Genomic DNA, 54355 nt, shown 5'->3' on the forward strand with positions numbered 1-54355 from the left:
CGCTGCTCGCCGCCGTCCAGCAGACCCTGCCCGCCTCCGACGACATCGAGGCCCGCACCGGCCGCGAACTCGCCGACGAGCAGGACCGGATGATCGAGGCCGGCACCAAGGGCATGTCCACCGCCCTGCTGATGTTCGCCGCCATCGCGCTCTTCGTCGGCGTCTTCATCATCGCCAACACCTTCACCATGCTGGTCGCCCAGCGCACCAGGGAACTCGCCCTGCTGCGCGCCGTCGGCGCCAGCCGCAAGCAGATCACCCTGTCCGTACTGGCCGAGGCCGTGCTGGTCGGCCTGACCGCCTCGCTGGGCGGCCTGGTCGCCGGCATCGGCATCGCCGCCGGGCTGCAGTCCGTGATCGGCTCGCTGGACACCGGCATGCCCACCGGCCCGCTGGTGATCGCCCCGTCCACGGTGATCGCCTCGGTCGTCGTCGGCACCGTGGTCACCGTGCTCGCCGCCTGGCTGCCCTCGCTGCGCGCCTCCCGGATCGCGCCGGTCGCCGCGATGAGCTCGGCCGAACAGCCCGCCACCCAGAAGTCCCTGCTGGTGCGCAACGTCATCGGACTGTTCTTCGCCGCAGCCGGCGTCGCCGGCCTGCTCGGCGGCGCGGCCGCCAAGGAGGTCAACGTGGTGGCCCTCGGCGCGGGCGCGCTGATGATCGGCGTCTTCGTGCTCACCCCCCTGCTGTCCCGCCCGGTGATCGCGCTGTTCGCCCCGGTACTGCGCAAGCTGTTCGGCACCCCGGGCAAGCTGGCCCGCGAGAACGCCGTGCGCAACCCGCGCCGCACCGCCGCCACCGCCTCCGCGCTCACCATCGGCGTCACCCTGATCACCGCGCTGACCGTGGTCGGCGCCTCGGTGAACAAGGCCGTCGACGAGGCCACCGAGGTCGACCTGAAGGCCGACTACGCCGTCGCCATGGAGAACTTCTCCATGCTCTCCCCCGAGGTCTCCGGCCAGATCGCCAGGACGGCCGGGGTCACCATGCTCAGCACGGTACGCGAGGTGCCGGTGAAGGCCGTCGCCGACGGCGACACCACCCGGCTGACCGCCGTGGACGCCACCACCTTCGACCAGCTGGTCGACCTCAAGGTCACCGACGGCGCCGCCGACTCCCTCAAGCAGGGCAAGCTGCTCGCCACCACCGGCTACGCCGAGCGCAACGACCTCGCGGTCGGCTCCACCCTCGACATCACCTACCCCGACGGCAGCCGCGGCAGCCTGACCGTCGGCGGCCTGGTCGAGCAGAACACCGAGGTCGCCGGGGTCGTCGCCCCCGAGCAGGTGGTCGGCGCGCACGCCGCCGCCGGCTCCGGCCTGACGAAGGTCCTGGTCAAGGGCGCCGACGGCGCGACCCCCGAGCTCAAGCAGGCGCTGCGCGACGCCACCGGCGGCAACCCGCTGATCAGCGTCAAGGGCGAGAAGGACATCAAGGCGGAGAACAGCCAGCTGGTGACCTCCCTGCTGAACATCATGTACGGCCTGCTGGGCATGTCCGTGGTGGTCGCGGTGCTGGGCGTCATCAACACCATGGCGATGTCGGTGTTCGAGCGCCGCCGGGAGATCGGCATGCTGCGGGCGATCGGCCTGGACCGCAGCGGCATCAGCCGGATGGTCCGGCTGGAGTCGCTGATGATCGCGCTGTTCGGCGGTGTGGTCGGCATCCTGCTCGGCGTCGTCACCGCCTGGGCCGGCACCCGCACCCTGGCGGACTCGTTCAAGAACATCAGCCTGGTGGTCCCGCCCGGGAAGATCGCCTTCTTCCTGGCCGCCGCCGCCGTGATCGGCCTGCTCGCCGCCCTCTGGCCGGCCCGCCGCGCGGCCCGGATGGACATCCTGGGCGCCATCAAGAGCGAGTAGCCACCGCCCACCGCCCGAACACACGGCGCCCGCCGGGGTCACTCCCGGCGGGCGCCGTGCTGTCGGGCGCCATGGCTCAGGACTCGGGGCGGGCCGCCGCTCCGCCGGTGGCGTCCTCCGGCGCGACATCGCCGCCGGGTGGTCGCCCGACCTCCTTCAGGGTGGACTGGGCCCGTTCGTCGACCATCCGGGTCACCAGGTGCTGCGCGGCGCCGAAGGCCACGCCCCAGGCGAGCACCTGGGCCCGGCTGTCGAGATCGCTCAGGCCGGGGACGAACGCGCCGCGGATCAGCAGCAGGCCGATCAGCGCGGAGAGCGCGCCGGTGGGGAACTTGAGGGCGGCGGCCGCCAGCGGCAGCATGAACGGCGCGCTGGTGCCCTGGATCCGGCGCAGCGAGCCGATCACGGTGAGCGCGGCGCCGGCCAGGCCGGCCACCTCGACGGTGATGATGTCGCCGCTGGTCGCGTAGTTGCCGGCGATGACGCCCTTGGTGCCCCAGACGAACTCGCCGGACGGGCAGACCACCAGCCGGGTCGCGCCGGGCTCGGGGGTGGCCGGCGGCGCGGGGCTGAAGCAGAGGCTCAGCGACGTCGGGTTGAACCAGCCGTAGACGGCCAGCCCGGCCACGCCCACCAGGACGCACAGGGTGGCGGCCCAGAGCATGTTGCGCAGGCTGCGCACCCGGGCGTACTCGGCGTCCAGGGCCGCGTAGGCGGCGTCGAGGGTGCGGATCAGCAGGTTGCGGTCGGGCTCCCCGATGTTCGCGGAGCCGACGCGCTTGGCGAGCGCGACGGTGCGCAGGTCCTTGCGGCCGAGGTGGTTGCGGGCCAACGCCAGGATGTCGATGGCCCGGTCGGGCAGCAGGGCGGTGGGGACGAGTTCCAGCAGCAGGACGTCGGCGGCGCGGACGTTGGCCCAGGCGCCCTCCAGGGCGGTGGCGCCGGACCACGGGCGCCGCCAGTGGAAGCGTTCGACGGCGGCCGCGGCGGCGTTGTCGAGGCGGATGCGCGCGCCGTCGACCAGGACGCGGCGGGGGCACTCGGTGTCGACGCCGGGCGGGGTCGCGCAGGTCTCGCGGTCGAGCAGGACGCGCAGGTACCCGATCCGGGCGAGCACGCGCTCGCGCCAGGCCGATCGGGGAGGTCGTAATCCGATGATCTCCCGTACGGCGTGCCAGGTGCGGGTGTACCACCTGGGCCGGCCGGCGGCGTTGCCGCTCATCTCGACCACGCTCCCAAGCCGAGACGTTCTCTTACTCCACCGTAGGCCCATTCACTCCGCATACCCAGCGAAACCGGCCGCCGGTTCGCAGCCGGCGCGGGAGCGGCAACGGCGCACCGGCGCCCCCGTGGTGACGGTGGGGCGCCGGTGCATCACGGTGAGCGAACGTTTCCTCAGCAGCCGTTGAGGATCGAGGAGAGGGCACTCTTCTCGGCGCTGTCGACGGAGAGGCCGTAGTAGTACTTCACCTGGACCCAGGCGCGGGCGTAGGTGCAGCGGTAGGAGGCCTGCGGCAGCCAGGTGGACGGGTCCTGGTCGCCCTTGGAGCGGTTGGAGCTCGCCGAGACGGCGACCAGCTGCGGGCGGGTCAGGTCGTTGGCGAAGGCCTGGCGCTGGGTGGTGGTCCAGGCCCAGGCGCCGGAGCGCCAGGCCTCGGCGAGCGGCACCAGGTGGTCGATGTCGAAGCTCGACGCGCTGGTCGTGGTCACGTTGTCGTAGACCGAGAACCAGCTGCCGCTGACGGAGGCGCAGCTGGAATCCGTGACGACGTTGCCGCCGTCGCGCTTGAGGACCGTCTCGCGGGTGTTGCAGGTGCCGGAGATGGTGATCCAGTGCGGGAAGAGCGCGCGGTCGTAGGTGGTGGTGTGGGACTCGGCGGCCACCGCGAGGGTGGCGAGGTAGCCGCGGGCGGTGGCGGCCGAGACCGGGGTCGGCAAGGCGGCCCGGGCGGTGCCGGCGCCGGTCAGCAGGGCGGTGAGGGCGAGCAGCAGGGCGCCGAAGGCGGCGGCCGGCACGCGGCGGGGCGCGGATATGGCGGAGATCGCGGACATGCGGGGGACTCCTGGGTCGAGGAGGGCAGGGGAAAGCCCCCGGGCGGGAACCGGCCCGGGCTGCCAACCAGGATGGGGGCGTGGGGGTTTACGCGGGTAGATCCAGGAGGTGAACATTGTGACCGGTCGTCAGGAGCAGGGCCCGACGACCGGCCCGGGAACGCGGAACGCCCCGCCCGGCGGTGGCCGGACGGGGCGATGGGGTGTGCTGCGACGGCGTGAACCGTTCGCTCAGGCGGCCGACTTGGCCTCGCCCGCCTTCGGGGCGACCGGCTTCGCCGGACGGCCGCCGAACACGCCGAAGAAGAAGGCCAGGGTCGGCACCAGGTACAGGAGCCAAACCGCCACCTGCAGGACCGTCGGGTCCGGCTGGAAGTTGAAGACGCCCTTGAGCAGGGTGCCGTACCAGCTGTCCTTGGGGATGGTGGAGGAGATGTCGAAGGCGAGGTTGTGCAGGCCGCCCAGCCAGCCGGCCTCCTGGAGGTCGTGCACGCCGTAGGCGAGCACACCGGCGGCGACCACGACCAGCATGGCGCCGGTCCAGGTGAAGAACTTGGCCAGGTTGATCCTCAGCGCGCCGCGGTAGAACAGCCAGCCCAGCACCACCGAGGTCAGCAGGCCGAGCGCCGCGCCGATGATCGGGTTGTAGCCGTCCTCGGTGGCCTGCACCGCGGTCCAGATGAACAGCGCGGTCTCCAGGCCCTCGCGGCCCACCGCCAGGAAGGCGGTGAGCACCAGCGCGCCGGTGCCCATGGCGAGGGCCGCGTCCAGCTTGCCGTGCAGCTCGGCCTTCAGGTGGCGGGCCGTGCGGCGCATCCAGAACACCATCCAGGTGACCAGGCCGACGGCGATGATCGACAGCGTGCCGCCGAGCGCCTCCTGGGCCTCGAAGCTGAGCTGGGTGGAGCCGAACTGCAGCACGGCGCCGAAGGCCAGGCTGAGGCCGACGGCGACGCCGATGCCGATCCAGACCGGGGGAAGCCGGTCCTTGCGGCCGGTCTTGACGAGGTAGGCGATCAGGATGCAGACGACCAGGCTGGCTTCGAGTCCTTCGCGCAGGCCGATCAGGTAGTTGGCGAACACGCTGGCTCCCTGGGGGTGAAGAGGTGGTACGGGCGAGACGGGTGGGGGGTCGGCCTCAGCCGAAGAGGGCCTGGCCCCACCACTCGCCGGGCTTGCGGACGCCCGCGGGGCAGGCGAAGTGGGCCGAACCGACGTGCTGGATGTACTCGTTCAGCGCGTCCGAGGCCGCCAGCCGCTGCTGGAGCGGGACGAACGCCTTGCGGCTGTCGCGCTGGTAGGCCAGGAAGAACAGGCCCGCGTCCAGGCGGCCGAGGCCGTCGGTGCCGTCGGTGAAGGAGAAACCGCGGCGCAGGATCATCTGGCCGTCGTTGGAGTCCGGATGGGCCAGCCGGACGTGGGCGTCGACCGGCATCGCCTTGAGGTCCGGGTCGTCGTGCTCCTTGGTCCGCCCGTACGGCGCGCCCTCGCCCTTGGTGCGGCCGAAGACGTCCTCCTGCTCCTTGAGCGGGGCCCGGTCCCAGGTCTCGATGTGCATCCGGATCCGGCGGGCGACCAGGTAGGAGCCGCCGGTCATCCACTCCGGGCCCTCGCCCGGGGCGACCCAGACGTGCTCGGCCAGCTTGGCGGTGTCGGTGCCGGCGATGTTGTGGGTGCCGTCCTTGAACCCCATCATGTTGCGCGGGGTCTGGGCGTCCGGGGTGGTCGAGGAGGTCTTGCCGAACCCCAGCTGCGACCAGCGGATGTTGACGGTGCCCATGCCGATCCGGGCCAGGTTGCGGATCGCGTGCACGGCGACCTGCGGGTCGTCGGCGCAGGCCTGGACGCACAGGTCGCCGCCGCTGCGCTGCGGGTCGAGGTTGTCGCCCTTGAACCTGGGCAGGTCGATCAGGGCCTCGGGGCGCTTGGCCGTCAGGCCGAAGCGGTCCACGCCGTCCTTCTCGAACAGGCTCGGGCCGAAGCCGATGGTGAGGGTCAGCCGGGAGGCCGGCAGGCCCAGGGCCTCGCCGGTGTCGTCCGGCGGCGCCTCCGGCAGGCCGCTGGCCGCGCCGCTGCCGACCTCGCGGCCGCCGGTCATCGCGGCGGCGGCCTTGGTCCACTCCTTCAGCATCCGGATCAGCGAGTCGCGGGTGGCGGTCGCGGAGACGTCGAAGGCGGCGAAGTGCAGCCGGTCCTGGACCGGGGTGGCGATGCCGGACTGGTGGTCGCCGTAGAAGGGGACGTCGGCGGTGGCCGCGGCCGGGGCGGCCGGGGTGTCGTCGTCCTGGCGGGTGGCGGCGGCGACCGAGCCGACGCCGGCCGCGCCCAGGGCCACCCCGGCCCCGGCCCAGCCGATCACGGCGCGGCGGCTGACCGCGGCGCGGCTCGCGGGGACGGTCTCGGCGGCGGCGTCCGCGGCGGTGCCGTCGCCGGCCGTCGTCCCGTTCTGCTGCTGGTTCTCGGCGTCCATCGGCGGGCGGGCCCTTCTCTGTGCTGGACTCACGGATGCCGTGGCGGCCTCGTGGGCCGCCACGGCGGGGTGCGGGTGCGGTGCGCGGGTACGGTGCCCGGTGCGCGCCGCAGGCGGGCGCACCGGGCGGCGGGCGTTACTTCGCGACCACCGCCGCGGCCAGCTTCGACAGCGGCTCGGCCAGCGCGTTGACGGCGTCGGACAGGGTCTTGCGCTCGGTCTCGGCGACCTTGTCGTAGGAGGTGTAGGTGCCGTCGGCCTGCTTGTACTTGGCGAGCAGGGTCTCGATGGCGGCGAACTCGGAGTCCAGCGTCCTGGCCAGCTCGGCGTCCTTCTCCGAGGCGACCGGCTTCAGCAGCTCGTAGGCCTTCTTGGCGCCCTCGACGTTGGCGGCGAAGTCGGCCAGGTCGGTGTGGCTGTAGCGCTCCTCCTCGCCCGTGACCTTGCCGGTGGCGACCTCGTCCAGCAGCTCCTTGGCGCCGTTGGCCATGCTGGTCGCGGTGATCTCCGCCTCGGGGATCTTCTTCTGCCAGTCCTTCAGGTCGGCGACCAGCTGGTCGGCGAGCTTCTTCTCGGCGTCACCGATGGCGCCGTCGGCCCACAGCGACTTCTCCAGCTTGTGCCAGCCGGTCCACTCCTGGCCCGGCTCCAGGCCGTCCTCGCGGGCGTCGGTCTTGGGGTCGACGTCGCCGAAGCTCTCGGCGACCGGCTCGGTGCGCTCCCAGCCCGTGCGGGACGGCGCGTAGAGGGACTTGGCCTTCTCCACGTCACCGGCGTTGATCGCGGCGGCGAACGCCTCGACGGCCGGGATGGTGAGGTCGGCCTGCTCCTGGGCGTAGGTGCGGTAGGCGGTGACGGCGGCGGTCAGCCGCGGGTCGGCCGGGGCGGCCGAGCCGCCGTCGCCGGTGACGGTGATCTTCTGGCGGATGCCGTCGCCGACCATGCCCGGCTTGCAGGCGATCTCGTAGGAGCCGGCCTTGATCTCGGCGGTGATGCTCGCCTTGGTGCCCGGGCCGATGTTCTCGCGCTCGGTGACGATCTTGTCGCCCTCGGCGTAGACGTAGACCTCGGTGACCTTCGAGCCCTTGTTGGCGATGTCGAGCACGACGTGACCGGCCGGGAAGCTGGTCTTCGAGACCTCGCAGGCCGTGTCGGTGGCGTTCACCTTGACGGCGTCGGCCGCGGTCTTGTCGTCCTTCTTCGAGCAGCCGGCCAGTGCGGCGGTCGCCACGGCGAGGGTGAGCAGCGTGGCTGCGGTGGAACGACGGGCGGACATGCGGGCTCCAGCGGTCAGGGCAGGGTGGTTCAGGGCAGGGCTGAGCACGGGTGGGAGCGATGGCGCCGACGGCGCCCCACCCACTTAGCTAAGGCATACCTTAGGGATATCGGATTTTGCCGTCTACACCGGGGTCGGTTACGAAACGGTGCAGGTGAGAGGGGGCCGACGGGCGCTCGACCGTCGGTCCACCGACGATTTCCGGCCACCGGGGGCGCACATGGGCGTGGCAATCATGGCAAAGAAGTGGTAAAGGGGCGCGCACCGGCGGTGCGCGCCCCTCTCTGCTACCGGTCCGCCGTCAGAGCGCCGGGGTCCGCCCGGACCGTCGGGGCGCGGCGGCCCGGGCGGTCCAGCGGCCCTCGTGCCGGGTGATCCGGATCGGATGGCCGAAGGTGTCGCTCACCAGCTCGGTGGTCATCACCTCGTCCACCGGCCCGGCCGCCACCGTCTCCCCGCCGCGCAGCAGCAGCGCGTGCGTGGTGGACTCCGGCAGCTCCTCCAGGTGGTGGGTGACCAGCACGCTGGCCAGCTCCGGGTGCTCCTGGCGCAGCAGGTCCAGGCTGTCCAGCAGCAGCTCCCGGGCGGTCAGGTCCAGCCCGGTGGCGGGCTCGTCGAGCAGCAGCAGCCGCGGACTGGGCATCAGCGCGCGGGCGATCAGTGCCCGGCCCCGCTCCCCCTGCGAGAGCGTGGTCCACGGGGAGTCGGCGGCCGCCGCCATGCCGAGGGTGTCGATCAGCCGCTCGGCCCGGTCCAGCTCCTCCGGGGCGGGCTTGCGGTGCAGGTCCGGCTCGATGGTGTTGGTCACGCCGGTGAGCACCACCTCGCGCACCGTCAGCGGCGAGCGCAGCGGGTGGCGCGGGTTGACGTGGCCGAGGTGGGCGCGCAGTCCGCGGATGTCGACCCGGCCGAGCCGGTGGCCGAGCACGTCCACCTCGCCGCGGGTGGGGTGGGAGACCGCGCCGAGCAGGGCGAGCAGGGTGGACTTGCCGGCGCCGTTGGGGCCGAGCAGCGCCCAGTGCTCGCCGGGGCGGATGGCGAGGTCGATCCCGCGCAGCAGGTGGCGTCCGTCGCGGACGACGTCGACGGCCCGGGTGCGCAGCAGCGGCTCGGCGGCGGGGTCCGCGGCGAGGTCCGCGGCGGGCGGGTCGGCGGGCGTGCGCGGGTCGGGCGTGCTCATGCGGGCGGGCCTCCTACGGGTCCGGGGCCGGGAAGGGTCACGGACAGGGCGCCGCGACCGACGGGCCGGCGCCGACCGTCCGCGTGCAGAGTACAACCGTTCGTCCGGACGGCGGCCCGGGTGTCCGAGCGGTGGACACCGCCCGGCGGCCGAACCGCCGGCGCACACCCCTTTTCCCGCACGGGAGTTGGCGGCAGGATCGGGGAACCGGGCCGGCGCGGCGGAGCGTGGAAGCGGTGCGGGCCGGATGCGGGTGCGACCGCGGGTGCGGCTGCGGACCGGGTCGGGGACGGATCGGAGGGGAACGGCATGGCGGGGATCGGCACGGCGGGGACGGGTGAACCGGTCGGCACCGGAGCGGAACGCGGCGGGACGCTGCCCGGGCGGTTCGAGGAGCAGGCGCGGCGCACCCCCGGGGCGGTCGCCGTCCGGTGGGCCGGGCGGGAACTGGCCTACGGCGAGCTGGACGCCCGCGCCGACCGGCTGGCCCGCCACCTGGCCGGCCTCGGGCTCGGCCCCGGCGGGCGGGCGGCGGTGGCGATCGGCCGGGGCACCGAGGTGTACGTCGCCCTGCTCGCCGTGCTCAAGACCGGCGCCGCGTACCTGCCGCTGGAACCGGGCGCGCCCGACCCGCTGCTGCGGCACGTGCTCGACCAGGCCGCGCCGGCCGTGGTCGTCACCGAGGAGGTCCACCGGATCCGGCTGACCGACGCCGGCGCCCGGACGCTGGTCTGCGTGGACTCGGCCGCCGTCGAACTGGCGGCGCTGCCCGCCGGGCCGCCCCCGGCGGCGGTCGGGCCCGCGGACGCGGCGGTGGTGTTCACCACCTCGGGCACCACCGGCGCGCCCCGCTGCGCGGTGGTCGAGCACCGCAACCTGCTGGCCGTCCACCACGGGTGGCGCGAGGCCTACGGCATCTCCCCCGCCGACCGGGTCCTGAGCACGGCGAGCCTGGAGTTCGACGTCTTCACCGCCGACTGGGTGCGCGCGCTGTGCTCGGGCGCCACCCTCGTGGTCGCCCCGCGCAATCTGACGCTGGACCGCAGCGCCGACGTCGCCGACCTGCCCGCGCTGGTGGCCGCCGAGCGGATCACCATGATGGAGCTGAACGTGCGCACCGCGCGCCGCCTCACCGCCCTCCTCTCCGCGGCCGGCGGGACGGAGGGGCTGCCCGGTCTGCGGCTGCTCACCGTCGGCGCCGAGAAGTGGTGGCCGGACGAGCACCTGGCGCTGCAGCGGCTGGTCGGCCCGGCCACCCGGGTCGTGCACGTCTACGGGCTGGCCGAAGCCGCCGTGGACAGCACGTACCACGAGGTCCGCACCCTCGACGGGCCGCCGGGCAGCGGCTCGGAGTCGGTGGTGGGCGTGCCGTTCGCCGGCGCCCGGGTGTACGTGCTCGGCCCCGACGGCACGCCGGTCCCGGGCGGCACCACCGGAGAGATCGCGCTCGCCGGTCCGGGCCTCGGCCGCGGCTACCTCGGCCGCCCCGAGGAGACGGCGCGGCGGATCGCCCGGGCGGACTTCGACCCGGACGGGCGGGTGCTGCTCACCGGCGACCTCGGCCGCGTCGCCGAGGACGGCACCCTGCGGTTCCTCGCCCGGGCGTCGAGCGTGCTGGGGAACCGCGAAGGGCCGGTGTCCGCCCGCTCCGTGACCGCACGGGTGCAGGTCGCCGTCCGGGCCGAGGCACGGCTGCGCGCGCTGCCCGGGGTGCGCGAGGCGGCCGTCGCCGAGGTGGAGGTGGCACCCGGGCGACGGGAACTGGTCGGCTACGCGGTGACCGGACCGGGCGCACCGGACACCGACGGGTGGTCGCTCACCGTCCGCCTCGCCACCGACCTGCCGGACGGCGAGGCGCCCGCGGCCGTGGTGCCGGTGCCCGGACTGCCGCGCACCCGGGCCGGCAAGCTCGATCGCGGCGCACTGCCGCTGCCCGCGCCGGCGGACCACGCCGCGCCCCGGCGGGCGGGCGCCGGGAAGGGCTACCGGGGCAAGGCGGCCGGTGGCGGGGGCTCGCTCGCCTCCGAGTCGCAGCCGGGGTGCGCGCTGCTGGCGGCGGCGGTGCCGTGCGCGGTGGCCGCCTGGCTGTCCACCGGGTGGCTGTGGCCGGGCTCGACGGACGTGTCGGCGGTTCCGGAGCCGTACGACGTGTTCTTCCGCCTCCTGTACCTCTTCGAGTGGGCGTCCTTCGGGCTGGGCGCGGCCTGGCTGTTCACCGGCCACGGACTGCTCCGGCGCCTGGGGCGGCCGCCCGGCCTGACCTTCGCCGCCCACCTGTCGGTGGTCTGGCTGCTGGCCGCCTGGTGGCCGCAGGACAACCTGTACCGGACCGCCGACCGGACGGTGTGGGCCACCGAGGTAGGGCTGGTCTACGTGTTCAACGTGGCGCTGATGGTGGCGGCGGCGGTCGTGGTCCGCTTCCTCGTCCGGCAGCCGGAGGAGCCCGGCTGAGCCGGCCCGCGCCCGGTCAGCGCAGGGCCTCGAACATCCGGCCCAGCGCGTGGTGGGCCGAGCCGAGCAGGGCCTGCGCCGCGTCCAGCGCCTCGGTGCTCCGTGCGGCGAGCGCCAGGCCGACGGCGGGTTCCGGCTCGTAGGAGGCCGTCACGATCAGCGGCAGGACCGTCGCGCCGAGCCGCGCGCACTGCGGGCGCAGCCGCGCCAGGTGCCCGAACAGCGCCTCCTGGGGGAGCCGGGCACCGAGCGGCATGGCGTCCAGGGTGCGGACCAGGTGGCCGGGCCCGCGCACCCGGTCCAGGCGGTGGCGCAGCACGAAGGCGATCGCCGGGCCGGTGAGCCGCAGGTTGGCCTCGGTCGGGGCGAGCCGGCGCTCCCGGTCGGTGACGAAGTCGACGTCGTACCAGCCGCGGTGGCCGGCCGCCGCCAGCCGCTCCCCCACCGCGAGCCCGAACCGTTCGGCGACGGCCGCGACCCCGGGCGGCACCACTCCCGGGCCGACCGTCACACCCTGGTAGCGGGTGCCGTCGACGGCCATCTCACCGACGCCGACCGGGTGCACCCGCCCGTCGGCGCCGATCACCGCGTCGAAGGTGAGGTCGCGCAGCCGGCCCGTGCCGGCCGGTCCGCCGTCGATGTACTCCTCCAGCAGCAGCGCGCCGCCGGCCGGCAGCACGTCCGCACGGACCAGGCGGCGCAGCAGCGCCCGGGCGCCGCCGGCCGCGATCAGCTCCTGCGGGGTGACCAAGGCGGTGCCGTAACCGCCCACCCCGTGCGGGGACTTGAGCACGGTGGTGAGTCCCCGGGCGGCGCGGGCGGCCAGCCGGCGGGCGGCCCGGCGCGGGGTGTCGGCGGGCTCCTGCCGGGGCACCCGGACGCCGGGGTGACCGGGGGCGAGGGCGGTGAACAGGTCGTGGGCGGCGGCCTTGGACTCGTACCGGCGCACGGCCGCGAGTTCCGGCCCGTCGCCGAGGTCGGCGGTGCGGCCCCAGTGCAGGACCGGGCCGGGGGCGGTGGCGAGCCGTTCGGCCAGGGCGGGGCGGGCGGCGAGGGCGCGGGCCAGCGTGCTGCCGGGGGCGATGCCGGTGTACGACTCGACCGGGCCCCAGTCGAGTTCGCGGGCGAGCAGGTCGATCCAGGCCCGGTCGACCTCGGCGGGCAGCACCAGGGCGGCGGGGTCGGGGCCGTAGGCGACGGCGAGGCCGGCGTAGTGGTGTGCCTGGCGCAGGCGGCGGGACCGGCGGTCGGCGTCCTGCCGGAGCGGCCCGTGCTCGTCGAGGAACTGCTCGTTGAAGTCGGCGACGTTGCCGACGTGCACGGCGCGCCGCCCGCCGGTCCAGGCCCCCACCCATCCGTCCATCCCGCGAGCCTACGGGACGGAGGCCGGAGGCGGGGGGTCAGTGGCGGGGGGTCAGTGGCGGGGGTCGGAGGCGGGGGGTCAGAGCGCGAGCAGGCCGGCATCGGTGGGGCGGAAGCCGCAGGCGTCGAGGTAGTAGCCGCGCAGGTGGGGCTCGAAGTCGACGTGCAGCCAGTCGCAGCCGGCCGCGCGGGCGTGGTCGGCGGCCGCGGCGACCAGCCGGGTGCCGAGGCCGGCGCGCCGGACGGCGGGGTCGACGGCGGTGTCGAGGAGGAAGGCGTGCACGCCGCCGTCCCAGAGCACGTTGACGAAGCCGAGCAGCGGGCCGTCCGGGGCCGGGCGGGCGCAGACCCAGCCCAGGCTGTGGCGCTCCAGCCGGGCGCGCCAGGGCGTGGGCGGGCCGGCGGAGCCGCCGGCGTGGCCGAAGGCGGCGGCGTGCAGGGCGTCGAGCTCACGGTCGGTGAACTCGCCCCGCCAGTGCAGGTCGAGGGGCGGGAGCTGGGGCGTCGTCATGGCATGAGCGTAAACAGGCTGCTCACGGCCGATCACTCTTGATCAGCTTTTGATCAGTACAGGACACGACTTGGCAAAAATCCGACAGTTGCTCTAGCCCTTGATGACTGATCACCGTCAATCTCTTCGCAACCCTCATCCCCGCACCACGCAGCACCCCGACTGGAGTCAGAGTGAGCCCCTCCTCCTCTTCTCGCCGCCGCCTCGCGGCCGGAGCCATAGCGGCCACCGCCGCGCTCGTCGCCGCCACCGTCACCGCCGGCACCGCCTCGGCCGCCCCCACCGGCCGTGACGCCGCGATCGAGCGGGCCAGGACCAACGTCGCCCGCAACGCGACGGTCTTCGGCTTCACCGATGGTCAGAGCCTGGTCGTCAAGGACGTCGTGCTCGACGCCGACGGCACCCAGCACGTGCGCTTCGACCGCACCTACCTCGGCCTCCCCGTGGTCGGCGGCGACCTGGTGGTCCACCAGGACGCCCGCGGCCGGCTCAAGGACTCCTCCCGCGCCGCCGCCCACGACGCCGCCGTGCGCAGCATCGTCCCCACGGTCCCCGCCCGGCTCACCGCCGGCCGCGCGCTGGCGGCCGCCCCCGGCATCGGCGACGCCACCAGCAGCCCCGAGCTCGTCGTCTGGGCCGCCGACGGCACCCCGCGCCTGGCCTGGCGCACCACCGTCCAGGGCACCGGCGACCACGGCCAGCCGGCCGGCCGCGTCGTCGTCACCGACGCCACCAGCGGCGAGCAGATCGAGGCCTACGATGCCGAGCACCGGGCGAGCGGCACCGGCCACTCCGAGTACACCGGCGACATCACCATCGACACCACCGCCCAGAGCGGCGGCTACGCGCTGATCGACCCGCTGCGCGGCCACGTCACCAAGGACGCGCACAACGTCTCCGCCAACGCGCTCAACGCGAACTCGGGCACCCTCTACACCGACCCCGACAACGTCTGGGGCGACGGGAAGAAGTTCTCCACCGACCGCGCCACCGCCGCCGTCGACGCCCACGCCAACACCGCCTGGACGTACGACTACTACAAGAACACCTTCAACCGCAGCGGCATCAAGAACGACGGCAAGGGCGCCACCGTCTTCGTGCACGTCGGCACCAACTGGGACAACGCCCAGTGGTCCGACAGCTGCTTCTGCATGATGACCGGCGACGGCGACGGCACCACCGACCCCGAGCAGGTCGACCTCGACACCATGGGCCACGAGATGACCCACGGCGTCACCAGCGCCACCGCCAACCTCCGCTACAGCGGCGAGTCCGGCGGCCTCAACGAGGCCACCTCGGACATCTTCGGCACCATGGTCGAGTGGTACGCCGGCAACGCGGTCGACACCGGCGACTACCTGTTCAGCGACCAGTCCACCCCGCCGTGGCTGCGCCGCTTCGACAAGCCCTCGCTGGACGGCCGCTCCGCCGACTGCTGGAGCCGCAAGGTCGGCCAGCTCGACGTGCACAACTCCTCGGGCGTCGGCAACCACTGGTTCTACCTGGCCAGCGAGGGCAGCGGCACCAAGACCGTCAACGGCGTCACCTACAACAGCCCGACCTGCAACGGCTCGGCGGTCACCGGCATCGGCAACCAGAAGGTCGCGAACATCTGGTACCGCGCGCTGACCGTCTACATGACGTCCACCACGGACTACAAGGGCGCGCGCACCGCGTCCCTGAACGCCGCCAAGGACCTCTACGGCCTCAACAGCACCGAGTACAAGGCGGTCGCCGCCGCCTGGAGCGCGGTGTCGGTCGCCTGACCCGTCGCCCGCCCGGCCCGTCGTCCCGGCCGGAGGACGACGGGCCTTCGGCCGTCAGCCCAGCACGCGGACCGGCGCGCCCGCCAGGAACGCCGCGATGTCCTCCACCGCCTCGGTGTAGTAGCGGCGGAAGTTGTCCCGCGACACGTACCCCAGGTGCGGGGTGGCCAGCAGCCGCGGCGCGCCGCGCATCGGGTGGCCGGCCGGCAGCGGCTCCTGGTCGAACACGTCCACCGCCGCCCCCGCGATCCGGCCCCCGGCGAGCGCGGCCAGCAACGCGTCCTGGTCGACGATCGCCGCCCGGGAGGTGTTGACCAGGTACGCCTCCGGCTTCATCAGCGCCAGCTCCGGCGCGCCCAACAGCCCCCGGGTGCGCTCGCCGAGCGCCAGGTGCACGGAGACGAAGTCGCTCCCGCCCAGCAGTTCCGCCAGCGACCCGGCCCGGCGCACCCCCTCCCCCGCCTCCGCCACCCGCTCGTCGGTCAGGTTCGGGCTCCACGCCACCACGTCCATCCCGAACGCCACCCCCACCCGGGCCACCCGGGCGCCGATCTTCCCGAGACCGAGCAGCCCCAGCCGGCTCCCCGCCAGATCGGCGCCCACCGTGCTCTGCCACGGCCCGCCGGTGCGCAGCGCCGTGCTCTCCTCGACCAGCCCCCGGGCCAGCCCGAGCAGCAGCGCCCAGGTCAGCTCCACCGGCGGGGTCGACGAACTGGCCGTGCCGCAGACCGTCACCCCGTGCGCGTGGGCGGCCGCGTGGTCGATCACCGAGTTCCGCATCCCCGAGGCGACCAGCAGCCGCAGCCGGGGCAGCCGGGCGAACACCGCGGCCGGGAAGGCGACCCGCTCGCGCAGGGTCACGACGATGTCGAAGTCCGCGACCGCGGCGACGAGTTCGTCCTCGGAGGCGGGGTGCTCGCGGAACGCCACCACCTCCACCCGGTCGGCGATCGGCGACCAGTCGGCGATGGTGGTGGCGACGCCCTGGAAGTCGTCGAGTACGGCGCAGCGAAGTCTCATGCCCCGCACTCTTCCAGACCCCTCCGGCGCCGCCGCACCGGCGTGGCGCGACGGCGGCGCGGGCGGTCGTCTGGGATCTTGGGTCCCGGGGGCCGCAGCCGACCCAGCCGACCGGGGAGACCCTTCATGGCCAAGCTTCTCCTGACCACCTTCCTGACCCTCGACGGCGTGATGCAGGCACCCGGCGGGCCGGACGAGGACCGCGACTCCGGCTTCGCCCACGGCGGCTGGCTGTTCCCGTTCGCCGACGAGGAGTTCGGCGCCCTGATGACCGCCGTGATCGGCCGCGCCGGCGCCTTCCTGCTCGGCCGCCGGACGTACGACATCTTCGCGGACTACTGGCCGAAGGTGACCGACCCCGCGCACCCGATCGCCGTCCCGCTCAACTCGCTGCCCAAGTACGTCGCCTCGACCACCCTGCGCGACCCGTCCTGGCACAACACCACCGTGCTGACCGGCGCCGCCCCCGGCGGCCTGCCCGGAGAGGTGGCCGCGCTCAAGGACCGGCTGGGCGACACCGAGATCCAGATCCACGGCAGCGGCGCCCTCGCCCGCGCCCTGATGCCGCACGGCGTCATCGACGAGTACCACCTGGTCACCGCCCCCGTCCGGCTCGGCACCGGCCACCGCCTCTTCCCCGACGCCGGCCCGCCCACCGCCTTCCGCCTCGCCGGCACCCGCACCACTCCCTCCGGCGTCACCGCGAACACCTACCACCCGACGGGCCCGGCGACCTTCGGGACGTTCTAGACGAGCAGGAGGGGAACTCGGCGGGCGGAGCCACCGGGCTTCGGAGACGAAGCCGAGCAGGCCTGCGTCGGCGCCAGGGTCAGCGGCTCGGCGTCGGTCAGCCTCGGCGGAGGGCCCCACCTCCGGGTTCCCGCGGGACAGTCATCGATCTCCCCGTAGAGTGCAGTCGCGAGGGCCTTGCGGTTTGTCGTCGCAAACGAACCGACCAGGCCCTCGCTTCCTGCGCCCGAAGACTTCGGAGCAGTGCCGTTCCACGGACGGCCCGGCAGGGCAGTACCGGGAGGATCCCGTGAACGCGGCCGAACTGACAGCGAAGGCACCCTCGATCGCGGCCGCCATGGCCACCGCCGACGTGTCCCCCGGAACCCAGCCGGCCCAGACCCGCTACCGGTCCGCACTCGTCTCCGGCTGGGACATCCCGGCCGGAGCGTCGGTCCTGGAGGTCGGCTGCGGACAGGGCGACACCACGGCCGTCCTCGCCGAGGCCGTCGGCCCGCGGGGCCGGGTGGTCGCCGTCGACATCGCCGATCCCTCGTACGGCGCCCCGGTCACCCTGGGACAGTCGGCGGAACACCTCAAGGCGACGCCGCTGGGGTCCCGCATCGACTTCCGCTTCGGCCTGGACGTCCTCGACGAGGCGGTCACCTTCCCCGACGGCGGGTTCGACCACGTGGTCCTGGCGCACTGCTCCTGGTACTTCGGCTCCCTGGACCAGCTCGCGGCCACCCTCGTCCGGGTCCGCCGTTGGGCGCGGAACCTGTGCTTCGCCGAGTGGGACATCGAACCCCGTTCGGCCGGACAACTTCCCCACCTGCTCGCCGTCCTGGTCCAAGGCCAGATCGAGGCGGGCGGCTCACGGGGCGAGGACAACGTGCGCACGCCCTTCTCGCGCGAGAGCCTGCTGCGGACCCTCGCGGCGACGGGCTGGAACCCCGCCCCGGCGCGGGCCGTCGACACGACCGCCCTCCAGGACGGCGACTGGGAGGTGGACGCCTGCACGACGCTGCTCGACGACGCGCACCGGATGACCCAGCTTCCGCAGGCCGTGAGGGAGCTGGTGCTGAGCCAGGGGGACGTGCTCCGGTCCCTGGCGACGCACCACGGCAACACGCCGCTGCCGGCCTACTCACTGACCGCCCGCTGACCAGCCGGCCGAGATCCGCCGCCACTACCCGGACGCCGCGCCGACCCCGCCGGGCGCGTGGGACGCGTAGGCGCCCGGCGGGGTCGGCGCGGTTCCATCCCCGCGACCAGGAAGGCCGTCTGGTCCACATCGGTGAGGACCCGGACGCGCTGCGGCCGCCCCTGCTTCCCGTACCGCTCGTGGAACTCCTGGATCCGGGCCTGGGTGTCGACGCGCAGCTGCTCCAGGTTCAGCGGCCCGTCGTGCGCGAGCAGCGCGTCCAGGACGGCGCGCGAGAACAGGCTGAACGAGCCGCCGTCCGGTCCCCGCCCGGGCTCGCCGGCGCCGACGAAGCGCGCGTACTCGCCGGGCGAGCAGGCGTACAGGTGGGCGACCTGCCGGCCCGCGACGACCAGGGCCTCCCGAGTGGCCCAGCCGACGGTGCCGCTCATGAAGTCCTGCCGGACGCCGTTGCGGCAGGCGTCGATCAGGAACAGCACCCGGCCCGCCGGGGGCCACTCGACCTCGCGTCTCCAGTCGATGGCGATGCAGCCCGACCAGGGCGGCTCCACCCCGGAGTGCAGGTCCTCGGGGATCAGGTAGTCCTGGCCCTCCGCGTGCAGTCCGTGGCCGCTCAGGCAGATCAGCACCGTCTCACCGCGCCGGGCGGTCCGCAGGAAGTGGGCGACCTCGCCGTTGACGAGGTTCGCGCTGATCTGGCGGCGTGCCGGGGGCACCACGACCCGGAAGCCGCGGTCCCGCAGCGCCGCGCCGAGCCGTTCACCTCAGATCCCTTCCGGTTCGGCGGCGCCCGGGAGCGGGGGACGGCCGAGCCGGTGGCCCCGGCCGGTGCTCTCGACCCAGTCCCGGCCGAGCTTGGCGCGCAGGTAGCCGAGGTGGACGCGGATCTCCTGTTCCCTGGCCCAGGGATAGTTCCAGACCCGGCTGCCGAGGTCCCGGGCATCGCGGAACTCGTCGCCCTGTTCGATCAGGCCGAGCAGGAGGTTGCAGTCGCTGTAGGTCAGGTCGACGGTGCGGCCGTCGGCCACGGCCCGCCGGGCGTAGTAGTCGACCTGGAGCCGCCCGTCGGGCGTCCGGCCGGTCGTCGCGCGCTCCATCGCCGCCTCCTGTGTGCCCGCTACTGGCGGGCCGAGTTCCAACCGGCCAGCTCGGCAGGGCGGTTGGTGATGATGCCGTCGACGCCGGCGGCGTCCAGGGCCTTCCAGCGGGCGGCCGAGTCGACGGTCCAGACGTTCACCGCGACGCCGGCCTCGTGCAGGGCCGTGATGATCTCCGGGCGGGTGGCGAGGGCGTCGTCGGACGGGTGGTAGGCGGCCAGGCCGAGTTCCTTGGCGATGGCCACCGGGTCGGCGTCGAGTTCGCCGCGCAGCAGGGCGAGCGGCAGGTCGGGGGCGAGTTCGCGGGTGTGGCGCAGGGTCTCGACGTCGAAGCTCTGCACCAGGATCCGCTCGGCCATGCCGTGGTCACGGATCTCCTTGACGATCCGGTCGACCTCCTCGCGGGTGTGCGGGCCCTTCATCTCCAGCAGCAGGTTGCCGCCCCGGGCCCGAAGGTCCTCCAGCTGGGCGGTCAGGCTCGGCACCCGGGCGCCGGCCGTGGTCGGGGCGAACCAGGAGCCCGCGTCCAGGCCGTCCAGTTGGGCGGCCGTCAGGTCGCGGACGCGACCGGTGCCGTTGGTGGTGCGGTTCACCGTCTCGTCGTGCAGGACGTACGGCACGCCGTCCTTGCTGGGCTGGACGTCGTTCTCGATCCAGTCGACGCCCGCGCGCCGGGCGACCTCCTCGGCGAGGAGGGTGTTCTCTGGCGCGGCGGAGGAGGCGCCGCGGTGGGCGAACACGGTGAGCGGCGCGCCGGGCCGGCGGAGGTAGGCACTCCGGGCGGCGACCGCGGTCCCGTCGGGGGCGTCGACGCTTCGGGCGACCGGGGCGGTGCGCACCGTCTCACGGCCGTCGAACAGCCAGCGGGCGGTGCTGCCGTGCGGTCCGGCGGCCGTGTCGGCGGTGTGCGGCGTGGCCAGGGCGACGGTGGTGACGCCCAGCGTGGACGCGAGCAGCGCGGCGAGCAGACCGGGACGGGCGCTGCGGCCGTTCTGCTGCACCCGGGTCCACGAGTGACTTTCTGTCATAGGGGGAACGGTAGGCGATCGAGACCCCGGCGGGGAACCTTCGCCACGTCAACCCTGATCACCGGTGGGCCCGTTGGCAGATGTGTTCGGGAGCGGGTGGCAGCGGCGGTTCCACCCGCTCCCCCGGGTCGCCCGGAGGCGGTGCCCGGGTGGGACTTCCCGCCGGCCGCACCGGCGGGCGGAGCCGGGCCGCCGTCTCAAACCTCCGAGCCCGTCGAACCGCCGAACGAGTGAATCCGGTGACGACGGTCCTCCGCGCCGCCCCCGCCCCCGCAACCTCCGGGGTGCTCGAAAAGTCCCCGTTCGACCAGGGCTCGCCCGGAGCGAAATCCGCTTGAACGCCTCCTTCGAACAGCACCATCATCGGACCCTCCGCGACCGGCCCAGAAATCATCAACTCGGTTTTCACATAACCAACTTGACGCCCTCACGCATGCCCGCGGACCGACCGTACGCCTGGAGGATCCATGACCTGTCCCCGCACCTCGCACCCGGAGGTCACCGCATGAGCGCCGCCACGCCACCCGTCCAGGCCGAGAACGAGGAGGAGGAGCTGCGATGGCTGGCCGACGGCCGGCGCGTCGAGACGATCGAGGCGATCAGCATCAGCGCGATGGCCCGCCGCCTGCCCGTGCTGGTGGTCCGGGCCTTCCGCCTCGGCTGGCGCATCGACCGTTCCTCCATCACGATCCTGCTCACCTGCCAGGTGGTCTCCGCCGTCCTCGGCGCCGCCGGCCTGTTCGCCACCACGGGCACCATCGCGGCGCTGTTCGGCCCGGAGGCCGTCGGTGACAAGCTCACCCGGGCGGCGCCGTCGATCCTCGCGATCGCGGCGGCGACCGGCGCCCGCGCCCTCCTCGGCATCGCGATCCAGGCCATCACCGTCCACCTGTCCCCGCGCATCTCCCGGGAGGCGGAGGCCGCGGTCCTGCGGGCCACCGTCGCCGCCGAGCTCACCGCGTACGACCACGCCGGCTACAACGACGAACTGGAGGCCGCCGACCGGGGCGCCGAGGTCTGCGTGGACATCGTCGGCGAGGCGCAGAACCTGATCGCCGCCCTCGCCTCCCTGGTCGGCGCCGCCGGCGTCCTGGCCGTGCTCCACCCCGCGCTGCTGCCGCTGCTGGTGCTGGCCGCACTGCCGCAGGGCATCGCGTCGGTGCACGCCGCCCGGGTGCAGTTCCTCGCCAACCGGGCCGCGATCGCCGACCGCCGGGTGATGGCGAACCTGCGCTGGTACATCCACTTCAAACGCAACGCCGACCAGGTCCGCTCGGACACCATGGGCGGCTTCCTGCTCGACAAGTACGAGCAGGTCGGCCGGCGGCTGGACGCCAGTTCCCGGAAGGCCGCGATGCAGAGCGCCCGGGTCTCGGTGATCGGCGCCGCCGCGACCGGCCTCGGCACCGCCCTGGTGTGGGGGGCGATGCTCTGGCTCGTCAGCACCGGCCGGATGAGCCTGCCGCACGGCGGCGCCGCTGTGTTCGCGCTCGCCGCCGTCGGCACCAGCCTGCGCGGCATCGTCGGCTACGGCGCCGACCTGTTCCGCACCGGCATGTACCTCGACGACTGGTCCACCTTCCTCGACACCGCCGGCGGCCACCGCCTCCAGCGCGGCACCGAGGTGCCGGCGGCGCCGCACCGGATCGAGGTGGAGAACCTCCGCTACGCCTACCCGTCCTCCGACCGCACCGCCCTGGACGGGGTGAGCCTGCACGTCGAGCGGGGCGAGATCCTCGCCCTGGTCGGTGAGAACGGCTCCGGCAAGACCACCCTCGCCAAACTCCTCGCCGGCCTCTACCTGCCCGACGGCGGCTGCGCCCGGTGGGACGGCCGGCACACCCGCGACCTCGACCCGCACGCCCTGTGGCGCCAGGTCGCGGTCGTGCCCCAGGACTACGCCCGCTGGCCGCTCACCTGCCGCGAGAACATCACCCTGGGCCAGCCCTCACCCGACGGCGACGAGGCGGTACTGCGCGCCGCCGAGGCCTCCGGCGCGGCCGAGGTCGTCGCCAAACTCCGCCGGGGCCTGTCCACCCTGCTGGCGGTGGAGTGGATGGGCGGCGAGGAACTGTCCGGCGGCCAGTGGCAACGCCTGGCCATCGCCCGCGCCTTCCACCGCGAGGCCGGCCTCCTCGTCCTCGACGAACCCACCGCCGCGCTCGACCCCCGCGCCGAGCACCGCATCTTCCAGAACCTCCGCGCGATCGCCCGCGACCGAGCCGTCGTCCTGGTCACCCACCGCCTCACCAACGTGGCCATCGCCGACCGCATCGTGGTCCTCGAAAACGGCAAGGTCCTCCAGGAGGGCACCTTCGCCGCCCTCGTCGCCGACGAGACCGGCCGCTTCCGCGAACTGTGGGACCTCCAGAACGAACGCTCCGGCATCCCCACCCAACGCCAGACACCCCCCTCCCACGACACCTGATCCTCTCCGGACCATGGAGACCCGTGGCTCCGGTCAGCGGGCGGGGCCGAGGTGGTGGGCCAGGGTGGCGAGGGCTTCGGTGACGGTGTGGAGGGTGGCCGGGGTCGGCGGGGTGCCGTTCGGGGTGGTGAGGGCGGCGGCGAGGGCGGTGTCGATGGTGGTGGTGCGGACTTCGGTGACGCGGGAGGACGGTTCGGGGGCGGGGTGGATGAGGCGGCGGCGGCGGTCGGCGGGGTCGGGGTCGGTGGTGACCGACCCCGCCTCCGTCAGCCGTGCGACGGCGGTGGACACCTGGCTCTGCGGCAGTCCGGTGCGGGCGGCGATCTCGCCGACGGTGGTGCCCGGGTTGGCGACGATCTCGCCGAGGGTGACCAGCACCGCGCGGACCGAGCCGCGCGCACCGGCGGCCGGCTCGGGCATGGCCTGTTCGCCGATCTTCATCAGCGTGCGCCCCAGGAGGAACAGCTCGACTCCGTTCATGCCCGCCAGAATACATCTCGATAGATGCATCGAGATTGATACATCTATTTCGATGCTCTATGGTCGTCCTCGTACCGGCCGAGCGCCGGTCGCCACGACCGAGGGGGAACACCACCATGAAGCTCACCGTCCCGGGCGCGAAGCTGCACTACCAGGTCACCGGCAGCGGCCCGGTCCTGCTCCTCGCCCAGAGCGGCGAGGGCGACGCCGACCGCACGGTCGACCTCGTCCCGCACCTGGCCGACGCCTTCACCGTGGTCACCTACGACCGCCGCGGACTGTCGCGCAGCACGCTCGACGACCCGGCGCGCCCCGTCACCATGGCCGACCACGCCGACGACGTCGCCCGGCTGCTCGCCGGGATCACCGAGACCACGGGGGCCGCGGACGCCGGCGAGGCCCTGATGGCCGGTTTCAGCATGGGCGCGGCGATCGGTCTGCACGCGCTGGTCCGCCACCCGGGCCTGCTCGGCACGCTGATCGCGCACGAGCCCGTGATGCCGAACCTGCTGCCCCCGGCGGACCGTGCCGAGCACATCACCGAGTTGCGCGCCATCCAGGAGGCGCACGCGGCGGGCGGCGCGGCGGCGGCCTTCCCGGCGATCGCCCGGCACCTGGGCATCGACCCCCGGCACGACCGCACCGAGGAGGGCCTCACTCCACAGCCGCTGACCCCCCGCCGGCTGGCCAACTTCGACTTCTTCATCGGCACGGAGTTCACCGCGATCACCACGGACGGCCTCGGCCCGGCCGAGTTGGCGGCGGCCGCGGCCCGCTCCGGCACCCGGATCCTCCCGGCGACGGGCCGCACGACCCGCCCGACCGTGCACACGCACCGCTGCGCGCTGGCGCTGGCCGGGCTGCTCGGGACGGCAGCGATCGACTTCCCCGGCGGGCACAACGGCAACACCGCCTTCCCCCGGGCCACCGCGCAGGCCCTGACGGCCGCCCTCGGTCGATGACGGAAAGCAATGGGCTTGCGACGTAAAGGATTTGACGTCGCACCGTACAAGAAGGACGATCGCTCCCCATGACGATCGCCCACGAACCCCCGCACTCCCCCGCCCCCGCCTCCCGGCCCGTGGCGCTGGTCACCGGCGTCGGGCGGACGGTCGGGATCGGCGCCGGCATCGCGTGCCGGCTCGCCGAATCCGGCTGGGACGTCGCCTTCACCTACTGGACCCCCTACGACCACCGGATGGCCTGGGGCGCCGAACCGGGCGCCGCCGAGGCCGTCGCGCGGGCGCTCGCCGACCGGGGTGCGGCGAGCGCGGGCGTGGACGCCGACCTCACCGAACCGGACGCTCCGGCCCGGGTGTTCGACGAGGTGGAACGGCGGCTCGGCGGTGTGACGGCCCTGGTGCTGGGCCACTGCGAGTCGGTCGACTCCGGCCTCCTCGACACCACCGTCGAGAGCTTCGACCGCCACTTCGCGGTCAACGCGCGGGCGGGCTGGCTGCTGATCCGGGAGTACGGGTGCCGGTTCGCCGGACCCGCCGGCGACGGGCGGGTCGTCGCGCTCACCAGCGACCACACCGCGGGCAACCTGCCCTACGGGGCGAGCAAGGGGGCGCTCGACCGGATCACCCTCGCGGCGGCGCGCGAACTGGCCTACCTCGGAGTGACCGCCAATGTGGTCAACCCGGGCCCGGTGGACACGGGCTGGATGACCGACGAGGTGCGCACGGACGTCCTCGGCCGCACCCCGCTCGGCCGCCTCGGCACCCCGCAGGACACCGCGAACCTGGTCGCCTTCCTCTGCTCCCCGCGGGGCCAGTGGATCAACGGCCAGCTGCTGACGAGCAACGGCGGCTTCGCCGGCTGACGGACCGGCCGCCCGGCGCCGCGACGGGCGTTCAGGAGTGGTCGGCGCCCGAGAGGACCAGGACGGTCCAGAGGACGTCGGTACGGCCGTGGAGGTCGGGGCGTTCGGTGTGCAGCAGCGGGTGCAGGCCATGCGGGCGGGCGAGGTCGAGGGCTTCGGCGGCCGGGGCGTCGTACATCCGGCGGCCCGGCGGGACGGGGCCGTGGCGCAGCGAGAGGAAGAGCCGCCCGGCGGGGGCGAGCAGGCCGGCGAGGACGGCCATGGCGGACGGGCGCTCGTCGGGGGGCAGGTGCATCCAGACGGCGGTCAGCAGGACGACGTCGAAGCGTTCGCCCGCCGCGCCGAGGCGGGGCAGGGCGGGCAGGGCGTCGTCGACCCAGCGGACGCCGCTGCCGGCGTGCAGCCGCTCGCCGATCCAGCGCAGCTCGGCGGTGGGTTCGGCGGCGACCACGCGGTGGCCGAGGGCGGCCAGCGCGGCGGCGTCGCGTCCGCTGCCCGCGCCGATGTCGAGGACGTCGGCGGGCCGGGGCGGGAACAGGTGCAGGGCCTCGCGGTGGACCTCGGCGAAGGTGACGGCCTCGTACTGCGCCGCCAGCCGTTCGGCCTCCTCGCCGTAGCCGGCGGTGCCCGCCGGCCCGTCCGTCCGCGCTTCCCCCACGACCGCTCCCCCTTCGCCGTCCGGACGGCCCGCCCGTCGGCCACCCGGCGTCGACCACCCGGCATCGGCCACCCGGCGTCGACCGCGACCGTCGGCACCGCAGGGCCGTCGAGGGGCCGTCAAGGGGCCGCGTCAACCGTACCCCGGATGGCCGTCACGCTTGCGGTCAGGCCTCGCCCGGGTGCCAGGCGGGCCATTCCCAGGGGCGGTCCGCCCAGTGGACCTGGACCGGGTCGCGGGGGTCGAGGTCCGGGAACAGCTGGTGGATCCGCGGTTCGAACTCCTCCGGGCCGAGCGGCTCCCAGCCGTGGCCCTCGAAGTGGACCAGCCGGTAGCGGCTGTCGGTGCGGAACTCGGCGACCTTGACCTGGGGGTTCGCCGCGCCGGACGGGCTGTTGGTTTCCATGCCCCCAGCATGTGGCGGACCTCCGGGGAGCGCACCCGGGGACCGGCAGGCAGCGTACGGGCCGGGGGCGCGAGGCGGGCCGGGCGCGCCCCGGGGACCACTTCCGGGTCATGTCCCGCCGTCGGCGCGCTCGTTGAGTACGGCGAGCGGGGGCCCTCGGCGGCGCCGCGGCGGCCCCGTTCCCGTACGACCGGGCGTCCGCGACGGGGCGAGCCGCCGGGAGCCGGAGCAGGCGATGGCAGGAGGACGAGGACATGAGCGGGCAATCGGCAGACGGCGGGACACCGGTGAACGGCGGTCCGCCGCCGCGCGGTCCGGTGGTGGGCGGGCCGCTCTCGGGCGGACCGGGATCGGGCGGCGGGCCCGGACCGGGCGGAGGGCCGCACCCGGGCGGAGGGCCGGCGGGCAGACAGCGGCCGACGGGCGCGGGTCCCGTGAAGCCCTCGGGCACCGTGCAGTGGCAGTGGCCGGCGCACGCGTGGCAGCCGCCGCCGGTACCGGCGCCGCCCAGCACACCGCCGGGTGAGCCGCCGGCCTGGGAGGCGTTGGCGGCGGCCGCCGAGACCGCCCGGCGGCGGCGGCGCCGGATGTGGGTGGGAGGCTCGGCCGGGATCGTCGCCGGGCTGGCGGCGGTGCTGGCGATGTGCGGGCCCGGACCGGGCGAGGAGTCGTCCGGGGTGACGGCCTTCCCGGGACCGTCCACGGCCCCGCCGCTCCCACCGTCCCCGGTGGCCTCGCCGGCGGCCGACCGGCTGCCGGTGCCGGCGCCGTCCCCGCTGCCGCCGCCGACGACGACGAGCGGTGAGGGCGTGCAGCCCACCGCCACGAGCCCGGCGGGTACCGCGGGTACGAGCGGTCAGGCCGGTACCGCGGACACCCTGGACCAGGCGCCGTTGGGCGCCACCGCCCGGTCGGACGCCGGGGAGCGCTCCGCGTCCCCGCGGCCCAAGGCGAGCCGTTCACCGCGGCCGGCGCCCACCCGGACGGCGGGCGCATCGGCCGGCGCCCCCGCTCCGGGTTCCGCGCCGGCGCCCGGCGCCGCCTCCGCGCCCTCCGCCGCCGTGAGCGCCCCTCCCGCGGGCGCGGTACCGGGGGCGGACCCGGGCACGATCTGCGACCAGGCGGAACGGTTCGGCCGGTGGGCGGCCGGCTCCGAGCAGGCCCGTCTCTGCCGCAGCATCTACGGCTGAACGGGCGCCTCCGGTGGACCGGCGGCGGCCGCGGCCTCCAACAGCGGCCAGCCGTCGACCCGCCCCTCCCGCCGCTCGCCCGGCCGCCACGCCCCGTGTGCCAGGGCCGCGTCGAGCAGGGCCCGTACGGCGCCCGGTTCGTGCGGGTTCAGCGTGGCGCCGTGCACCAACCCCACGTCACCGGAGCCCAGCGGGAAGCCGCCCGGGACGAACCGGCCCGGGCCCTCGGCGAAGACGATGCGCAGCGGTCCGCCGGAGCCGGCGGGCGACGGGTGCGGCGTGAGGATCTGGTGGCACGCGCGGGGCCGGTCGCGGCCGGGCACGCGGTGGCCGTGCCGGAGCGTCCACAGGTACGCGCGGCCGTCGGCGACCGGTCGGCGGGGCTTGTCCGGGCGGCGGGGCCCGTCGCCGAGCCTGCGCGGCGCGGCCCCGCGCCGAACCCGCGGTCGCACCGCCCCGCGCAGAAGCCGCGCGGACCCGTAGGACCGGCGGATGGAACAATCTCGATCATGTTCGAGCACGCACCACAGGCCGGTCCCGTGCCGCTCACCGTCGTGGCCGCCGCCGTGATCGAGGCGGTCGCTGCGCTGGAGGGCGTGCCGATGCGGATGACCGTGTTCGAGGCCGGGCTGGACGGCACGCCCGCGCCCGCCGCCGAACTCGCCGACCTGCGCTGGACGGACGGCCTCGACCCGGTCCTGCGGCCGGCCCCCGCCGTCCGCGACCACCTGCTCCCGCTGCTGCGCGAGCGCGGTCTGCTGCCCCGGCCGGCCCGCGGCTGACACCCGGCCCGCACCCGGCGGGCCTCCCCGCCGGGTGCGGGCCCGATGGTGCGCCACGTCACCGCTCACACCACCGCTCACACCACCGCTACCGTGCGGCAAGCACCTTGGTCAGCTTCTCGAACCGCAGGTCGGGACGGAGCGGGATGCCGAAGCGCTCGTCGCCGTACGGGAACGGCGAGTAGTCGCCGGTGCGCCGGAAACCGCGCCGCTCGTACCAGGCGATCAGCTCGGCGCGCTGCTCGATCACGGTCATCTCCATCTCCGCCACGCCCCACTCCTCGGCCGCGTACCGCTCGGCGCGCGCGAGCACGGCCCGCCCGAGGCCGCCGCCCTGGCGGCCGGGGCGCACCGAGAACATCCCGAAGTAGGCGCGCTCGCCCCGGCGTTCCAGCTGGCAGCAGGCCAGCAGTTCGCCGTCCAGCTCGGCGAGCAGCACCACGCCGTCGGGGTGGGTGACGGCCGCGGTGACGCCCTCGGTGTCGGTGCGCTGGCCCTCCAGCAGGTCGGCCTCGGTGGTCCAGCCGGCCCGGCTGGCGTCGCCCCGGTAGGCGGACTCGACCAGGTCGAGCAGGGCGGGCACATCGGCGGTCGTCGCGGTGCGGAAGCCGAGCCGCTCGGTGGCGACGGCCTCGGTGGCGGCGGCCTCGGCGGCGACGGCCTGGGCGACAACAGCCTCGGCGGCCGCTCGGGTGCTGCTCTCGGTCACGGGGGCCTCTTCTCGGGCGGGCCCGGACACTGGCCCGGGCGGGCGGGTTTCGGCGGCCGTCGGGGGCCGGTCCCTGGCATCGTGCCACAGCCACCCTGGCCCCCGACCTGCCCGGACGCACCGCACCCCGCCACCTCCCGTCCGCACCCGCCGTCTCGGTCAGGCGTCCAACAGCCGGACGGCTCCCCCGGCCGCCGGACCGCCTCCGGCAGGATGGCCGCGACGGCCCGCCCGTCCCGCCCGCCCCAATCCGTCCCGCCCATCCCGGAGGCACCATGACGACCGTCGAGATCCCCGGCTCCAAGTCGGTGACCGCGCGGGCGCTGTTCCTCGCCGCCGCGGCCGACGGCACCACCACCCTGCTCCGGCCGCTGCGCTCCGACGACACCGAGGGCTTCGCCGAGGGGCTGGACGCGCTCGGCTACGCGCTCACCCGCGAGCCGGACCGGTGGACGGTCGAGGGCCGCCCGCAGGGCCCGGCCCACGACGCCGAGGTGTACTGCCGCGACGGCGCGACCACCGGCCGCTTCCTGCCCGTGCTCGCCGCGGCCGGCCGCGGCTCCTTCCGCTTCGACGCCTCCGCCCAGCTGCGCCGGCGCCCGCTCGGCCCGCTGACCGAGGCGCTGCGCGCCCTCGGCGTCGACCTGCGGCACGAGGAGGCCGAGGGCCACCACCCGCTGCGGATCGCCGCCGACGGGGTCCGCGGCGGCGAACTGAGCCTGGACGCGAGCCTGTCCTCGCAGTACCTCACCGCGCTGCTGCTGCTCGGCCCGCTCACCGACCAGGGCCTGCGGATCACCGTGACCGACCTGGTCTCGGCGCCGTACGTGGAGATCACCGTCGCCATGATGCGGTCCTTCGGCGCCACCGTGACGCGCACCGGCCGGGTCTTCGAGGTCGCGCCCGGCGGCTACCGCGCCACCACCTACCCGATCGAGCCGGACGCCTCCACGGCGAGCTACTTCTTCGCTGCCGCCGCGCTCACCGGCCGGGAGCTGACCGTCCCGGGGCTGGGCCGGGACGCGCTCCAGGGCGACCTGCGGTTCGTCGATGTGCTGGCCAGGATGGGCGCGCGGGTGGAGATCGGCACGGACCGGGTCACCGTCGAGGGCCCCCGGGACGGCCGGCTGTCGGGCCTCACCGTCGACATGCGCGACATCTCCGACACCATGCCGACGCTCGCCGCCCTCGCCCCGTTCGCCGACGGTCCGGTGCGGATCGAGAACGTCGCCAACACCCGGATCAAGGAGTGCGACCGGCTGGACGCCTGCGCCGGGAACCTCCGCCGGCTCGGCATCGACGTCGCCACCGGCCACGACTGGATCGAGATCCGGCCGGGCACCCCGCGCGGCACCGGACTCGCCTCCCACGGCGACCACCGGATGGTGATGTCGTTCTCCGTCACGGCGCTGCGCACGCCCGGCATCACCTTCGACGACCCCGGCTGCGTGCGGAAGACCTTCCCCGCCTTCCACGAGGTGTTCGGGCGGCTGCGCGAAGAGTGGGCGACCACCGGCTGACCGCGACGGAAAGACCCGGCGCCGGCGGGGGCGCCCGCCCACACTCCCGAGCCCCCGACCCGCCCCCGGTCCCGCGCCCGCGCACCCGGCCCGCCCCGGCCGCGTCCGCCCAGGTGGGCGGCGCTCCGCGCGGGCCGGGCGGACGCCGGGGCGGGCGGGTCCGGCGTACGACGGGGAGCCGAAAGGTGGGGACCATCGCCATGTGACGTCCGTTCAGGATGTGGCCACCGATGCCTAGCGGGCTGGCGCGTACATGGCTACCCTGCTCCAGCCGGTTGCCGTCACCGGCGCACCGGCTGTCCGCGAATCCCACGGGTCGTCACCACGGACCAGAGGAGTGTCATGCCCAGCACTTCCCGCTCCGCCAGCCCCACCGGCAGCAGCACCAAGCAGGGGAACCGCCGGCTCCCCGCGTTCGCCGCCCTCACCGCCGCGGTCGCCCTGGCCGTCGGCGTCGCCGCCCCGGCGTACGCGGCCGAGCCCGCGCCCGGCACCGCGTCCCCCTCCGACGCGGCCGCCGCCGACAACTCCGCCGCCCAGCGCGGCGGTCAGCTGCCGCCGATCCACCCCGAGCTCGACTTCGCCGGCTCCACCGTCGCCGCCCACGAGGGTCGCGAGCCCGGCGCCGCCCCCGCCGCGGCCCTCGCCGTCACCCAGACCCCCGGCCTCGACGTCTCCAGCTACCAGGGCAACGTCGCCTGGGCCACGGTGCGCGCCAACGGTGCCCGCTTCGCCTACGTCAAGGCGACCGAGGGCACCACGTACACCAACCCGTACTTCACCCAGCAGTACAACGGCTCCTACAACGCCGGCCTGATCCGCGGGGCGTACCACTTCGCCCTGCCGGACCGCTCCTCCGGCACCGCCCAGGCCAACTGGTTCGTCGACCACGGAGGCGGCTGGTCGAAGGACGGCAAGACCCTCCCGCCCGCGCTCGACATCGAGTACAACCCCTACGGCGCCACCTGCTACGGCCTCAGCCAGAGCGCCATGGTGAGCTGGATCCGCTCCTTCAGCAACACCGTCCACTCCCGCACCGGCCGCTACCCCACCATCTACACCACCACCAACTGGTGGACCACCTGCACCGGCAACAACGCCTCGTTCGGTGCCACCAACCCGCTCTGGATCGCCCGTTACGCCTCCGCCGTCGGCACCCTCCCGGCCGGCTGGAGCTACCAGACGATCTGGCAGCACGCCGACTCCGGCACGTTCCCGGGCGACCAGAACCTCTTCAACGGCGCCTTCGACCGCATCCAGGCCCTCGCCAACGGCTGACCACCCGCCCGCCGCCCGGGCGGGCGGGCGCGGAAACGATTCCGCGCCCGCCCGGGCCCCCGGCACAGCCCGACGACAACGGGCCGACAGAACCGCGTGACGCCCCATCTGTTCACTCATCGCCTCGTTGAGTAGGCCGTGGGGAGGAGACCGCCGTGGTAGGCACCGAACAACCCTCGGGGCGGGATCGAGCTGACGGTCAGGGCCTGGCGAGCGGCAGGTGACGGGCACGACGGGCCCCCCGGAGGCTGGCCTCGGCGCTGGTGGCCGAGGGGGTTCTGACGTCGGACTGACTCCCCTCGTTCGAGGCCGTGCCCCGCGAGTTGTTCGTCCCGGATCGGATCCGGCCGGGCGACGGGCTCGGCACGACCCCAACCATGGTGGTCCCGATGCTCAGGGACCTGGACGTCCGTCCGGGTGCCAGGGTCCTGGAGATCGGCACGGGCACGGGGTGGAACGCGGGTCTCCTGGCCCACCGCCTGGGCGGCGCCGACGTGGTGTCCGTCGAGTAGGACGCGGACGTCGCGCGCCGCGCCCGGAAGAACCTGGAGAGCGCGGGACTGGCGGTCCCCGGCGGTCCTGACGGCTGGTCCCGACAGCCGGCCAGGGCGGGCGGGCGCGGAGTCGTCCCGTGCCCGCCCGTCCTCCGGTCAGAGCGGGAGGACCAGTTCCCAGGTGTCCACGGCGAAGTCCACCGTCATCCCGTGGCGCTCGTAGAGGGCGAGGGCTCCGGTGGGGTTGGCGGTGTCGACGCCGAGGGCGACGCGGGTGCGGCCCAGGGTGGCGTAGTGGGCGAAGAAATGGCGCAGCAGGTGGCCGCCGAGGCCGCGGCCGCGGGCGGCGGGCAGGACGCCGATGCGGTCCGCCCACCCGTGGGCGGCGCGGTCGTCGCGGGTGCGCAGCACGGCCACGTCGCCGACGCCGTCCAGGGCGGCGATCCAGGTCAGCGACCAGTCGAGGCGCGCGCCGTCGATGTCCTGCCACCACTGCTCGAAGGTGCGCGGGCGGTGGTCGAAGTGCGAGGCGAAGGACTCCTCCTGGAGCCGGTGGGCGATGCGGCGGTCCTCCTCGCGGCGGCAGTCCCGCAGGGTGACGCCCGGCGGCGGCGCGGGGACGGGGTCGGTCCGCGTGTCGACCCGGCGCGCCATCACGTGGTAGCGGCGCACGCGGTCCCAGCCGCGCGGCCGGATCGCCCCGGTGTCGAGCGTGGGCCGGGTGTTCAGCAGCAGGTGGAGGACGGCCCGGGCGGCGCCGTTGGCCGCCGCGCGTTCCACCGCCCGGCGCTCCATCAGCGCGAACAGGTGCAGCGCGCCCGCCTGGTAGTCCGGGAGCACGTACTGGTCGAGGTCGATCCGCTCGCCGCCGGAGCGGTCCCGGACCAGGCCGTAGCCGACCAGGTGCTCCCCGTCCGCGAGCAGCCAGGAGTCGCGGCGCAGGTCGACTCCCGGGTGGGCGAGGTCCGCTTCGACCTCGTGCAGGTCGGTCTCGGCCCGGCCGATCTCCAGCAGGTCCACCCGGTTGAGCAGGTCGCGGACGGCCGGGGCGTCGTCCCGGGTGGCGGGCCGGACGGTGAGGCCGGCGGGCGGCAGGGGGGTGGCGGTCATCCTGGTGCTTCTCCTGGTCGGGGACGGCGGCCGGCGGGGGCCCTCCGGGCAGCCTGCCGGACCCGGCGTGCAGAGCGCGTGCAACCGGCGCGTACGCTGCAGCGATCACGGAGCGGGCGGGGCGGGCAGGACGGAGGGGGCGGCGGATGGCCGGTCGGGGCTGGCGGTTCGGCGTGCTCGGACCGCTCGCGGTGCGGTGCGACGGGCGGGCCCTGCCACTGGGCGGGGCCCGGCAGCGGACGGTGCTCGCCACGCTGCTGCTGGCGCACGGCCGGCCGGTCCCGCTGGCGGATCTCGTCGAGAGCGTCTGGAACGGCCGGGAGCCCGCCAGCGCGGTCAACACGGTGCAGAGCTACGTCTCCCGGCTGCGCGCCGTCCTCGCCGACGCGTCCGGGGGCGCCGACCCGGCCGCGCCCCGGCTGATCGGCACCGCCGGCGGCTACCGGCTCGACCTCGGCCCGGCCGACGGACCGGAAGGGGACGCGGAGGTCGTCGACGTCCGCCGTTTCGAGCGGCTGACGGCCGACGGCCGGGCGCGGCTCGCCGAGGGCGACGCGCACGGCGCGCGCACCCGGCTGGTCGAGGCGCTCGGACTGTGGCGCGGCCCGGCGCTCGCCGATCTGCGCGAGGTGCCCGGGCTCCAGGCCGAGGCCGTCCGCCTGGAGGAGCTCCGGCTGGCCGCCGTGGAGTCCGCGGCCGAGGCCGAACTCGCCTGCGGTCGCCCGGCTGCGGCCGTCGACCGCCTGTGGCGCACCGCCGCCGAGCACCCGCTGCGCGAAGGCCCGCAGGCCCTGCTGATGCGGGCGCTGTACCGCACCGGCCGGCAGGCGGAGGCGCTGGCGCTGTACGGCCGGACCAGGCGCCGGCTGGTCGACGAGCTCGGCGTCGAGCCGGGCGCCGGCCTCACCGCCGTCCACCGGGCCATCCTCCGCCAGGAGCCGCCCCCACCGGACCGCTCCGCCGTCACCGCGCCGGCCGCCGGGATGTCCCGCCGGCCGTTCGTCCCGCACCGCTTCGAGGTGCCCGAGCGGCTGGAGGGCCCGGGCTTCCTGCTGCGCCCGATCACCATCCGCGACCTCGCCCAGGACCACGCCCTGGTGACCGCCTCCCGGGACCAGCTCCGGGCTCAGTTCGGCCAGGCCTGGAACTGGCCCCCGCCGGACCTCACCGAGGACCAGGACCTCGTCCAGCTCGCCTGGCACCAGCACGAGTTCACCCGAAGGACGTCCTTCGCCCTGGCGGTGGTCGCACCGGCCGACGACCGCCTGCTCGGCTGCGTCCACCTCGACCCGCCGGGTGACCCCCGGCACGAGGCCGACCTGTTCTTCTGGACCGGCGCCGGCCCCGGCTCCGCCCTCGACCGCGCGCTGTCCACCACCCTCGACCACTGGGTCACCACCCATTGGCCCTGGCAGCACATCGCCCGCCCCGGCCGCACCGACCCCTGGCCCGCCCCGCCGGTGTGAGGGCGTGGCGGCGGTAGGCTCGTCAGTAGACGTCCTCGTGCGATCGAGACCCCAGAACGTGCCACGGGGGTGGTGATGCCGGGATGATCACGACCGTCTCCGGAGACCGCCTGGCGGGCGTCTTACGCGCCCCGCCGCCGGACGGCCGGTGCCATGACCTGAGCGGCCTCCGGGTGACCGGCTCCCTCGACCTCGCCCAGGCGAAGGTCGGGTATCCGGTCACGCTGACCGACTGCACCTTCGAGCGGATCGTGCTGACGGAGGCCGACTTCCCCCAGCTCCACCTGGTCCACTGCAAGGTCGGCGAGCCCGATCACTGGGCGGGTGAGCTGGAGGCGAGCCATCTCAGCATCACGGGCGGCGATCTCGAACTGACGCGGTTCCACGGCGTCGTCAATCTCGGTGGCGCCCACATCCGGGACGATCTCCACCTCGAAGGAGCCCGGCTGGCGGCCAAGGCCGGCGACACCTACGCGCTCAAGGCGACGAACCTGCGGCTCGGCGGCAACTTCTGCGGGAGTTCGACGAAGCAGGTGGCCCACGCGTCCGGCGGCCCGCGCCGCGCCCGGTTCAGAGCACGCGGGACGCTCCTGCTGGAGGACGCGCGCATCGACGGCTCGGTCTATCTCATCGACGCGGTGATCGGCCGCACGCGGAAGGAGCCGAAGTACGCCGTCTCCGCCGACGGCATGACCGTGGGCGGCTCGCTGTACGGGTCCAGACTGGAGGCTCACGGCCAGGTCAGGCTGGTCGGCGCCACCATCGGCGGTTCGTGCGAGTTCCGTGGCGCCAGGATCCACCGCGGTGACGAGCGGGCCCAGCCGCACGAGGGCGCCGTCATGATGGACCGCGCAGGCGTCGACGGCAGCCTCTTCTGCGACCGGGGGTTCGTCTGCACCGGGACGTTCCACGCGAAGGGCATGCGGGTGAGCACCACCGCGAACTTCAACGGCGCCACGATCATCGCCGGCGAGAAGTCCGGCGGCGCCGCGCTGCAGCTCGACCGCAGCGTGGTCGGCGGTGTGATCTCGATGGACCGGGGTGGCACGACCAGACGGACGGGCGACTACGCGAGACGCTACCGCCGGAGGATCGCCCCCGGGGAACCCGCCGACGGGAAGCTGCGCTTCTGGACCGAGGGCGCCGTCACGCTGACCGGCGCCAAGGTCGGCCTGGACGTCCACCTCGACATCACCGGTGTCCGTGGCGACGAGACCGCTCTCACCGGGTCCGGGAAGGAAGAGTCCGTCACGGTGGTCGCCGACCTCACCCGGCTGCAGACCACGATCCTCCGCCTCTCCGCCGAGCAGGGGCCCGCACGGCGGGCCCCTGACGGCGGGCTGGTCGACCTCACCCAGGCGAAACTGGTCGTGCTCTGGGACCAGAACACCGTCTGGCAGGGCCCTGGCCCCCCGGCACGGGGCGGCCTGTGCTACGTCCTCAAGGGCCTGCAGTACGACGCCGTGCACGCCAATGACGTCCCGTTCGGCCCCCGTCTGCGGTGGCTCGCCACCAGTGCCTGCTACGCGCGCTCGGGTCGCGCGACGGACCGCGAGATCGCGAGCTACACCGTCGGCGCACCTGCACCGCAGCCCTACGACCAGTTCGCCGCGGCCTACGGCGCGGCCGGACGGGACGACGATTCCCGAACCGTCCTGCTGAAGAAGAACGAGGAGATCGAACGCCACCGCCGGAAGGTGCCGCGCGACCACACGGGCCCCTGGTGGCAGAGGGCCAAGGACGTCGTCGTCGCCAAGCTCACCACCGTCTGGAACTTCTTCCAGCGTTACCTCATCGGTTACGGCTACCGCCCCCTGCGGGCACTGGTCTCGCTGCTGATCCTCTGGGGCATCGGCGTCATCGTGTTCTTCCTCGTCCCGCCCGACCCCTACGTCCGGCAGACCGTGATCACGGAGAAGGCGGCGGAACTCCCCCCGATGAACTGGGTCGAGCACTTCACCTATCCCGCCGATCTGCTCATCCCCCTGGTCGGGTTCGGCGAAAAGGACCGGTGGCACCCCGCGGACAGCGGGACCGCCTTCCTGGCCTCGGCGCTCGTCGTCGCCGGGTGGTTCCTCGGGGCGACGGTGCTGGTGAGCATCACGCGGGTGGTGCGGCGCCAGTGAGCGGGGCGGCCGTGAGCGGGGCGGCCGTGAGCGGGGTGCCGCGGGCGGCGCCGGTCAGGGCTTCCAGGAGGAGCCGCCAGGCCGCGTCGTAGGCGGCGGGGCCGGCGGCCTCCGGTGGGCCGAAGGCGACGTGCGGGGCGCCGTGCAGGACGGCCAGCAGCAGTTGGGCGACCAGCTCGGGTGGCCGGGACACCATGCCGCCCTCGCCCTGGGCGCGGCGGATCAGGGCGACCAGGCCGCGCTGGACGTCCTCGAAGATGTCGGGTGCCGCCGCGGCCGGCGGCCGGAAGGGGTGCGGCTTGGCCGGGTCGGGGATGTCGGTGGCCAGCCGGAGCGCCGCCCGCAGCCGGACGTCGGCCTTCAGCCGGTGCGCCAGGTCCAGGACCAGGCCCTCCAGGACGACGGCGGCCTCGGTACCCGGGACGTCGCGGGCCTGGCGCATCTCCTCCCAGACCGTGCGCGACTGCGACATCAGCGCACCGGCGAGCGCGCGTTTGGACGGGAAGTGCCCGTACAGCGCGCCCTTGGTCATCCCGGTGCGCTGCGCCACCGCGTTGAGGGTGGCCCGGCTGTAGCCCTGGGTGGAAAACTCCTCGGCCGCGGCGTCCAGCACCTTCTCCCTGGTCCGCCGCGCCCGCTCCTGCTTCATCATGTGCCCTCCCTGGGGAAGAACATACCTTTCTGAATGAATGTTCTCAGCGGCGGCCCCGCGCACGCCCGGTCCCCCGCGCATCAGACGGGATCCGATCGGTGACTGGCCGTCATCCCACCTGCGGTCCGCGGGCCGCGCCGGCCGCCGAGCACCGGCCGGCCCGCCCGGCCGGCCTCGGCGAGCAGGCCGGGCGAGCCGTTGACCACCACCGGGCGGCCGACGGCGCGCAGCATCGCGAGGTCGCTCTCGTGGTCCCCGCAGGCGAAGCACTCGGCCGCCCGCGCGCCCCGGGCGCGCACCACGGCGGCCACCGCGTCGGCCTTCGCCGGGCCGATCATCGGACGGTCCACCGCGCCGGTGAGCACTCCCCCCGGGCGACACCGTCTGCTCGGTGCACCAGACCTCGTCCGCCCCGAGGTCCTCGGCGACCGCCTCCGGCAGCGGGCGCAGCGAGCCGGACACCTGGGCCACCGGGTGCCCGAGGGCACGGTGGCGTGCGAGCGTCGCGAGGCCGGGGGCGACGAAGGCCTCCGGGCCGCGGCGGTACTCGGCGTACCAGGCACGGGCCGCCGAGCGCAGGACGGCGGCGGCCAGGCCGGCGAAGCCCCGGTAGTAGCGCCGGTTCAGCTCCTCGCGGGGGACACCGGGCGCGGTGAGGCCGAGGAGGCCGGGGCCGTCGTGCGGCGGCCTCCCGCGCTCCCAGGACGTCCGGAAGGCGAGCATCGCCTTGACCGCGAGCAGCGTCTCGTCCACGTCGAAGAAGGCGACCGGGGCCGGGCGGGTGCCGCTCACCCCGGGCCGCCCTCCGCGGCGGGGGCCGCCGCGAGGACCGTCTGCGCGTAGGCGCGCGCCGCGGCGTCGGCGTCGAGGGTGCGGTGCACCGCCACCGCGGCCGCGTCCCGCCAGGCGCGCTGCAGCACCGAGGCCGGGTCCTGCGCGCCGGTGCCGGCCGCGAGGAAGAGCATGTCCACCGCCTCCCGGCAGAGCACGGCGGCCGTGGTGGCGTCGCGCCGGTTCTCGGCCACCGCCAGGGCGGTCGGCTCGCCCCGGTCGGCCCGCCCGGCGGCGCTGTCCAGCAGCAGCCCGGCCATCCGGATCCTGGCGGACGCCCCGGCCAGCACGGTGTGCGCGGCCGGGTGCGGGACGGGCGCGCTCCGGGCCCCGGCGGTCCATTCGCGCAGTGCCGCGCGGGCGATGCCGAGCAGCGGGGCGGCGAAGACCAGCGCGGCGACCATCGGGTAGGGCACGGTGTGGCAGCGGGCGCCGCCCTCCTGCGGGGCGAGCAGCGTCTCCAGGACCAGCGTGCGGTGGCCGGGTACCCGGACCGCCTCGGCGGTCACCGAGGTGCTGCCGCTGGCGCGCAGGCCGGCGGAGTGCCAGGTGTCCAGGACCGTGAGCTCGGCCCTGGGCACGGCGAAGACCCGGTGCTCCGGGGCGGCGTCGCTGCCGGTCCAGGCGGCCAGCAGGATCCACTCGGCGTGGTCGGCCCCGCTCGCCAGCCGCCACTCGCCGTCCAACTTCCAGCCATCGCCCCGGCGTTCGGCCCGGCCCTGGGGCGGAACCACCGACGCAGCGATCCGCACGTCCGGTCCCTCCCCCCACAGCTCGCGCTGCCCCTCGGGCGGGAGGTAGGCGGCCAGCCGGCCGTGCGAGGCGTACAGCGCGGCGCACCAGGCCGCGCCCGCGCAGGATTCGGCGAGCCGCGCTACGGCGGTGACCAGGGCGCCGAACTCCCCGGCGGTGCCGCCCCAGCGGCGCGGTACGAAGTGGCGGGGGAAGTGCGCGCGCCGGATCCCGTCGGCGACCTCCTCGGTGAGCCGCCGTCCGGCCTCCGCCCGCGCGGCGTCCCGCCGGGCCAGGCCGGCCAGTTCGGTGACGGCGGGGCCGGCCGGGCTCGCGTGGTTCAGCATGCCCTCACCCGCCCGGCGCGGAGTCGTGACCGTTGCCGCGCGGACACAACCGATGACAGAACATTCATGACTTCTCCCTCCCCCGCGGTCGCGGAGGCCCCGGCGGGCCCGCTACATTGCGGTGCCCCGACCGGTGCGACGGCTCAGGAACATACCTTCTGGAAGGTTTACCGTCGAGCCGGAGTTTCCCGCCACTTCGTCCAGATCGCCCCGTCCGCCGCCGAGTTGACCGAACCCCAGCATCCCAGGAGCCGACCATGCCCGAGTCCGACCAGGCCACCCCGTTCCGGGTCCGGCCGATCACCACCCGGCGGGGCCCCGATCCCAAGCAGGACCGGTCGGCCCGCACCAAGCTCCTGGTGCTCACCGCGGCCGCCGAGCTGTTCGCGGCCCGGGGATTCCGCCACACCTCGGTGCAGGACGTGGCGGACCGGGTGGAGATGACCAAGGGCGCGGTGTACTTCCACTTCCCGACCAAGGAGGCCCTGGCGGTGGCCGTGGTCGAGGAGCACTACGCCCGCTGGCCGGTGCTGCTGTCGCAGGTCACCGCCGAGGGTCACGGGCCGCTGGAGACGGCGGTCCGCATGCTCGCGGGGGCCGCGATCGCCTTCCGGGACGACATCGTCGTCCAGGCGGGCGCCCGGCTGCAGATCGAACGCCCGCAGATCGACGCCGAGTTGCCGACGCCGTACGTGGACTGGACCCAGCTGCTGGCCACCCTGCTGGTGCGCGCCGAGGCGGCGGGCGAGCTGCACCCGAGGGTCGTCCCGCAGGCGGCGGCCCGCTCGCTGGTGGCCGCGTTCTTCGGCACCCAGCACATCTCGGACGTCCTGCACGAACGGGTGGACATCGCCGAACGCTGGGCGGAGACCGCCGAGTTGCTGTTCCGGGCGATCCGCGCTCAGTGAGCGGCCCCGGCCGGGGCGGGCGCCGCGCTCCGGGTGGTGGCCCAGGCCGTGGCCGCCGCCACCAGGGCCAGTCCGGTCGCCGCGAGCGGGAACCAGCGCCCGCCGACCAGGGCGATCGCGGCGCTGCCGGCCGCGCCGCCCGCGGCCGTGCCCAGGTAGAGGGCGCTGCTGTTGAGCGAGATCAGCAGCTGGGCGTTGGCCGGGTCCAGCGAGGCCAGCCGGTGCGGCAGCGCCACCGAGACCGCCCAGCCGGCCATCGGGGTGACCACCGCGTAGGCGAGCGCGCCGGGCATCGAGCGCCCCGCCCACGGGAGCGCGGCGAACGCGGCCGCCGCCACCGTGCTGGCGACCAGCAGCACCCGCCGCACGCCGACCCGGTCCACCAGGCGACCGCCCAGCCAGCTGCCCGCCACCGAGGCGACGCCCGAGACCAGCAGGATCAGGCTCAGCCGCTCGGCCCGGCCGCCGGTCGCCGGGGCGACGGCGGTGGCCAGGTAGATGTAGACGGACTGGAAGGCGAGGAAGAACACCAGGGTGGTGAAGGCGGCGGCGAGCACCGGCCGCTCGCGCAGCGGCGCCAGCCGGTCCCGCAGGCCGGGCGCGGCGGCGGGCACCGGCAGCTCGCGCAGCAGCAGCGCCAGGCCGGCCAGGGCGGCCGCGCTCAGCGCCGTCACCAGCCACATCGTCAGCCGCCAGTCGGTGCGCCCGACCCAGGTGCCGAGCGGCACGCCGAGCGCGGTGGCGACCGTCATGCCGCCGAGCACCGTGGCCAGCGCCCGGCCGCGCCGCTCGGGGGCGACCAGGGTGGTGGCGACCGCGTTGGCGGTCGGGGTGTAGAGCGCGGCGCCGGCGGCGGCCAGGACCCGGGTGGCCAGCAGCGTGCCGAACGAGGGGGCGAGCGCGCTGAGCGCGTTGGCGGCGCCGAACACGGTGAGCGCGGTGAGCAGCAGGCTGCGGCGCGGCCAGCGGGCGGTGAGGGCGGCGAGCGGCGGGGCGAGCAGTGCGTAGCCCAGGGCGAAGACGGTGACCAGCTGGCCGGCGGCGGTGACCGAGACGCCGAGGTCGTCGGCGACCGGGCCGAGGATGCCGGCCATGACCAGGGCGTCGGTGCCGACGGCGAAGGTGCCGAGGGCGAGCAGGAGCAGGCGGACGGGCACGTCGATCCCCCAGGAGTGAGCATTGTTGGACGCTAGGGCAACAGTTTGATACTCGCCAAACAGTACGGATCGATGGATGATTGTCAAACCTTGTCGAACCGTCCCGTCCGCGCGCGGCACCCCGCGCCCGACCCCGAGGAGGCCGCCGGCCATGACCGACGACGAGCGGCTGCCCCAGCCCGCCCCCGCCGAGATCGACCTGGTCACCGTGCTGCACGCGCTCGGCGACCCGGTCCGGATGCGGCTGCTGACCAGCTACGCGGACGGCGCGGAGCACTCCTGCGACCCGCGCCACCTGGGCCTGGAACACCTGCACAAGTCGACCGTCTCGCACCACATGCGGGTGCTCCGCGAGGCCGGCGTCACCACCACCCGGGTCGCCGGGCGCAACCGGTTCGTCTCGCTGCGCCGGGCCGACCTCGACGCGCGCTTCCCCGGTCTGCTGGACGCCCTGCTCGCCGCCGCCCGGGCCACCGCGCGCTGAGCCACACCCCGCCGCGCCCCGCCGCACCCCGCCGCGACCGCCCGTCCGGCCGCACCGGACCGGCGCCGCGCCGGACCGCTCGGTAGCGTGACCGCGACGGCAAGGGCGCGCCCGCACGGCAGCGGCGCGGATCAGCGGAAGGCCGGGCGGATGCGATGACCGGAGACGTCGGAGGCGAGCTCGATCTCGGCGGGCTGCGGCGGGTCTACGGCACCCGCGGCCACCGGCTCTTCTACACCCTGGTCTGCCGTCGCGCCCGGCACTGGGGCTGGACCGAGCCCGGCCAGTCCAAGTGGCGCTGCTGGCGGGCGCAGCGCCAGCTGGAGGCCGTGCTCGGCCGCAAGCTCGCCCTTCCGCCCGACTCCCGGGTGCTGGACGCCGGCTGCGGCTCGGGCGTCGTCGCACGCCGGCTCGCCGCGCGCCTGGGACTGCGGGTCACCGGGGTCGACCTGATGGACTTCCACGTGCGCGAGGCGCGCCGGCTGAGCACCCGGGCCGCCCTGGAGGACCGCACCACCTTCACCTGGGGTGACTTCCACGACCTGGAGTACGCGGACGGCTCGTTCGACGGCGTCTACGCGATGGAGACGCTCTGCCACGCCTACGACCCGGGCCGGGCGCTGGCCGAGTTCCACCGGCTGCTGCGCCCGGGCGGACGGCTGGTGCTGCTCGGGCCGGCCGCCGTGCCGCGCGCGGAGATGCCCGCGCCGCAACGGGCGCTGCTGGAGCCGTTCCTGGACGCGATGGTGCTGCCCGGCGCCCGGCACTACACCACCCGCACGCTCGGCGCCCTGGTCACCGGCGCCGGGTTCCGGCTGGAGGAGGAGCTCGACGCCACCCGCTACTACCTGCCGACCACCGAGGCGCTGTACGCGTACTTCCGGCTGCCCTACGCGGTGCTGCGGCGGTTCGGGGCGGCCGAGCGGTGGCTGGGGCTGCGCTCCACGGTGGAGATGTACGAGCTGCGCCACCACGTCGCCTGGATGGTGCACACCGCCGTCAAGGACGGCTGAGCGGCGGGTGGCTCAGCGCGCGGCGCCCAGCATCCGCAGCACCAGGTCGCCGTAGCGGCGGCCGAGTTCCCCGGGTGTCTCGCTGCTGCGGTCGGTGTACCAGCGGGAGACGTCGATCCCCAGCGAGGTGACCGCGCGGGCGGCCGTGCGCACCTCGGCGACCTCGAAGGCCCCGGCCGCCAGGCCCGCCTCGATCAGCACGGTGACCTCGCGCTCGATGTCCAGCCGCAGCGCCGCGACGGCGGCGTAGTCGTCCGGCGGGAGCGCGTGCAGCTCGTAGTTGACCACCCGGCCGACCGTCCGCGCCCGGGCGTGCCAGGCGGTGAACTCCTCGACCAGGCGCCGCATCCGCACCACCGGGTCGCCCCCGCCGGCCGCCGCCGCCCGGACCAGGGCGAGCGTCGCCGCGTGCCCGGCCCGGCTGATCTCGGCCAGCAGGGCCGCCTTGGACGGGTAGTGGATGTACAGCGCGGCCGGGCTCATCCCGGCGCCGGTGGCGATGTCCCGGGTGGTGGTGGCGTGGAAGCCGCGCTCGGCGAAGGACTCCACGGCGGCCTGGAGCAGCCGGTACGCCGCCTCCGGGCGGGCGTCGGCGCCGCCGGGCAGGGTGGGCCAGAGTTCGGCGATGGGCGTGCTGGTCATGGCGCCATCCTCGCAGATCGGTCGGCCGGGCAGCCGTACGGGCGTTCGGCCCGCGGGGCCGCCGCGGGCTGTTGACAGGGTCCCGCACCGCCACCATGCTGAGCAAGCGCTTGGTCAGCGCCAGAGTCAGTGCCGTCGTCAGCGGCCCGGTCGGCCGCGCGCTCCACGCCGAGAGGACCCCCGTGGTGAACTCCTTCAAGGGCCGGGTGGCCGTCGTCACCGGATCGAGCCGGGGCATCGGCCTCGGCATCGCACGCGAGCTGATCGCCCGGGGGGCCAGGGTCTGCCTCACCGCCCGGACCCCGGAACCGCTCGCCGAGGCGGTCCGCGACCTCGGCGGCCCGGAGGTCGCCATCGGCGTCGCCGGCCGCGCCGACGACCCGGCCCACCAGGAGGAGGCGGTCGCCCGCACCCTGGAGGCCTTCGGCCGGCTCGACCACCTGGTCAACAACACCGGCATCAACCCCGTCCACGGTCCGGTACTGACCGTCGACGAGGCGGCCGCCGCCAAGACCCTCGCCGTCAACGTGCTCGCCCCGCTGGCCTGGACCCGCCGCGCGCACGCCGCCTGGATGGGCGAGCACGGCGGCTCGGTGGTCAACGTCGCCTCGGTGGCCGGGATCCGCGCCTCGCCCGGCATCGGCCTGTACGGGGTCTCCAAGGCCGCGCTGATCCGGCTCACCGCCGAACTCGCCGCCGAGCTGGGCCCCCAGGGCATCCGGGTCAACGCCGTCGCCCCCGCCGTGGTGAAGACGAAGTTCGCCGAGGCCCTGTACGCGGGCCGCGAGGAGCAGGTCGCCGCCGGCTACCCGCTGGGCCGGCTCGGCGTGCCCGAGGACGTCGCGGGCGCCGTCGCCTTCCTGCTCTCCCCCGACGCGGCGTGGATCACCGGCCAGACCGTGGTGGTGGACGGCGGCGTCACCCTCGGCGGCGGCCTGTGAGCGGCGGCGCTCCCGGCGGCCCGCCTGACCGGGCGGCGGGTCACCAGGCGGCGTCGGTGCCGGCCGCGATGACGTCCAGGGCCGGGCGCGGGGCGCGGCCGAGGAGGGCGGCGAGGTCGCCGGGCTTGCCGGGGCCGGCCAGGAAGCCGTGGGCGATCGCCGAGCAGGTGCCCGCCAGCATCGGGACCTGGAAGGCCTCCACGCCCGAGGCCGCGACCGCCGCCCGGGCCCCGGCCAGGGTGCCCGGGCGGTACTCGACCGGGCGGCCGGTGGCGCGGGTCAGCGCGGCGGCGACATCGGCGCCGCCGACCGCCTCCTCGCCGACCAGTTCGTAGATCCGGCCCGCGTGCCGGTCCGGCTCCAGCGCCACCTTCACCGCGACCTCGGCGAGGTCGGCGCGGGCGACCGCCGCCAGCCGGCCGTCGCCCAGCGGGGCGGTGATCACGCCGTCGGTGTCCGGCCGGGCCAGGAAGCCCAGGAGTTCGGCGTAGAGGCCGTTGCGCAGGATCGTCCAGCGCAGGGTGGCCGACGCCCGCAGCCGACGCCCGGTCCAGCGGTGCGCCAGCGCGTAGGCGAGGTGGTCGCCGCCGCCGGAGAGGCTGGTGTAGACGACGTGCCCGACGCCGGCGCGTTCGGCCGCCCCGATCGCCGCCCGGTGCCGGGCGATCACCACGTCGTCCTCGCCGTAGCCGGCCGAGATCAGCAGCAGCGTCCGCACGCCGGCGAAGGCCCCCTCCAGCGTGCGGGGCCGGTCGAAGTCCACCGTCCGCACCGGGACGCCGACCCGCGGCGCCCGCTCCGGCGTACGGCTGCCGGCCAGCACGCCGGCCACGGTGCCGGGCCGTTCGGCCAGTCGCTCCAGCACCAGCGAGCCGAGGCCGCCGTTGACACCTGTGACGAGAAGCATGGTCGTTCCTCCGAGAAGTCGGTACCGGGCCCGCGTCCCTGCTCAGCGGCCCGATGACCATCCTCGGTAGCCTGGCCGTCCGACGTAAGGAGGCACTTCGATGTCAGTGGGGCACACCGCGGTAACCACCCCGCCCGCCGCCGGCCGCCCGGTGGTCTGGTGCGAGGACGGCGTGGACTGCGGGATCCGCGACCTGCTGAACCGGCTCGGCGACCGCTGGACGGTCCTGGTGGTGGTCGAACTCGCCCAGGGTGTGCGGCGGTTCCGTGAGCTGCAGCGCGCCGTACCGGGGATCTCGCAGCGGATGCTGACCCTGACGGTCCGCCGGCTGGAGCGCGACGGCCTGGTCTCCCGCACCGTCCACCCGACCGTCCCGCCGCAGGTGGAGTACGAGCTGACGCCGCTCGGGCACAGCCTGACCCATCTGGTGCGGGCGATGGCCGACTGGTCCTACGACCACCACGACGCCATCGCCGACTCCCGGCAGGCCTGGGACGCCGCCAACCCGGACTCCGAACTCGCCAGGTGACGGGGCGTCAGTGTTCGAAGCGGACCTCCGGGAAGCGCGGCGAGGGCCCGTCCAGCAGGTGGTCGTCATGGCCGCGCAGCCAGCGGTCGAAGAAGGAGCCGACGTACGCGCGGGTGGCGGCCACCGCCCGCTCCGGGCGGACGTCGCCGATGTCGCGGCGCACGGCCTCCTCCCCCACCGCGCCCTGGCGGGCGAGCTGGGGCAGCAGCGCCTGGGCGTCGGTGTACGAGCCGTGCCGGGAGCCGAGCAGGGTGATGTCGGCCTTCCAGCCGCGGGTGTGCTGCCAGAACGCGGCCCAGCCGGGCTGGCCGGTGTAGGGGCCGGAGTCCGCGCTCTCGGTGCCCATCAGCAGGAACGGGCGGTCCAGGCCGTCCTCGGCGACACCGCTCAGGTACGCCCCGGTGCCGTCCGGGCCGGGGAAGTGCAGCTGGCCGTCCAGGTTGACGCCGGCCTTGATCCGGGGGTCGTCGTGCATCGCCTGGGCGGCGGTGAACCCGCCGGCGGAGTGGCCGGCCATGCCGATCCGGTCGAGGTCCAGTGAGCCGGCCAGCGCCGCCGGGAGCCGGCCGTCGCTGCGCAGTGCGGCGAGCTCGTCCAGCACGAAGCGGGTGTCGGCGACCCGGACGGCCGTGGCCTTGCGGAGCAGCGCGCCGATGTCGAGCCCGGGCTGGGCGGCCAGTGCGGGGAACACCGAGGTGGCCAGCCGCCCGTCCGGGAAGGCCACCTCGGAGGCCTCGTAGGGGTGGTCGACGGTGACCACGACGTAGCCGCGCGAGGCGAGGTCCTCGACCAGGCCGGTCCCCCAGGTGCGGGGGTCGCCGAGCCCGGCCGACCAGAGGACCACCGGGCGCGGCCCGGCTCCGAGCAGCGGCGGGGCGTCCGGGCGGGCGTGGGTGCGCACCCAGGTCCAGTCGGTGCGGTCCGGCGTCGTGCCGTAGTTGAAGACGGCCGCGCCCTCCTGGCCGCCGAAGTGCCGGCCGGCGCTCGGCACCATGTAGGGCGCGCGCTCCTTGTCGTGCGCCGGGCGGGTGGCCGGGTACCAGAGGCTGATCATCAGTTCGCGGGCGCGGCCCGGCCGCCAGGGGTCCTCGCGGCCGGGGTCGGACAGGCGCAGCGCGGTGGTGCCGACGGCGTAGGGGCCGGTGGGCTGCGGCAGCGCGGCCCCGGCCAGGCGCTCGGCGACGGCCGGGGCCGCGGAGGCGGGCACGGCCACCGCCCCGGCGGCGGTCAGCACCGTCGTGGCCGCCAGCGCGACGGCGATGCCCCGGCGCAGCCCCCGCAGGCCCCGCACGTCCTGTCCCCGGCCCCGTTCGCGCATGGTTCCCAACTCCCCGACTCCCCGTGTGACGGCCCGTACGGCGACGGTACGGGCCGGACCGGTGCGCGGACGTCATACCCCGGAGCCAACCCGCCGGGTGCTACCGGGGTATGACCCGGCCGGGGGCATCGCACCGGGGTGCCACACCGAGGGTCAGCGGTGGCGGCGCAGCTCCCGCCGGGCCAGCGAGCGCTTGTGCACCTCGTCCGGTCCGTCCGCCAGCCGGATCGTCCGGGCGGCCGCCCAGAGCGCGGCGAGCGGGGTGTCCTGGCTGACGCCGGCCGCGCCGTGCGCCTGGACGGCCTTGTCCAGGATCCACTCGACGGTGCGTGGGGTGGCGATCTTGATGGCCTGGATCTCGGTGTGCGCGCCCCGGTTGCCGACGGTGTCCATCAGCCAGGCGGTCTTGAGCACCAGCAGCCTCGACTGCTCGATGCGGACCCGGGATTCGGCGATCCAGTCGTGGATCACGCCCTGGTCGGCGAGCGGCGCGCCGAAGGCCGTCCGGCCGAGGACGCGCCGGCAGGTCAGTTCCAGAGCGCGTTCGGCCATGCCGATCAGCCGCATGCAGTGGTGGATCCGGCCGGGGCCGAGTCGGGCCTGGGCGATGGCGAAGCCGGAGCCCTCCTCGCCGATCAGGTTCGCGGCGGGGACGCGGACGTCCTCGAAGGTGATCTCGGCGTGGCCGCCGTGGTCGGCGTCGTCGTAGCCGAAGACGGTCATGCCGCGCCGCACGGTCACGCCGGGGGTGTCGCGCGGCACCAGGATCATGCTCTGCTGCCGGTGCTTCTCGGCCGCCGGGTCGGTCTTGCCCATCACGATGAGGATCCGGCAGTCCGGGTTCATCGCGCCGCTGATGTACCACTTGCGGCCGTTGACCACGTACGTCCCGCCGTCGCGTTCGATCCGGGTGGCGATGTTGGCGGCGTCGGAGGAGGCGACGTCGGGCTCGGTCATCGCGAAGGCCGAGCGGATGCGGGCGTCGAGCAGCGGTTCCAGCCAGCGTTCGCGCTGCGCGGCGCTGCCGAACTCGGCGAGCAGCTCCATGTTCCCGGTGTCGGGGGCGGCGCAGTTGAGGGCGGGCGGGGCGAGGTGCGGGCTGCGGCCGGTGATCTCGGCGAGCGGGGCGTACTGGAGGTTGGTCAGCCCGGCGCCGTGCTCGCCCGGCAGGAAGAGGTTCCAGAGCCCCTGCTTGCGCGCCTCCACCCGCAGGTCGGCGATCACCGCCGGCACCTCCCAGGCGGGCCGGCGCGGGTCGGCGAGCTGGGCGGCCAGCACCGGTTCGGCGGGGTGGACGTGCCGGTCCATGAACTCCGTGAGCCGCTCGCGCAGTTCGAGGGTGCGCCGGTCGTAGGCGAAGTCCATCGGTCAGTGTCCCTTCAGCGTGGTGAGGCCGTGCTCGACGAGCAGCGGCGCCATGGTGCCGGCGCGTTCGAAGCCGGACCCGAGGGTGCGCCCCTGCCGGTAGCGGTAGTGGATGCCCTCGGCGACGACGGCGAGCTTGTAGCAGGCGAAGGCGACGTACCAGTCGAGCGCGGCGGCGTCGCGGCCGGTCGACCCGGCGTAGCGGGCGACGAGTTCGGCGCTGTGCGGGAAGCCGGGGGCGGTCGCGGCGGAGGGGATGAGGCCGCCGCCGACACCGGCCAGTTCGGTGTACATCACCAGCAGCCCGACGTCGGTGAGCGGGTCGCCGAGCGTGGACATCTCCCAGTCCAGGACGGCGGCGACGGTGTCCCGGCCGTCGCGCTCGGCGACCAGCACGTTGTCGAGCCGGTAGTCGCCATGTACCAGGGCCGGCGCCGGGGAGTCCGGGCGGGCGGCGGCGAGCAGCTCGTGCAGCCGGTCGACGCCGGGCAGCTCCCGGCTCCGCGAGGCGTCCAACTGGGCCGACCAGCGGCGCAGTTGTCGCTCCAGGTAGCCCTCGGGCCGGCCGAAGTCGGCGAGCCCGACGGCCACCGGGTCGATCCGGTGCAGGGCGGCGAGGGTGTCCACCAGGGCCTCGCCGATGCCGCGCACCCGCCGCTCGCCGAGCGCGGCGAGGGCACCGGCGTCCCGGTGCACGGTGCCCGGCACGTACGCCATCAGGTACCAGGGCGCGCCGAGCACCTCCGTCCCGGGGTCGAGGTGGACGGTGGCGGGCACCGGCACGCCGGTGTCGCGCAGGGCGGTCATCACCCGGTACTCGCGGCCCATGTCGTGCGCGGTGGCGAGCACGTGCCCGAGCGGGGGCCGGCGCAGCACCCAGACGGTGGCGCCGTCGGTGAGCCGGTAGCTGAGGTTGGAGCGGCCGCCCTCGATGAGCTCGGCGCGCAGCGGGCCGGCCACGGTGCCGGGCAGCTCGCGGTCGAGGTGGGCGCGCAGCCGCTCCAGGTCCGGCCCGGGCGGGGCGGCGGGGGGCTCCGGCGTGGTCTCGGGCACGGGCACTCTCCATTCGTCGGCCGGGGCGCCGTCGTTGACTAAGCGCTTGCTCAGCATTCAGTCGGCGTCCGCGCCCTGTCAATCCCCACCGCCGCCGATCCGGCCCGTTCCCCGCCGCCGATCCCCCGGTTCCGCCGCCGATCCCCGCGGGCCGTCACCCCGGGCCCCGGCGGACCGCCACAATGAGCGCCATGAGGTTGATCCACACCGTCGCCGGCGTGCTGCTCCTGCTGGTCACCGTCGCCAGCATCCTGCGCACGCTGGTCGTCCCGCGCGGCCTGTACTCCTCCCTGGTGCACGGCCTCTGGCGGATCCTGCGGACGATGCTGCGGCTCGCCGCCGCGCCGTTCGGCACCTACCGCGCGCAGGACCGGGCGCAGACCTGGCTGGCACCGCTGATGCTCACCGGGATGCTGGGCGTCTGGCTCGGCGGCATGCTCGTCTCCTACACGCTGATACTGCACGGCACCTCGGAGCTGGACTGGGCGGTCTCCATCCGCGAGGCGGGCTCCAGCCTCTTCACCCTCGGCTTCGCCAGCGGCGAGCGGCTCCACCTCTCGCTGATCGACTTCGTCGCCGCCGCCAGCGGCCCGCTGGTGATCGCCCTGCAGATCGCCTACCTGCCGACCCTCTACGCCGCCTACAACCGGCGCGAACTGGAGGTCACCCTGCTGCAGTCCCGGGCCGGGGAGCCCGCCTGGGGCCCCGAACTGCTCGCCCGGCAGTCCCTGGTGGACACCGAGACCGCGCTCCCCCAGCTCTACCGGGACTGGGAACGGCTCGCCGCCGACCTCGGCGAGAGCCACTCCAACTACCCCGTGCTGATCTCCTTCCGATCCCCGCAGCCCAACCGCAGCTGGGTGGTCGGGCTGATCGCCGTCATGGACGCCGCCGCCGTCCACCTGGCCGTCTGCCCGCGCAGCGCCCCGCCCGAGGCACGGCTGGTGCTGCGCGCCGGGTTCACCGCGCTGCGCGACATCGGCCGGTCGCTGCGCCTCGACTTCGACGCCGACCCGGCCCCGGACGCCCCGATCCGCCTCGGCTACACCGAGTTCGACGCCGCCGTGGCGATGCTCGCCGCCGCCGGCTTCCCGCACGAGCGGCCCGCCGCCGAGGCCTGGCCGCACTTCCACGGCTGGCGGGTCAACTACGAGCCGCTGGCCTACGAGCTGGCCCGGCGCAGCGACGCCGTCCCCGCGCTGTGGACCGGCCCGCGCGACTTCCGGGCCCCGGCCATCCCCCCGGCCCGTCCCGCCGACCGCCGGCCCGCGCCCGGCCCGGGGAGGTGAGCCGCCGCTACGCGCCCCGGCGCTGGGTGAAGCGCAGCATGTTGCCGGCCGGGTCCCGGAAGGCGCAGTCGCGGACGCCGTACGGCTGGTCGATCGGCTCCTGGAGCACCTCGCCGCCGGCGGCGCGGATCCGCTCGAAGGTCGCGTCGCAGTCCTCGGTGGCGAAGATGACCGCCCGCAGCAGGCCCTTGGCCAGTAGCTCCGCCATCGCCTGCCGGTCGGCCGGAGAGGCGTTCGGGTCGGCCAGCGGCGGCTCCAGCACGATGTCCACGTCCGGCTGCGACGGGGCGCCGACCGTCACCCAGCGCATGTTCTCGAACCCCACGTCGTTGCGGACCTCCAGGCCGAGGACGTCGCGGTAGAAGGCGAGCGCCTTGTCGTGGTCGTCGACGGCGATGAAGCACTGTGAGAGCTTGATGTCCATGGGGCTCACGCTACGGGCGGGGCGGGAGTTTCGCTTCTCCGTTCCTGACCGGCCGGGTGTAGAGCTTCGCGTAGCACGCCGGGATCGCGGCGCCGTCCTCGTGGCCGCGCGCCCGGTAGGCGCTCGGGCTCTCCCCGACCAGCCCGGTGAACCGCGAGCTGAACGACCCCAGCGAGGTGCAGCCCACCGCGAAGCACACCTCGGTGACCGACAGGTCCCCGCGCCGCAGCAGCGCCTTGGCCCGCTCGATCCGCCGGGTCATGAGGTAGCTGTACGGAGTCTCCCCGAACGCCGCCCGGAAGCTGCGCGAGAAGTGCCCCGGTGACATCAGCGCCACCCGCGCCAGCGCCGGCACGTCCAGCGGCCGGGCGTAGTCGCGGTCCATCGCGTCACGGGCCCGGCGCAGCAGGGCGAGGTCCTCCAGGTTCACCCCTCCACCCTCGCACGGGGCGGTGCCGGCGGGCCCCCGCCCGCCCCCTGTGCTCAAGCGCCATGTCCACCGAACACTCTTTCGCCTGCTCCTGCTGCGACGGGCGGCACGACGGCCCGCCGCGCTCCTACGGCGCCCCGGCTCCGGTGAGCTGGAAGCCGCGCTACGCCCGGCGCAAGGACAGCCGGCTCACCGCCGACCAGTGCGTGATCAAGGACCGCGAGTTCTACGTCCACGGCCTGATCGAGATCCCGGTGCGGGACGGCGGCGACCCCTTCTCCTGGGGCGTCTGGGTGTCGCTGAGCGGGACCGGCTTCGCCCGGATGCACGAGCTGGGGGAGGACCCGGCGCGGGAGCAGGAGCCGCCGTACTTCGGCTGGCTGACCACCGAGCTGCCGGTCTACCCGGAGTCCACGCTGCTGCTCAAGACCCACGTCTACACCCGGGCGGTGGGCCTGCGCCCGCTGATCGAGCTGGAGCCCACCGACCACCCGCTCGCCGTCGAGCGGCGCGAGGGCATCACCGAGGACCGGGTGCGGGAGTTCGCGGAGCTGCTGCTGCGCAGCTGACGGCGGCGGGGCGGGGCGGGGGGTGGGGGCGGGCGGGCTCAGACCTCGACGGTGGTTCCGGTGGCCAGCGAGCGCTCGGCGGCGGCCAGGATCTCGACGGTGCGCAGACCGAAGGCGGCCGAGCACGGATGCGGCTCGCCGGTGCGGGCGGCCGTCGCGAGGGCGTCCAGGGCCCGGTGGAAGGCCGCGACCGGCCCCTCCCCGCGCTCCGGGAGCTGGACGGTGCCGGACTCGCCGCGCAGTTCCATGCCGGTGCCGCCGCCGGCGACCGGGGTGGTCAGGCTCAGCGCGAGGGTGCTGGAGGCGCCGCCGACGTGCCGCAGCACGAGGTGGACGGTGTCCAGCGGACCGGCCACCGCCGTGACGGAGGCGGCGTCGCCGATGACCGGGAGCAGCACGGAGAGGGCGTGCGGGCCGACGTCCCAGAGCGCGCCCTTCTCCTTGCGCCACGCCGAGGCCGCGTACGGGCTCGTGGAGTCGGGGGCGAACACCGAGCCGAGCCAGTCCGAGCGGCCGGTGAACCAGCCGCCGACGGCCGCCTGCTTCTCGATCCACGGCAGCTGGTCACCGCCGAAGCGGACGGTGAAGAAGACCACCGAGGCGACCCGGTGCGCCTCGGTGGCCTCGACCACCCGGCGGGCGTCGGGGACGGTGAGCGCCACGGGCTTGTCGAGCAGCAGGTGGCAGCCGGCCTCGGCGGCGCGCACCGCGAGGTCCGCCTGCACGGTCGGGGGCAGGGCGATGGAGACGGCGTCGACCTCGGCGAGCAGCCGGTCCAGGTCGGTGTGGCCGGGGACGCCGTACCGCTCGCCGAGCGCGGCGGCCGCCTCGGGGCGGCGGCCCCAGACGCCCGCGAACTCGACGCCGGGGTGCTCCGCCAGGACGGGTGCGTGCACCCGCTCCGCCCACGGGCCGGTGCCCAGGAGTCCGATCCGCATGCTGTTCCCACTTCTCCGTCGTGTACCGGTGTCGGTTCGGGTGTCGGTTTCACGCGAACGCCGCCGCCGGAGGGTGTCCGGGCAGCGGCGGGCGTGGCGGTCCGGCCGGCCCGGGAGGATCCGGGCGGTGGACCGGGGTGGACCCGGGAGGGGTCCGGGCCGGTCAGTCCGCGGCGGGCGCGGTGACCGTCGGAGCGGCGGCCGCGCCGTCCCTCGCCGCGGCCTTCTCGTCCTTCCCGGCCTTCTCCGCGGCCTTCTCCGCGGCCTTCTCCTCGGCCACGGCGTCCTCGGCCTCGTGGGCCTTGGCGGTCTTGGCCGCCCGGCGCTTCATCAGCCACGCCGAGAGGGCCCCGCCGGCCGCGGCGACCAGCAGACCGATCCAGGAGAACTTCGACAGCCACTGCTCGGCGACCTTGCCGACCTGGTAGACCAGCAGGGTCGTGCCGCCGGCCCAGACGATGCCGCCGAGGACGTTGGCGATCAGGAACTTCCAGTACGGCATCTTCAGCGCGCCGGCCAGCGGCCCGGCGAAGATGCGCAGCAGGGCGATGAAGCGGCCGAAGAAGACCGCCCACATGCCCCACTTCTGGAAGGAGCGCTCGGCGGTGGCCAGGTGGCTGGGGCCGAAGTGCTTGGGGAACCTCCGCCCGAGCTTCTCGAACAGCGGCTTGCCGCCCTTGCGGCCGATCGAGTAGCCGATCGAGTCACCGATGATCGCGCCGAGGATCGCGCAGACCGCCACCCAGACGGGGCTGACCACACCGCGCGCGGACAGCAGGGCGGCGGAGACCAGGGCGATCTCCCCGGGAAGCGGGATCCCCAGCGACTCCAGTCCGATGATCAGAGCCACCAGGGCGTACACCGCGCCCGGTGGTACGCCTTCGATCCAGGCGTCGATGTGCAGCAAGGCCAGTACCTCCGTGGCAGGACGGGATCCACGGCGGTTCCGTCCGGGGCCCGATCAGGTCCCCGCGGCCCGCACGCCGGTCCCGACGTCGTCCGATGGCGGCACCAGGCCGCTCCCCGAGAGGGCAGCCTAACGTGCCGGGCGGCCCGTCCCCCTGGCCGATCACCCCTGGTTACGACGTACGGAGCCGTTCCCCGGTTCCGGAGCCCGGCCGTCCGTCGCCCGCTCGGCCTGCACGATCCTTGGCACACCGCCGCCGGCATCATGATCGCCGCCGACATTCCCGTCGCCGTCGTCTCCAGGCCCCTGCGCCACTCCACCCTCGCCGTCACCTGCCGGATCGTCCTGGACGTCGAGGACCGCGACGGCTACGCCGCCGGCCGGTGGGCCGTCGAGGCCGCCACCTCCCTGGTCACCGAACTGCGCCCGGGCGCAGCCGCGGCCGCCCACCTGCTGCCGCACACCCCGCTGCTCGCCT

General features: G+C 75.0%; 53 protein-coding genes and 3 pseudogenes (1 of these 56 cut by a window edge). 23 read left to right on the top strand and 33 right to left on the bottom strand.

Translation table 11 applies throughout. The features are described 5' to 3' along the window. A partial coding sequence (locus tag ABTX81_RS23855) for an ABC transporter permease (RefSeq protein ID WP_350548978.1) occupies positions 1 to 1862 on the top strand: 1862 nt, incomplete at its 5' end. A gap of 76 nt (positions 1863 to 1938) precedes the next feature. On the opposite strand, the gene ABTX81_RS23860 is transcribed toward ABTX81_RS23855, so the two are convergent. The 6 genes from ABTX81_RS23860 to ABTX81_RS23885 form a co-directional block, all read right to left on the bottom strand. After that, complete coding sequence (locus ABTX81_RS23860) at positions 1939 to 3084, bottom strand: hypothetical protein (RefSeq protein ID WP_350548980.1); 1146 nt, start codon at positions 3082 to 3084, stop codon at positions 1939 to 1941. Between the two features lie 173 nt (positions 3085 to 3257). After that, positions 3258 to 3914 (bottom strand): HNH endonuclease family protein, encoded by a 657-nt coding sequence (locus ABTX81_RS23865; RefSeq protein WP_350548982.1) that lies wholly within the window; start codon positions 3912 to 3914, stop codon positions 3258 to 3260. 231 nt (positions 3915 to 4145) lie between these two features. Beyond that, the gene (gene efeU, locus ABTX81_RS23870; protein ID WP_350548984.1) at positions 4146 to 4997 is read right to left on the bottom strand and encodes an iron uptake transporter permease EfeU; all 852 of its coding nucleotides are present in this window, start codon (positions 4995 to 4997) and stop codon (positions 4146 to 4148) included. A gap of 55 nt (positions 4998 to 5052) precedes the next feature. Next, on the bottom strand, positions 5053 to 6384 hold the full coding sequence (gene efeB, locus ABTX81_RS23875) for an iron uptake transporter deferrochelatase/peroxidase subunit (RefSeq protein WP_350548986.1): 1332 nt from the start codon (positions 6382 to 6384) through the stop codon (positions 5053 to 5055). Positions 6385 to 6520: 136 nt separating this feature from the next. After that, positions 6521 to 7660, bottom strand: coding sequence for an iron uptake system protein EfeO (gene efeO / locus ABTX81_RS23880; protein ID WP_350548988.1), 1140 nt, complete (start codon positions 7658 to 7660; stop codon positions 6521 to 6523). Positions 7661 to 7961: 301 nt separating this feature from the next. After that, the gene (locus ABTX81_RS23885) at positions 7962 to 8840 is read right to left on the bottom strand and encodes an ABC transporter ATP-binding protein (RefSeq protein WP_350548990.1); all 879 of its coding nucleotides are present in this window, start codon (positions 8838 to 8840) and stop codon (positions 7962 to 7964) included. A gap of 309 nt (positions 8841 to 9149) precedes the next feature. On the opposite strand from ABTX81_RS23885, the gene ABTX81_RS23890 reads away from it, so the two are divergent. Then, the gene (locus tag ABTX81_RS23890; protein ID WP_350548992.1) at positions 9150 to 11291 is read left to right on the top strand and encodes an AMP-binding protein; all 2142 of its coding nucleotides are present in this window, start codon (positions 9150 to 9152) and stop codon (positions 11289 to 11291) included. 16 nt (positions 11292 to 11307) lie between these two features. Here the strand turns inward: ABTX81_RS23890 and ABTX81_RS23895 are convergent, their stop codons facing one another. Next, positions 11308 to 12654 (bottom strand): ATP-grasp domain-containing protein, encoded by a 1347-nt coding sequence (locus ABTX81_RS23895; RefSeq protein WP_350548994.1) that lies wholly within the window; start codon positions 12652 to 12654, stop codon positions 11308 to 11310. Between the two features lie 78 nt (positions 12655 to 12732). Then, a complete protein-coding gene (locus ABTX81_RS23900; protein ID WP_350548996.1) occupies positions 12733 to 13164 on the bottom strand; it encodes a GNAT family N-acetyltransferase in 432 nt (143 codons plus the stop codon). 173 nt (positions 13165 to 13337) lie between these two features. On the opposite strand from ABTX81_RS23900, the gene ABTX81_RS23905 reads away from it, so the two are divergent. Then, entirely contained in the window at positions 13338 to 14930 is a 1593-nt protein-coding gene (locus tag ABTX81_RS23905) for a M4 family metallopeptidase (RefSeq protein ID WP_350548998.1), read from the top strand. A 54-nt stretch (positions 14931 to 14984) separates the two neighbouring features. Here ABTX81_RS23905 and ABTX81_RS23910 read toward each other — a convergent pair whose 3' ends face one another. Next, entirely contained in the window at positions 14985 to 15950 is a 966-nt protein-coding gene (locus ABTX81_RS23910) for a D-2-hydroxyacid dehydrogenase family protein (RefSeq protein ID WP_350549000.1), read from the bottom strand. A 126-nt stretch (positions 15951 to 16076) separates the two neighbouring features. Here ABTX81_RS23910 and ABTX81_RS23915 point away from each other — a divergent pair, with 126 nt between their 5' ends. After that, the gene (locus ABTX81_RS23915; RefSeq protein ID WP_350549002.1) at positions 16077 to 16700 is read left to right on the top strand and encodes a dihydrofolate reductase family protein; all 624 of its coding nucleotides are present in this window, start codon (positions 16077 to 16079) and stop codon (positions 16698 to 16700) included. Between the two features lie 24 nt (positions 16701 to 16724). Here ABTX81_RS23915 and ABTX81_RS39710 read toward each other — a convergent pair. Then, positions 16725 to 16909: pseudogene (locus tag ABTX81_RS39710) on the bottom strand (IS982 family transposase); the annotation flags it as partial. An 80-nt stretch (positions 16910 to 16989) separates the two neighbouring features. Between ABTX81_RS39710 and ABTX81_RS23920 the strand changes: the two are divergent. Beyond that, positions 16990 to 17844 (top strand): class I SAM-dependent methyltransferase, encoded by an 855-nt coding sequence (locus ABTX81_RS23920; protein ID WP_350549004.1) that lies wholly within the window; start codon positions 16990 to 16992, stop codon positions 17842 to 17844. Here ABTX81_RS23920 and ABTX81_RS23925 read toward each other — a convergent pair. From ABTX81_RS23925 to ABTX81_RS23935, 3 genes and pseudogenes are all read right to left on the bottom strand, one after another. After that, a pseudogene (locus ABTX81_RS23925) lies at positions 17823 to 18590 on the bottom strand (caspase family protein); the annotation flags it as partial. The gene ABTX81_RS23920 and the pseudogene ABTX81_RS23925 overlap by 22 nt on opposite strands. Before the next feature lie 18 nt (positions 18591 to 18608). After that, the gene (locus tag ABTX81_RS23930) at positions 18609 to 18941 is read right to left on the bottom strand and encodes a response regulator transcription factor (RefSeq protein WP_350549006.1); all 333 of its coding nucleotides are present in this window, start codon (positions 18939 to 18941) and stop codon (positions 18609 to 18611) included. A 20-nt stretch (positions 18942 to 18961) separates the two neighbouring features. Beyond that, on the bottom strand, positions 18962 to 19969 hold the full coding sequence (locus ABTX81_RS23935; protein WP_350549008.1) for a glycerophosphodiester phosphodiesterase: 1008 nt from the start codon (positions 19967 to 19969) through the stop codon (positions 18962 to 18964). A 505-nt stretch (positions 19970 to 20474) separates the two neighbouring features. Between ABTX81_RS23935 and ABTX81_RS23940 the strand changes: the two genes are divergently transcribed. Continuing rightward, positions 20475 to 22397, top strand: a complete 1923-nt coding sequence (locus ABTX81_RS23940) for an ABC transporter ATP-binding protein (protein ID WP_350549010.1) — start codon at positions 20475 to 20477, stop codon at positions 22395 to 22397. 33 nt (positions 22398 to 22430) lie between these two features. Here the strand turns inward: ABTX81_RS23940 and ABTX81_RS23945 are convergent, their stop codons facing one another. Then, the gene (locus ABTX81_RS23945) at positions 22431 to 22877 is read right to left on the bottom strand and encodes a MarR family transcriptional regulator (protein WP_350549012.1); all 447 of its coding nucleotides are present in this window, start codon (positions 22875 to 22877) and stop codon (positions 22431 to 22433) included. A gap of 116 nt (positions 22878 to 22993) precedes the next feature. Between ABTX81_RS23945 and ABTX81_RS23950 the strand changes: the two genes are divergently transcribed. Both ABTX81_RS23950 and ABTX81_RS23955 read left to right on the top strand, forming a co-directional pair. Beyond that, entirely contained in the window at positions 22994 to 23839 is an 846-nt protein-coding gene (locus tag ABTX81_RS23950; protein WP_350549014.1) for an alpha/beta fold hydrolase, read from the top strand. 68 nt (positions 23840 to 23907) lie between these two features. Further along, positions 23908 to 24702 carry an SDR family oxidoreductase gene (locus ABTX81_RS23955; protein ID WP_350549016.1) on the top strand — a complete coding sequence of 265 codons (795 nt, stop codon included), beginning with the start codon at positions 23908 to 23910 and terminating at the stop codon, positions 24700 to 24702. Positions 24703 to 24733: 31 nt separating this feature from the next. On the opposite strand, the gene ABTX81_RS23960 is transcribed toward ABTX81_RS23955, so the two are convergent. Together ABTX81_RS23960 and ABTX81_RS23965 are read right to left on the bottom strand one after the other, a co-directional pair. After that, entirely contained in the window at positions 24734 to 25360 is a 627-nt protein-coding gene (locus ABTX81_RS23960; protein WP_350549018.1) for a class I SAM-dependent methyltransferase, read from the bottom strand. A 166-nt stretch (positions 25361 to 25526) separates the two neighbouring features. Beyond that, positions 25527 to 25766 carry a hypothetical protein gene (locus ABTX81_RS23965; protein ID WP_350549020.1) on the bottom strand — a complete coding sequence of 80 codons (240 nt, stop codon included), beginning with the start codon at positions 25764 to 25766 and terminating at the stop codon, positions 25527 to 25529. Positions 25767 to 26200: 434 nt separating this feature from the next. On the opposite strand from ABTX81_RS23965, the gene ABTX81_RS23970 reads away from it, so the two are divergent. After that, the gene (locus tag ABTX81_RS23970; protein ID WP_350549022.1) at positions 26201 to 26956 is read left to right on the top strand and encodes a hypothetical protein; all 756 of its coding nucleotides are present in this window, start codon (positions 26201 to 26203) and stop codon (positions 26954 to 26956) included. On the opposite strand, the gene ABTX81_RS23975 is transcribed toward ABTX81_RS23970, so the two are convergent. Next, a complete protein-coding gene (locus ABTX81_RS23975; protein WP_350549024.1) occupies positions 26947 to 27279 on the bottom strand; it encodes a hypothetical protein in 333 nt (110 codons plus the stop codon). The genes ABTX81_RS23970 and ABTX81_RS23975 overlap by 10 nt on opposite strands. Positions 27280 to 27465: 186 nt before the next feature. Here ABTX81_RS23975 and ABTX81_RS23980 point away from each other — a divergent pair, with 186 nt between their 5' ends. Beyond that, positions 27466 to 27738: an NUDIX hydrolase gene (locus tag ABTX81_RS23980; RefSeq protein WP_350549026.1), complete on the top strand. Its 273-nt coding sequence runs from the start codon at positions 27466 to 27468 to the stop codon at positions 27736 to 27738. Between the two features lie 88 nt (positions 27739 to 27826). On the opposite strand, the gene ABTX81_RS23985 is transcribed toward ABTX81_RS23980, so the two are convergent. Further along, positions 27827 to 28321 carry a GNAT family N-acetyltransferase gene (locus ABTX81_RS23985; RefSeq protein WP_350549218.1) on the bottom strand — a complete coding sequence of 165 codons (495 nt, stop codon included), beginning with the start codon at positions 28319 to 28321 and terminating at the stop codon, positions 27827 to 27829. 401 nt (positions 28322 to 28722) lie between these two features. On the opposite strand from ABTX81_RS23985, the gene aroA reads away from it, so the two are divergent. The 3 genes from aroA to ABTX81_RS39715 all read left to right on the top strand — a co-directional run bounded on the left by aroA (position 28723) and on the right by ABTX81_RS39715 (position 31757). Then, positions 28723 to 29967 (top strand): 3-phosphoshikimate 1-carboxyvinyltransferase, encoded by a 1245-nt coding sequence (gene aroA / locus ABTX81_RS23990; RefSeq protein ID WP_350549028.1) that lies wholly within the window; start codon positions 28723 to 28725, stop codon positions 29965 to 29967. A 342-nt stretch (positions 29968 to 30309) separates the two neighbouring features. Continuing rightward, positions 30310 to 31245 (top strand): lysozyme, encoded by a 936-nt coding sequence (locus ABTX81_RS23995; protein ID WP_350549030.1) that lies wholly within the window; start codon positions 30310 to 30312, stop codon positions 31243 to 31245. 377 nt (positions 31246 to 31622) lie between these two features. Next, positions 31623 to 31757 (top strand): hypothetical protein, encoded by a 135-nt coding sequence (locus tag ABTX81_RS39715; RefSeq protein ID WP_502892835.1) that lies wholly within the window; start codon positions 31623 to 31625, stop codon positions 31755 to 31757. 138 nt (positions 31758 to 31895) lie between these two features. On the opposite strand, the gene ABTX81_RS24005 is transcribed toward ABTX81_RS39715, so the two are convergent. After that, positions 31896 to 32849: a GNAT family N-acetyltransferase gene (locus tag ABTX81_RS24005; protein WP_350549032.1), complete on the bottom strand. Its 954-nt coding sequence runs from the start codon at positions 32847 to 32849 to the stop codon at positions 31896 to 31898. Positions 32850 to 32995: 146 nt separating this feature from the next. On the opposite strand from ABTX81_RS24005, the gene ABTX81_RS24010 reads away from it, so the two are divergent. Together ABTX81_RS24010 and ABTX81_RS24015 are read left to right on the top strand one after the other, a co-directional pair. Beyond that, complete coding sequence (locus ABTX81_RS24010) at positions 32996 to 34315, top strand: BTAD domain-containing putative transcriptional regulator (protein WP_350549034.1); 1320 nt, start codon at positions 32996 to 32998, stop codon at positions 34313 to 34315. Between the two features lie 173 nt (positions 34316 to 34488). Further along, positions 34489 to 36441, top strand: coding sequence for a hypothetical protein (locus ABTX81_RS24015; RefSeq protein WP_350549036.1), 1953 nt, complete (start codon positions 34489 to 34491; stop codon positions 36439 to 36441). Here ABTX81_RS24015 and ABTX81_RS24020 read toward each other — a convergent pair. The 4 genes and pseudogenes from ABTX81_RS24020 to ABTX81_RS24035 all read right to left on the bottom strand — a co-directional run bounded on the left by ABTX81_RS24020 (position 36416) and on the right by ABTX81_RS24035 (position 39003). Next, positions 36416 to 37093 carry a TetR family transcriptional regulator gene (locus ABTX81_RS24020; protein WP_350549220.1) on the bottom strand — a complete coding sequence of 226 codons (678 nt, stop codon included), beginning with the start codon at positions 37091 to 37093 and terminating at the stop codon, positions 36416 to 36418. The genes ABTX81_RS24015 and ABTX81_RS24020 overlap by 26 nt on opposite strands. 80 nt (positions 37094 to 37173) lie before the next feature. Beyond that, a complete protein-coding gene (locus ABTX81_RS39720; RefSeq protein WP_502892838.1) occupies positions 37174 to 37431 on the bottom strand; it encodes an HAD hydrolase family protein in 258 nt (85 codons plus the stop codon). A gap of 91 nt (positions 37432 to 37522) precedes the next feature. Beyond that, positions 37523 to 37816: pseudogene (locus tag ABTX81_RS24030) on the bottom strand (haloacid dehalogenase-like hydrolase); the annotation flags it as partial. Between the two features lie 65 nt (positions 37817 to 37881). Then, on the bottom strand, positions 37882 to 39003 hold the full coding sequence (locus ABTX81_RS24035; RefSeq protein WP_350549038.1) for an acyl-CoA dehydrogenase family protein: 1122 nt from the start codon (positions 39001 to 39003) through the stop codon (positions 37882 to 37884). A gap of 257 nt (positions 39004 to 39260) precedes the next feature. On the opposite strand from ABTX81_RS24035, the gene ABTX81_RS24040 reads away from it, so the two are divergent. Then, a complete protein-coding gene (locus ABTX81_RS24040; protein WP_350549040.1) occupies positions 39261 to 39911 on the top strand; it encodes a ScbR family autoregulator-binding transcription factor in 651 nt (216 codons plus the stop codon). On the opposite strand, the gene ABTX81_RS24045 is transcribed toward ABTX81_RS24040, so the two are convergent. Beyond that, positions 39905 to 41068, bottom strand: a complete 1164-nt coding sequence (locus ABTX81_RS24045; protein WP_350549042.1) for an MFS transporter — start codon at positions 41066 to 41068, stop codon at positions 39905 to 39907. The genes ABTX81_RS24040 and ABTX81_RS24045 overlap by 7 nt on opposite strands. 151 nt (positions 41069 to 41219) lie before the next feature. On the opposite strand from ABTX81_RS24045, the gene ABTX81_RS24050 reads away from it, so the two are divergent. Beyond that, entirely contained in the window at positions 41220 to 41552 is a 333-nt protein-coding gene (locus ABTX81_RS24050; RefSeq protein ID WP_350549044.1) for an ArsR/SmtB family transcription factor, read from the top strand. 155 nt (positions 41553 to 41707) lie between these two features. After that, entirely contained in the window at positions 41708 to 42565 is an 858-nt protein-coding gene (locus tag ABTX81_RS24055; RefSeq protein WP_350549046.1) for a class I SAM-dependent methyltransferase, read from the top strand. Between the two features lie 12 nt (positions 42566 to 42577). Here ABTX81_RS24055 and ABTX81_RS24060 read toward each other — a convergent pair whose 3' ends face one another. Beyond that, entirely contained in the window at positions 42578 to 43207 is a 630-nt protein-coding gene (locus tag ABTX81_RS24060; RefSeq protein WP_350549048.1) for a TetR/AcrR family transcriptional regulator, read from the bottom strand. A 182-nt stretch (positions 43208 to 43389) separates the two neighbouring features. On the opposite strand from ABTX81_RS24060, the gene ABTX81_RS24065 reads away from it, so the two are divergent. Continuing rightward, a complete protein-coding gene (locus ABTX81_RS24065) occupies positions 43390 to 44148 on the top strand; it encodes an SDR family oxidoreductase (protein ID WP_350549224.1) in 759 nt (252 codons plus the stop codon). Positions 44149 to 44188: 40 nt separating this feature from the next. On the opposite strand, the gene ABTX81_RS24070 is transcribed toward ABTX81_RS24065, so the two are convergent. Next, positions 44189 to 45055: an NAD(P)H-binding protein gene (locus ABTX81_RS24070; RefSeq protein WP_350549050.1), complete on the bottom strand. Its 867-nt coding sequence runs from the start codon at positions 45053 to 45055 to the stop codon at positions 44189 to 44191. 100 nt (positions 45056 to 45155) lie between these two features. On the opposite strand from ABTX81_RS24070, the gene ABTX81_RS24075 reads away from it, so the two are divergent. After that, a complete protein-coding gene (locus tag ABTX81_RS24075; RefSeq protein ID WP_350549052.1) occupies positions 45156 to 45584 on the top strand; it encodes a winged helix-turn-helix transcriptional regulator in 429 nt (142 codons plus the stop codon). A 7-nt stretch (positions 45585 to 45591) separates the two neighbouring features. Here ABTX81_RS24075 and ABTX81_RS24080 read toward each other — a convergent pair whose 3' ends face one another. From ABTX81_RS24080 to ABTX81_RS24090, 3 genes are all read right to left on the bottom strand, one after another. Then, positions 45592 to 46902, bottom strand: a complete 1311-nt coding sequence (locus ABTX81_RS24080; protein ID WP_350549054.1) for an alpha/beta hydrolase family protein — start codon at positions 46900 to 46902, stop codon at positions 45592 to 45594. Between the two features lie 153 nt (positions 46903 to 47055). Next, positions 47056 to 48267, bottom strand: a complete 1212-nt coding sequence (locus ABTX81_RS24085) for an acyl-CoA dehydrogenase family protein (protein ID WP_350549056.1) — start codon at positions 48265 to 48267, stop codon at positions 47056 to 47058. A 3-nt stretch (positions 48268 to 48270) separates the two neighbouring features. Continuing rightward, positions 48271 to 49320: a phosphotransferase family protein gene (locus ABTX81_RS24090; protein ID WP_350549058.1), complete on the bottom strand. Its 1050-nt coding sequence runs from the start codon at positions 49318 to 49320 to the stop codon at positions 48271 to 48273. Between the two features lie 191 nt (positions 49321 to 49511). Between ABTX81_RS24090 and ABTX81_RS24095 the strand changes: the two genes are divergently transcribed. Beyond that, positions 49512 to 50609: a hypothetical protein gene (locus ABTX81_RS24095; protein ID WP_350549060.1), complete on the top strand. Its 1098-nt coding sequence runs from the start codon at positions 49512 to 49514 to the stop codon at positions 50607 to 50609. Between the two features lie 7 nt (positions 50610 to 50616). Here ABTX81_RS24095 and ABTX81_RS24100 read toward each other — a convergent pair whose 3' ends face one another. Both ABTX81_RS24100 and ABTX81_RS24105 read right to left on the bottom strand, forming a co-directional pair. After that, a complete protein-coding gene (locus ABTX81_RS24100; RefSeq protein ID WP_350549062.1) occupies positions 50617 to 51033 on the bottom strand; it encodes a VOC family protein in 417 nt (138 codons plus the stop codon). 10 nt (positions 51034 to 51043) lie between these two features. Then, positions 51044 to 51463 carry a helix-turn-helix domain-containing protein gene (locus ABTX81_RS24105; protein ID WP_350549064.1) on the bottom strand — a complete coding sequence of 140 codons (420 nt, stop codon included), beginning with the start codon at positions 51461 to 51463 and terminating at the stop codon, positions 51044 to 51046. Positions 51464 to 51525: 62 nt separating this feature from the next. Here ABTX81_RS24105 and ABTX81_RS24110 point away from each other — a divergent pair, with 62 nt between their 5' ends. After that, complete coding sequence (locus tag ABTX81_RS24110) at positions 51526 to 52032, top strand: DUF2199 domain-containing protein (protein ID WP_350549066.1); 507 nt, start codon at positions 51526 to 51528, stop codon at positions 52030 to 52032. 38 nt (positions 52033 to 52070) lie between these two features. Here the strand turns inward: ABTX81_RS24110 and ABTX81_RS24115 are convergent, their stop codons facing one another. Continuing rightward, positions 52071 to 52970: a Gfo/Idh/MocA family protein gene (locus tag ABTX81_RS24115; protein ID WP_350549068.1), complete on the bottom strand. Its 900-nt coding sequence runs from the start codon at positions 52968 to 52970 to the stop codon at positions 52071 to 52073. Between the two features lie 163 nt (positions 52971 to 53133). Further along, complete coding sequence (locus ABTX81_RS24120) at positions 53134 to 53874, bottom strand: DedA family protein (protein WP_350549226.1); 741 nt, start codon at positions 53872 to 53874, stop codon at positions 53134 to 53136. A gap of 267 nt (positions 53875 to 54141) precedes the next feature. Between ABTX81_RS24120 and ABTX81_RS24125 the strand changes: the two genes are divergently transcribed. After that, positions 54142 to 54355: the start of a hypothetical protein gene (locus ABTX81_RS24125; protein WP_350549070.1), read on the top strand. 236 nt of this gene lie beyond the right edge of the window; the window shows 214 of its 450 coding nt (coding positions 1-214); it begins with the start codon at positions 54142 to 54144; its stop codon lies beyond the right edge, outside the window.

It is taken from the genome of Kitasatospora sp. NPDC097605, from assembly GCF_040302725.1.
In the GTDB taxonomy this organism is placed as follows: domain Bacteria; phylum Actinomycetota; class Actinomycetes; order Streptomycetales; family Streptomycetaceae; genus Kitasatospora.

Excerpts from the sequence above, each read along its gene's own strand:
- ABTX81_RS23860 (WP_350548980.1), bottom strand. The coding sequence starts at position 3,084 with ATGAGCGGCAACGCCGCCGGCCGGCCCAGGTGGTACACCCGCACCTGG.
- ABTX81_RS23865 (WP_350548982.1), bottom strand. The coding sequence starts at position 3,914 with ATGTCCGCGATCTCCGCCATATCCGCGCCCCGCCGCGTGCCGGCCGCC.
- efeB (WP_350548986.1), bottom strand. The coding sequence starts at position 6,384 with ATGGACGCCGAGAACCAGCAGCAGAACGGGACGACGGCCGGCGACGGC.
- efeO (WP_350548988.1), bottom strand. The coding sequence starts at position 7,660 with ATGTCCGCCCGTCGTTCCACCGCAGCCACGCTGCTCACCCTCGCCGTG.
- ABTX81_RS23885 (WP_350548990.1), bottom strand. The coding sequence starts at position 8,840 with ATGAGCACGCCCGACCCGCGCACGCCCGCCGACCCGCCCGCCGCGGAC.
- ABTX81_RS23890 (WP_350548992.1), top strand. The coding sequence starts at position 9,150 with ATGGCGGGGATCGGCACGGCGGGGACGGGTGAACCGGTCGGCACCGGA.
- ABTX81_RS23895 (WP_350548994.1), bottom strand. The coding sequence starts at position 12,654 with ATGGACGGATGGGTGGGGGCCTGGACCGGCGGGCGGCGCGCCGTGCAC.
- ABTX81_RS23900 (WP_350548996.1), bottom strand. The coding sequence starts at position 13,164 with ATGACGACGCCCCAGCTCCCGCCCCTCGACCTGCACTGGCGGGGCGAG.
- ABTX81_RS23910 (WP_350549000.1), bottom strand. The coding sequence starts at position 15,950 with ATGAGACTTCGCTGCGCCGTACTCGACGACTTCCAGGGCGTCGCCACC.
- ABTX81_RS23915 (WP_350549002.1), top strand. The coding sequence starts at position 16,077 with ATGGCCAAGCTTCTCCTGACCACCTTCCTGACCCTCGACGGCGTGATG.
- ABTX81_RS23930 (WP_350549006.1), bottom strand. The coding sequence starts at position 18,941 with ATGGAGCGCGCGACGACCGGCCGGACGCCCGACGGGCGGCTCCAGGTC.
- ABTX81_RS23935 (WP_350549008.1), bottom strand. The coding sequence starts at position 19,969 with ATGACAGAAAGTCACTCGTGGACCCGGGTGCAGCAGAACGGCCGCAGC.
- ABTX81_RS23940 (WP_350549010.1), top strand. The coding sequence starts at position 20,475 with ATGAGCGCCGCCACGCCACCCGTCCAGGCCGAGAACGAGGAGGAGGAG.
- ABTX81_RS23945 (WP_350549012.1), bottom strand. The coding sequence starts at position 22,877 with ATGAACGGAGTCGAGCTGTTCCTCCTGGGGCGCACGCTGATGAAGATC.
- ABTX81_RS23950 (WP_350549014.1), top strand. The coding sequence starts at position 22,994 with ATGAAGCTCACCGTCCCGGGCGCGAAGCTGCACTACCAGGTCACCGGC.
- ABTX81_RS23955 (WP_350549016.1), top strand. The coding sequence starts at position 23,908 with ATGACGATCGCCCACGAACCCCCGCACTCCCCCGCCCCCGCCTCCCGG.
- ABTX81_RS23965 (WP_350549020.1), bottom strand. The coding sequence starts at position 25,766 with ATGGAAACCAACAGCCCGTCCGGCGCGGCGAACCCCCAGGTCAAGGTC.
- ABTX81_RS23980 (WP_350549026.1), top strand. The coding sequence starts at position 27,466 with ATGTTCGAGCACGCACCACAGGCCGGTCCCGTGCCGCTCACCGTCGTG.
- aroA (WP_350549028.1), top strand. The coding sequence starts at position 28,723 with ATGACGACCGTCGAGATCCCCGGCTCCAAGTCGGTGACCGCGCGGGCG.
- ABTX81_RS23995 (WP_350549030.1), top strand. The coding sequence starts at position 30,310 with ATGCCCAGCACTTCCCGCTCCGCCAGCCCCACCGGCAGCAGCACCAAG.
- ABTX81_RS39715 (WP_502892835.1), top strand. The coding sequence starts at position 31,623 with ATGGTGGTCCCGATGCTCAGGGACCTGGACGTCCGTCCGGGTGCCAGG.
- ABTX81_RS24005 (WP_350549032.1), bottom strand. The coding sequence starts at position 32,849 with ATGACCGCCACCCCCCTGCCGCCCGCCGGCCTCACCGTCCGGCCCGCC.
- ABTX81_RS24010 (WP_350549034.1), top strand. The coding sequence starts at position 32,996 with ATGGCCGGTCGGGGCTGGCGGTTCGGCGTGCTCGGACCGCTCGCGGTG.
- ABTX81_RS24020 (WP_350549220.1), bottom strand. The coding sequence starts at position 37,093 with ATGATGAAGCAGGAGCGGGCGCGGCGGACCAGGGAGAAGGTGCTGGAC.
- ABTX81_RS39720 (WP_502892838.1), bottom strand. The coding sequence starts at position 37,431 with ATGATCGGCCCGGCGAAGGCCGACGCGGTGGCCGCCGTGGTGCGCGCC.
- ABTX81_RS24035 (WP_350549038.1), bottom strand. The coding sequence starts at position 39,003 with ATGCTGAACCACGCGAGCCCGGCCGGCCCCGCCGTCACCGAACTGGCC.
- ABTX81_RS24040 (WP_350549040.1), top strand. The coding sequence starts at position 39,261 with ATGCCCGAGTCCGACCAGGCCACCCCGTTCCGGGTCCGGCCGATCACC.
- ABTX81_RS24050 (WP_350549044.1), top strand. The coding sequence starts at position 41,220 with ATGACCGACGACGAGCGGCTGCCCCAGCCCGCCCCCGCCGAGATCGAC.
- ABTX81_RS24055 (WP_350549046.1), top strand. The coding sequence starts at position 41,708 with ATGACCGGAGACGTCGGAGGCGAGCTCGATCTCGGCGGGCTGCGGCGG.
- ABTX81_RS24060 (WP_350549048.1), bottom strand. The coding sequence starts at position 43,207 with ATGACCAGCACGCCCATCGCCGAACTCTGGCCCACCCTGCCCGGCGGC.
- ABTX81_RS24070 (WP_350549050.1), bottom strand. The coding sequence starts at position 45,055 with ATGCTTCTCGTCACAGGTGTCAACGGCGGCCTCGGCTCGCTGGTGCTG.
- ABTX81_RS24075 (WP_350549052.1), top strand. The coding sequence starts at position 45,156 with ATGTCAGTGGGGCACACCGCGGTAACCACCCCGCCCGCCGCCGGCCGC.
- ABTX81_RS24080 (WP_350549054.1), bottom strand. The coding sequence starts at position 46,902 with ATGCGCGAACGGGGCCGGGGACAGGACGTGCGGGGCCTGCGGGGGCTG.
- ABTX81_RS24085 (WP_350549056.1), bottom strand. The coding sequence starts at position 48,267 with ATGGACTTCGCCTACGACCGGCGCACCCTCGAACTGCGCGAGCGGCTC.
- ABTX81_RS24095 (WP_350549060.1), top strand. The coding sequence starts at position 49,512 with ATGAGGTTGATCCACACCGTCGCCGGCGTGCTGCTCCTGCTGGTCACC.
- ABTX81_RS24100 (WP_350549062.1), bottom strand. The coding sequence starts at position 51,033 with ATGGACATCAAGCTCTCACAGTGCTTCATCGCCGTCGACGACCACGAC.
- ABTX81_RS24110 (WP_350549066.1), top strand. The coding sequence starts at position 51,526 with ATGTCCACCGAACACTCTTTCGCCTGCTCCTGCTGCGACGGGCGGCAC.
- ABTX81_RS24115 (WP_350549068.1), bottom strand. The coding sequence starts at position 52,970 with ATGCGGATCGGACTCCTGGGCACCGGCCCGTGGGCGGAGCGGGTGCAC.